The organism is Streptomyces sp. NPDC057445 (genome assembly GCF_042802855.1).
GTDB lineage: Bacteria > Actinomycetota > Actinomycetes > Streptomycetales > Streptomycetaceae > Streptomyces.
This window is the reverse complement of sequence record NZ_JBHVDH010000004.1, coordinates 1-57671: the sequence shown is the minus strand read 5'-3', so window position 1 is coordinate 57671 and position 57671 is coordinate 1. Positions and strand designations below refer to the sequence as shown.

Below are 57671 nucleotides of genomic sequence, written 5' to 3'. Positions count from 1 at the left end.
TCGAGGATGAAGTTCGTGGTGCCGTTGACGATACCGAGGACACGGTTGACCTTGTCGCCCGCGAGCGACTCGCGCAGCGGCCTGATCAGCGGGATCGCGCCGGCGACGGCGGCCTCGAAGTAGAGGTCGCGGCCGTGTTTCTCGGCGGCGGCGTACAGCGTGGCGCCGTCCTCGGCGAGCAGTGCCTTGTTGGCGGAGACGACGGACGCGCCGTTCTCGAAGGCGGTGGTGATGAGGGTGCGGGCGGGCTCGATCCCGCCGATGACCTCCACCACGACGTCGATGTCCCCGCGCTCGACGAGCCCTTTGGCGTCGGTGGTGACGAGCTCCCGGTCGATGCCCTCACGGACCTTGGAGGGACGGCGGACGGCGACCCCGGCGAGTTCCACGGGGGCGCCGATCCGGGCGGCGAGGTCGTCGGCGTGCGTCGTCATGATGCGCGCCACCTCTGAGCCGACCACTCCACAGCCGAGCAGCGCCACCTTCAGCGGACGCGTACGCATCATCCGACCTACGCCTTTCATCGAGCACAGCCATTCCATCAAGCAGGGTGCGAACCAGTCTCACTCACCGGACGGGGGTTTCTGTCCCTCTGTCCGGATCCTGAGACACATATTTCATCAGCCGACATCGAGACGCAGGAGATCTTCCTCCGTCTCCCGTCGGACGATCACGCGCGCCCCGCCGTCGTTGATCGCGACGACCGGCGGGCGGAGTGCGTGGTTGTAGTTGCTGGCCATGGAACGGCAGTACGCCCCGGTGGCGGGCACGGCGATGAGGTCCCCCGGCGCCAGATCGGCGGGCAGGAACGCGTCCCGCACGATGATGTCGCCGCTCTCGCAGTGCTTGCCGACGACGCGAACGAGCATCGGCCCGGCGGTCGACGACCGCGAGACGAGCGCGACGCTGTACTCGGCGTCGTACAGGGCCGTACGGATGTTGTCGGACATCCCGCCGTCGACGCTCACGTACGTCCGCAGACCTTCCAGCGGCTTGATCGTGCCGACCTCGTACAGCGTGAAGGCCGTCGGTCCGACGATGGCGCGGCCGGGCTCGACCGAGATACGAGGCGTACGCAGTCCGGCCGCCTCGCATTCGCGGGTGACGATCTCACCGAGTGCCTTGGCGATCTCATGGGGCTCGCGGGGATCGTCGTCGGACGTGTACGCGATCCCGAGGCCGCCGCCGAGGTCGATCTCGGGCAGCTCGACCCCGTGCTCGTCCCGCACCTGCGCCAGCAGCTGCACGACACGCCGGGCGGAGACCTCGAATCCCGCCATGTCGAAGATCTGGGAGCCGATGTGCGAGTGAATACCGATGAGCTCCAGCCCGTCGAGCTTCAGGGCCCTGCGGACCGCTTCCGCCGCCTGCCCGTCCGCGAGCGCGACACCGAACTTCTGGTCCTCGTGGGCGGTGGCGATGAACTCGTGGGTGTGCGCCTCGACGCCGACGGTGACACGGATCTGGACGCGCTGGCGCCTGCCGAGCGACTGGGCGATGTGCGCGACGCGCACGATCTCCTGGAAGGAGTCGAGGACGATGCGCCCGACACCGGCCCGCACCGCGCGCTCGATCTCCTCGGAAGACTTGTTGTTCCCGTGGAAGGCGATGCGCTCGGCGGGCATACCGGCGTCGAGGGCGGTGATGAGCTCTCCCCCGGAACACACGTCCAGATTGAGCCCCTCCTCCTTGAGCCAGCGCACGACTGCGCGGCTGAGGAACGCCTTCCCGGCGTAGAACACGTCCGCGTCCTTGCCGAAGGCCTCGGCCCAGGCGCGGCAGCGGGCGCGGAAGTCGCTCTCGTCGAGGAAGTAGGCGGGCGTGCCGAACTCCTCGGCGAGCCGCGTGACTTCCAGCCCGCCGACGGTGACGACCCCGTCCTCGTTCCTGGTGACCGTCCGGGCCCAGACCTTCTCGTCGAGCGCGTTGAGATCGGCGGGCGGGGCGGAGTAGTGCCCCTCGGGGAGGACGTCTCCGTGACGAGGCCCTGCGGGGTGGGCGGAACGGCTCATGCTGTCTCTCTCACATCTTTCACAAGTGTTCGGGCGCGCTGATGCCGAGCAGGGACAGGCCGCCGGCCAGCACCGTCCCGGCGGCGTCGGCGAGCGCGAGCCGGGACCGGTGGGCGGCCGAGGGTTTCTCGTCGCCGCGGGGCAGCACGGTGTACTGGAAGCCGAGGAGTGCGTCGGCGGTGACTTCGAGGTGCCGTGCGAGCCGGTCGGGCGCGCGACGGCGGGCGGCGGAGGCGAGGACGGCGGGATGGTCGCGGAGGGCGGCGAGCAGAGCGGGCGCGTCGGCGCCGGCCTCGGCGTCCGCCCCGGCGTCGACCTCGGCCCCGGCCTGGTCCAGGCCTGATATCCCGAGCTGAGCGGCGTTACGGAGAAGCGCGCGGCTGCGGGAGTACGCGTAGCGGACGCGGAAGAAGGGATTGGCCTCGCTCTGCACGAGGAGACCGTCACCGGTCATCGGGCGGTCGTGGGCGGCGGCGCGGAGCAGCGCCCAGCGGCCGGCGTCCGGCCCGAGCCGCTCGAACAGGCCGTCCTCCCGGACCGGAACGGCGGTGATCCGTTCCTCGCCTCCGGGCACCACATCGGCGGCGGCCCCCTGGGCGCGCAGCAGCCGTACGACCGTATGTGTAAGGACATCGGCCCGCGGTTCGCTGGCGGGCGCGAAGGAGTGACGGACCCCGGCGAGGCTTTCGCCGTGCCCGTACCGGGGCCCCTGCTCGCGCACCGCACGCACGAGGGAGGCGCCGGAACCCGGACCCAGGGTGAAGTTCAGAAACCCGGGACCCGTGATCTCGACCCGTGCGATGCCGGGGGCATCATGCATCCGCGCCCGCAGTATCTCGGCGACCTCATGGGCGCCACGGCCGGCGGGGCCGGCCAGCCGGAGCGCGACGCCGGTGGCGTAGTCCCCGTGCCCACCGGGCCGGGGCCGCTCGACCTTCACCTTCTCCGGTACGACCACCCCGAGGGCACCCTCCTCGACCGCACGGCGCACGGCGCCCAGCACGGTACGGGAGAGCTCTGCGGGGGTCACGGGACCAGCGTATGGGAGGAAGGGGGTGTGATCGCGAACCGGTTTCGCCATCCGGTCAGCCCCGCGTACTCCCCGCCCGCCCGGCACCGTGCCTGCCGTCGACCGCCGGCGGGCCCTCCTGGTGCTCCCGGTGGTCACGGTGTTCCCGGTGTTCCCGGTGTTCCCCGTGTTCCCTGTGCATCAACCGCCGCACGAGCCGTACCAGCTCGGCAGGCTCGAAGGGCTTCGCGAGGAAGGCGTCGACCCCGGCGGCGATACCGCTCTCCACCTCGTACTGCGTACACGCGCTGATGATCGCCACGGGGACATTCCGGGTCCTCGGATCGACGCGCAGCCGCGAGGCGGTCAGCAGACCGTCGAGCCGCGGCATCACCACGTCCAGGGTGATCACATCGGGCCGCACCTGGTGGACGACCTCCAGGCACTCGGCACCATCGGCCGCGGTCACGACCTCGAAGCCCTCCAGCTCGAGATTGACCCTGATCAGCTGCCGGATGACCCTGTTGTCATCTACAACGAGCACCCGGCCGGACACGCCTGACACAACTCGAGAGTAGGTCCCGCGCCGGGGCTGCGTCCGGGTTTTCCCCACTTCCGCCCTTCGTTGGGGGCGCGCGGCGGGGGCGCGTGGACCGGGCGGGGCCGCGGACCGAGGTGTCCGGGATCTCTGGGGGCTTGTGTCCCTGCGGCCGTCCCCACGTTCGCAACGACGCCCGAACGACGTCCGAACGACGCCGGAACGGCCGCCCGTCACTGCCCGGAAATACCTGTTCACGGGTACCCCGCGGGAGCTGGTAGGGTTCTACCCGTCGCCGCCGAGAGCGGCGGACGCCCCCGTAGCTCAGGGGATAGAGCAACGGCCTCCGGAGCCGTGTGCGCAGGTTCGAATCCTGCCGGGGGCACCCTGTATGAGGTGCCCAAAGACCCCGCCATCAGCGCTTTCGCTGAGGACGGGGTCTTCGCGTATGTGCAGCCGTGTGCCGCTCGGAGCGGGCCTATGTCAGGGTCTGTGGACGAGCTGTGGACGGGATCTTGGCGCATCGCCGCAGGTGAACCCAAGAAAGTGCCAGCAGCCTGAACTATCGACACAGGGCCCCACTCTTCCGGGAGCTTCCGCTCTCAGGAGTAGGTGGACAGGTCGGTTGCGCCGCCAGTGCGTGACGGCTCGGCTTCCGCCGCCGGCGCGTGCGGCGTGAGAGCGAGGACGCCGACACCCTCAACGCGCGTCCCTGCCAGCAACTCAAGTGGGCTGACACCCAGAGCCGCAGCGATCTCGGGGGCGAGGCCAAACGCGGCCCACTTCCACTCCTCCTCGGCCTCTTCGTTTCTAGTCGCTTTATCCCATGTCGGTGGTAGTCCCAGTTGATGCCGCCGAACCCTTTCGAGGGGCAGCGGCTCTCCCAGCGTGAAGTGGGCGTCCTCGGCTTCGCCGGTCTCGCAGTACCGCCGCAGTACCACGCCCCCCTCAGCAACAAGCCAGGCCGAGCCGTCGCCCTGAGCGCCGAAGTAGTAGGCCTGTGCATGGCCGTAGCGGAGGCTCAGATTCGTGCACAGACGGAGCACCTCATCGCTGCGCTCAACGTCGCACGGGTCGCACCACGGGCCGATGACCAGAGTCCACCCGTCGAGTTCGGGGCTCACATATACCCGAGCCATTCCGTCGGGATTCTCCTCCGACTCACCGTGGCCATCATCGTCGATGACTGCCTCGGCTTCGGCGAACGTCACTGGACTGGGCTGGGTAAGCCCCAGCACTTCCATGACACCCGCCTGATCACCGGTCGGCACAGCGATCCAGAACAGCCAGCATGTCGCCAAAGGCCTTGGAAGATCATCAACGGAAGCGAGCACGGACACACTGTGTCATGCCGTCGTGCAGAGACGACAAGGCCCCTGGACGGATCCAAAGGCCTTGGGCACGGGCAGTGGAGCTCACTCGTACTCGCGGAGCAGATCTTCGATGCGACGGTTGGCGACGTCTTGCCTCCCGTCGAGGCACTTCGCGTAGCGGGTCAGCAGGACCTCAACGCTGTTGCCGGCGCGTTCGGCAACCTCGGTGGGGTCGACGCCGGCGTTGAGCCATGTCGACAGCGCCGAGTGCCGCAGGTCGTACGGACGGCTCGCGAGGGGTGAGGCCGCGACCGCCGGCGGCAGTGCGAGGAGCCGAGCGTCCCGCCACACGCGGTAGTACGTCGAGGACGGGACGACCGAGCCCTTCTCACTGAAGAAGAGTCGGCCGTCTTCCGCCGTGCCGAAGGTGGCGAGGTGCTCACGCAGCACCGCAATGAGCTGGGGCGGAATGGGCACGCGCCGGACGTCTTCAGTCGGCCGATTCTTGAGCCCGCGGTCGTCGTGGGTCTCCCCCGAGTCGGTCCACTGCTTGCCGACCGAGGGACGAGTTCGGTGGAGCAGCGCCGAACCCCAGCCCTCCTCAGGGAGAACGAGGTCAGCTTCAGCTAGGCCGACCGCCTCAGCGGGCCGGAGACCACCGAAATACATAGCGGCGAACAACCCGACGAGGCGCCGACCGCGGGCACGCCGGTAGCCGCCGACGTACGACACTGCGGTGAGCAGAGACCGGGCCTGCTCAGGGTTGGCAACCACGCGCGGGTCGACCTGGGTGGACACCTTGGGCTTTTGCCAGCGGACGGCCGTAAGGGGATTCTCCGGGAACTCCCCCAAATCGACCGCATAGTTCGCAGCATTGACGAGTGTCCGGCGCTTGCGCCGTACCGTCTCACCAGCTGCAGCAGTGCCGTCAAGCTTGAGCTTCAGCGAGTCGAGCACGGCGCGCCCGATCACCGGGTCGGCCAGGTCGGACAACGGCCGAGAGGCCTTGGCGACCCAGTGCAGGGCATTACCGATGTCGATGGGCAGATCCCGCTCATCAGGCCCGGGGAGGACAAAGGCCCAGTTCCTCAGGGCCTTGCGCAGCAATTCTTCGGCCGGCCGTCCAGGCCGATCGTCGAGCAGCGCCATGGTGACCGAGGCCAACGATTCGTTGATGCCGTCCCGTGTATTCGGTGCGGCGTGCGGCCATTTCATCGCGAGGTACTTCAGCGCGAAGGCGTACCAGGTCAGAGCTGATTTCTTCTCCGCCATGGAAGCGGGAAGACCAGATTCTGTGTCGAACTCTTCGCCATCCCGCGTGGCCTTCAGGAGCTTCGCACGGTAGTGGTCGGCCAATGCTTTGGTCCGGAAGGTCTCGGAAAAGACATTACCTGCCACATACCAGCGGACACCGTACGAGGGCGTCTTGGTGTCGCGCTTGCGGACACCCCATACCTTCACATCGAGAGACTTCACGCGGCAGCGCCCTCCAGGTTGCGGAGCCACGCGCTGAAATCGCTGCGCCATACGCGCAGTTCCCCGTTGGGCAGCTTGAATGCGGCGGGCCCCTGCCCCAGCTCACGCCACCGGTAGAAGGTACGACGGGACACGCCACCCAGCTCGTCGAGAATCTGCGGAACGGTCATCAGCTCGTCTTTCACGTCACCACTCCTTCCAGTGCTCGGTGGTCTTGCATGGCCTCCCGGGCGGTTTCTCGGTTGATGCGGATGTCTTCGGCGATGGATGCGGCGAGGGTGGATTCGCCGGGTGTGTGGCCGTGGCCGGCGTAGCGCCAGTCGGCAAGCACGAGGGTTGTTTCTGGCTCGGGTAAGCCGAGGGCTTGCCGTTGTTCGGTGGCGCGGTAGTCGGCACGGACCTGCCGCCGCTGGCTGAACGTCGAGGAGTAGCGGCGGGACTTGGTGAGGAAGTGGCCGCGGAAGCCGAGCATGTGCGCCCAGGCCCAGAGCCTGCGGTCGGGGTAGAGGGGATCGAGGTCCCAGCAGGCGCGGATGAGCCGGCGGGCGTGCTCAGGCACACGGTGCTGGTCGAGTTCGGCGAGTTCGCCGATCCGGCGGTCGAGCGCACCCGTGGTCTCGGCTGCCTTCGTGGCGTACTTGGCGACGTAGCCTGCCACCGCACCCTCGCTGATCTCCTCCCCCGAGTCGAACGCCTTGATGGGACGGACGTCGAGCTGAGTGCCCCAGCACAGGGTGCGTGCGGGCTGCCCGTCGACGGCGGGCACAGTCACCGTGGTGTACGAGTGCTTCCTGGCCGCGCGGATCGCATCCGTGAGGAGTTCAGTCGTGGCCCACCGCGGCGGCAACGTTTCAGGGCCGTCCGGGCCGTCGATGCGGATCACCGCGTGGAAGTGGATCGCGCCCCGTTTCTGGAACTCCGCGACCTTGTTGAACGACAGCCGGGCGACCTCCTTAAAGGCTTTCTGCGTCAGGCTGGCGGCAGCGGCGAGCTCGCGGCGGAGCCGGTTGACGAACCGGTGCCACAGCTCCCCCGCGTGGTTGTTGAACAGCACCGCCCCGGCGTAGTCGTACGTCGCGGGATCGAGCGCAGTGCCGAGAGCGGGATCGTCCTCACTGTGGCGGGTGCCGCAGCGGCAGCGGCCCGTGTCGGGGCGGTTGTGGACCGGCCCGAACGACGGAGCAGTGAGGGTCGCAAAGACCCGGGGCCGTTCGCGAACCGTGGTGGGGATGTTCATCGCGTCGTCCCCCGACAGGCCCGCGCGGACAATGCGGTACGCGTCGCCCGCGTAGAGGTAGGCGCAGGACTCGCAGCGTGAGGCCCGGCGGTTGCCGCAGGCGATGCGCAGCCGGCCACCCGGCTCATCCACCGTCGAGTACGCGTGCAGGACTTGCCCCGTGGCCTTGTCGCGGGTGAGGGACCAGCCGGTGAGGTGGATGGGTTGGGCGCATCCGCCGGTCTTCTTGATCTGTTCTCGCCAGCGGTCGAAGTCGGGGGCCGAAGCCACCCTGAGCAGGTCGCCCAGGGTGGTCGGGTCGAGCGTGTCAGCCACGGGAGGCCTCCAGCGCATCGGTCAGGAGCGGGGAGGCCAGCAGGCCGGCGGGCGGGGTCCACAGGCCCCGGGCACCGGGCACCGGCAGCGGCACGGCGAGCGGGATCACGTCGGTCAGTCGCCAGTGGTAGCGACCACGGGCGGACCAGAGGGTGCACCAGCCGTCATCCGGGTGGCAGCCATCCAGCCGGGCCACAGCAACGACCGCACCCCGGGGAAAGGGGCGGCGCAGGAACGGACGGGCCAGGGGGGCGTCATGGGCGTTCGGGTCGAGGGTGCGTCCGGCGTGGATGAGGATCAGGCCCCGGTGGTCGGTCGGCCAGTCACGGTTCTCGATCCGCTTGGTGCCGTAGGCGATGGCACTCGCCCAGGGCTGCCGCAGCGTCAGCGCCAGGACAGGGCTGTCGGCTTCAAGGGAGGGCATCAGAGCACCTCCAGGAGGGCGGAGGCGATCCACTGGGCAACGTTGGCGGGCACGGCGTTTCCGGCCTGCTTGGTCTGCTCTCCCCCGTGGCCGAGGACCGTGTAGTCGTCGGTGAAGCGCTGGGCGCGCAGGTGCTCGCGGGCGGACAGCATCCGGAAGTAGCAGTCCTCCACGTCGATCTGGGCGGGGGTGCTGTCGGTGCCGAGGACTAAGCCGGCTGACTCGCGGGTGGCGATGGTGTGCAGCGGTGACCCGGTCGTGGTCAGCCCGCCCTTGCGGTAGGGGATGACCAGGCCGTGGTGGTTGCCGCCAGCGGTGATCGCGGCCAATGGGTCAGCGACTCCCCGGGTGGTGGAGCCGCCGCCGCGGTGCTCGGTGATGAACGGAGCGGGCAGCAGCAGGGCTTCGCTCTCGCGGGTGGTGCGGGTCCGCATGGGCACGGTGACGGCGGCGGCGTCGGTGTTCCAGCTGCCGCCGGCTGGGACGAGCAGGGGCGGGATGGCGATGCCGTCGCCGATGCGCACCGTGCGGGTGGGCAGAGGAGCGGCCAGAGCGGGGAACGCGCGGCCGTCGCCCTGGTCGGCGTGGTTGACGGTGACCACGGACGGCACCCGGTGCTTGTCCAGCCCGAGCCGGATCTTGCGCAGGGTGGAAGCCGCGAGGGGTTTCATGCCCTTGCTGTGGCGGTCGCCGATGCGGATACCGGGGTCTGACCAGTTGATCGCGCTGGCGGCGGGGCGTACGTACGGCTCGACGATCCGATGACGGCAGCCGGGGTTGGGGCAGCGGAAGTCGTACTGCTGCCGGTACTTGCCGATCTTCCGGCCGTTGCGCCAGGACTGCACGGCCGGCACGTCCTGTTCGCAGACCGGGCACCAGGTGGGCGGGCGGACATCGAGATTGGGTGCCCGAAGCTCGCGGCGGGTGAAGACGATGAAGATCCGGTCCCGCCACTGCGGGGCGTGCGGGTTGTCGTCGGCGCCGATGTGGGCGGCGTTGACCGAGATGATCTGGTGGCGGAAGCCGAGGATTTCCCAGGCGTGCAGCCACCAGGAGAACAGCGGCCAGGCGGTGGCGAAGCGGGGCACGTTCTCGCACACCACGGCGTCGAAGTTGTGGACCTCTGCGGCGCGCAGGATGTCGTAGGCGGTGGCCCGGGTGCGCTCCCACGCGGCGTCCTGAATCGGGCCTTCTTCCAGGAGATCCAGCTGACCGGGAGTGGGCGGAGGCTTGGGGCGGTTGATGCCGTCGGCGGGGCTGCCCTCGGTGCAGATCGGCGAGCCGACCAGGACGCGGGCCTTGGGCAGGCGCCGCATGTCGTAGTGGTCCAGGTCCACACAGAGGTGCTCGGCCTCGGGGAAGTTGGCCGCGTGCGTCTCGACCGCTCGTGCCCAGTGGTTGGCACCGAGCACCACATCGAACCCGGCACGGCGGAATCCGTCGGAGTCCCCGCCGGCACCGCAGAACAGATGGATCGAGGTCGGCCGGGACGTGGCGGAACGGCGCATCATCGGCCTGCCTCCCGCCCGGAGGAGGTGACACCGAGCCGGTCGACAGCCGGGCGGCGTGAGGTGACGAGCCAGAGGGGTGCGGTGCCGGTGCCGTGGCAGGCCGGGCAGTGCGCGGTGATGGTGCGCAGGTGTCCGTTCCGGTCGCGGCCGCCGAGGGTGACGGCGACGGAGGGGAAGCCGTCGCAGTTCGGGCAGATTCGGGAAGCGCGAGGCGTGCGGTCGGGCATCATGGGTGTTCCTTCCGGTTTGAGTGATCAGGTAGGGGTCGGTCCGTCCGGGCGGCGGATACTTGGCGGTAGAGGCCGCCCGGAGGGCCGGTCACTTGTTGGGCTTCTTGGGCGTCTTGACTGCGAGGGTGATCAAGCCTCCGCCGCCGATCAGCGCCGGTACGGCTGCCTTGATCGCTGCCGCTGTGGTGGCGGCGACCTGGACCAGGGACAGCACGGCGACGGTGGTGATGTAGACCAGGCCCAAGACGCCGACCGTGGCGACGAGGATCAGGACCACCGGGCCGGTCCAGGAGCGGGGCGTGGTGTGGACGATGACCACGGACCGGGGGTCGGTGCCCGGGGGGATCAGGTCTGCCGGGACGTGTCCGGCGCGGAGCTGCGCATCGGGGCGTATCACGGTGGTTCTCCCTTCCGGATCAGGTCACTTGGTGGTGCCGTTGACGACGTCGACACCGACTTCGGTGCCGGACTCGATCGCCGGGGCAAGGAACGTGTCGGCGAGGAGGAAGCCGCCGAGGAGGAGCACGACGATCAGCCAGGTCGGCGGGCGCATGATCTTGATTCCGAAGTAGCCGAAGATGGCGATCACGGCGATCAGCGGCAGTTCGACGTTCACGGTCGGTCGTTCCTTTCGGTGGTCGTCGGGTTGGGGAAGCGGGAACGGATGCTGTTCGCGGTGGTCGGGTCGGGGGTGCGCCGTGCGGCTTCTTCGGCGAGCAGGTGGGCCAGGTAGGGGCGATCGGCGGCGGCCATCTCCCGGGCGCTGTCGAGGTAGTCGCCGGCCTTCAGGTCTGCGGGGTCACGAGTCATCGGGGTTGCTCCCTTTGAGGTCAGGCGAGTTGGGCTGCGATCGCGTCGGCCATCGGGCCGGGGACGCCGAGACGGGTGCGCAGGGTGTCGGGGTCGATCGCGGTACCGGTCGAGGCTTGGTGGGCGTCGGCGATCTTCCGGGCCTGCGTGATGAGTGCGGCCGGTACCTGAACGGCGGGGGGAAGCGCCGGAACCGGATCAGCGACGGGAGCGGGCTCGGGTGCCGGGACCGGGGCGGGGGCGGGCATGTCGCGGGTGAGCGCGACATCCGCAGGCGGTGCGGCAGATGGGGCCGGGGTCGTGTCGGTGGCCTGCTGGGCAGGGGTGTGGACTAGCAGGGTGCCGCCGAGGAAGGCGAGCGCGGGCCAGCCGGCCACCAGGATCCGCAGCCAGGCCGGAACGTCGTTCAGGTCGAGCAGTCCGGCGGTGGCGACATTCGCGCCAAGCGATGCGGCAAGCGCGACGGCGAACCACGTCCATGCAGCACGCGCGGGCTCACCGGCAGCGCGGAGGATGCGTAGCCGTCGCCAGGCAGCGACCAGCAGCAGATCCACCGAGATCGGATACGCCCAGGCTTTCCAGCCGTCCTGTCCCGCGGCGACGGCGATGTCGTGCAGGTGGGCGAAGGACAGAGCCCCGGCGATCACGGCTTGCACCAGCACGGCATCCAGGCGGATCTTGCGGCTCACGGTCTTCACCTCCTTGGGTGTGGGGCCAGGGCCGGGCGGGGCTCATACGTCCTGCCGCCCGGCACCCGGCGGGATCAGTCGGTGGGCGCCGTACCGGTGCCGAAGCAGGTCAGGCACAGGGCTTCCTGCCGGTCGTCGCTCACTCGCTTGCTTCGGCCGCCGACCTGGAAGGACTCGGAGACCTGACCGGTCTGGCAGTCCGGACACGGCTTGCTCTTCGCGGTCTTGCGGGTGGTGCTCGGCCTTCGTGAGGCCATGACGTGCCTCCTCGTTTCGGGCATGGCGGGGGTAGGGACCTGGCGCGAGACGGTCACGCCGGCCGGATGAAGCGGAGGGCTACGCAGTGCCCGAGGCGATTGCAGGCGTGGCGGCCGGGGCCGATTCCGGCTCGGGGTTCCCGGTAGGCGGGCGGAAGGGGGCCAGGGCCGGGATGTCCGGGGTCAGGTGCGCGAACTCGCGGCACACCGTGGCGACTTCACCCAGGGACGTCTTCGGTGTGCGGATGCGCGTCCAGTTGCCGGAGGAGTCACCGACGATCGCGGTACCGGCACGTTCCGGGGCGATGCTGGTCGCAGCCAGCACGGCGAGTTCGTTGACGTCGGCCAAGCCCATTTCGGCGGTCTGCTTGTCGTTGCAGCGGTGCACCACGCGGCCGGTGAGCTGGGCGCGCAGCGCGGTTGCGCCCTTGCCGAGTTCGGAGCCGAAGCGCTGCCCGCACACCTCCAGGTAGATGCCGACCGCGCGGGCCAGCTGTGCGAGGCGGACCAGCTGGGTGACCATGTGGTCCCTGCGGGCCGTGTCTGCCTTGGAGGCGGTCAGGAACAGTTCGGCGATCTCATCGATCAGGACCACGATCGGGATGGGGCGCAGCTTCTTCGGCAGGCCCCAGATGTCGGAGGTGATGTCTTCCAGCGCCGTGCCCGGGGCGATGCCCTGGTGCAGGCAGAGCAGGTCGAAGCGGTCTTCCATCTCCAGGACCAGCGCGTCCAGCAGTCCCTCGGCCTGATCACGGGTGATGGCGAGGGCCGACAGCCGCGGGGCGAACGGGCTCTGTTCCACACCGCGCTTGCAGTCGATGCCGACCAGGGCGACGCTCTGCGGTGCGAGAGCCTTGATCAGGCAGCGCTGGTGCATCGACTTGCCCGACTTGTTCGCCCCCAGCGTCAGCCCGTGCGGGATCTCCTGGTAGTCGCGCACGTATGGCCGGCCGTCCTCCCGCAGAGCAACCGTCGCGGACAGCGGACCGGGAGCCAGGCGGCGCGGCATCCGTACGTGGGCGAGGATGTCGAAGCCGGTCATTCGCAGATCGACGACACCGGGCTTGATCTCGATGACGTGCACCGAGTACACAGCCCACGCGTGCCGCAGCCGCTCGGCCGACTTGACCACATCGTCCGGGGCCAGGCCCGCAGCCAGCCGCAGACGGAGAACCATGCCTGTGCGGGTCGGACGGATACCGCGCAGTTTCGGAATGCCGGGGCGGGCCTGCTGCTCGCCGGCGGACAGCTTCTTGGCGAAGACCTTCCACCACGGCGGAGCGACGGTCAGCTCACATGCCTCCATCGTCGGGCGGTAGGAGGAGAGGACCCGGTAGAGCGCGGCCGGAAGGCCGAACAGCACCCAGTACACGGCCGGAGCCTTGACCCGAACGATCAGCGCGAAGACGGCTAACGCGCCTATGAACAGAAGCAGTTCCGTCACGGCGATCAGCCCTTGCCGTTCGCAGCCGTCGGCACCTGCGCGGCCATCACGGCGGTCGCCTTGAAGCTGATGCCGTGCCCGAAGTCGTTCTCCCACGGCGTGGCTACCAGGCCCGGCAGAGCCACCGGCATACCGGGGACCAGGTCCGGCTGCACACCGTCCTCGGTGACGACGACCGTCACAGCGTCCGGCCGGCCATCCACGACCACAGCCACGTTCACGCTGTACTGAACCTTGCCGGACTGCTTGTCGATCGCGACCTCACCGGTCTCCCGGTTCTTGATCTTCGGCTCCGGAGCCTGGATCAACATCACCGTCATGGCTTCGGTCTTCACGGGGATCCTGCGCATCGCCTTGTCTCCTGTGGTTGAGGCTGGTTGAACCCGCCGTATCGGGCGGTGAGATCAGGAGACCGCAAGAAGTGATGGACACATCACGGCCCGTATGGACGTTTGGGGACGTCTGAGCTATCGTCAAAACGTCCCCAGCGTCCCAGAGATGGCGGTGCGAGTTGGCGAACGAGCGCCTGCGGGCGACAATTTCAGCGAAGGGCGAGACCGTCCAGTCGCTTGCGCAGCACGTCGGCGTGGACCCGAAGAGCGTTGAGCGCTGGATCACGACCGACCGCACACCGCATCGCGGGCACCGCTGGAAGGCGTCAAGCTTCCTCGGCGTGGACGAGGTCTATCTCTGGCCCTCTGTCACCAAACAGGCTGAGACAGCAAGTACTTCAGAGTTGGTCACGTACTACCCGCACCGCGGCGCAGTGCCGGCCACACTCTGGTCATCGCTTATCGAGCAGGCCACGAGCCATGTCGAGATTCTGGTGTACGCCGGTCTCTTCCTGTTCGACAGCCACCCGGACCTGCCGGATCAGCTGGCGGATAAGGCCGCAGCGGGAACGCAAGTCCGGATACTCCTCGGTGACCCGGAATCTGAGATGGTCCGCCAGCGTGGCGAAGAGGAGGGCATCGGCAACGACCTTGCCGCCCGGGCACGGATCACCCGCCGATACCTCGAACCGGCCGCTAAGACGCCGGGCGTCGAGGTCCGGCTTCACGACACCATCCTGTACAACTCGATCTACCGGTTCGACGACGACATCTTGGTGAACCCCCACGTCCTCGGAGCTCCGGCCGGACAGAACCCCATGCTGCACTTCCGCTACATCCCAGGAGCGCGGACCTTCCGCCACTACATGAAGAGCTTCGACTACGCGTGGGACCTCGGCACTCCTTCGTAGACGACCAGCACTCATGCGACGCTGGAGCCATGGCCCGTATCGACTACTTCAACGACCCGAAGGCCCCGAAGGCGAACAGCATCGTCCCGTCTGTCACAGCCGTGGCGCTCAACGAGGCGGGCGAAGTGCTGCTGATCCACAAGACCGACAACGACCTGTGGGCACTGCCCGGCGGAGGAGTCGACGTCGGTGAGTCGGTCGCGGACGCCGCAGTACGCGAGACGAAGGAAGAAACCGGGTTCGACATTGTCGTCACCGGACTGGTCGGCCTCTATACGAATCCGGCGCACGTCATGGCATACGACGACGGCGAGGTACGGCAACAGTTCTCGATCTGCTTCACGGCGAAGATCACCGGCGGTAAATTGCGCACCAGCAGCGAGAGCAAGGAAGTCGCGTTCGTACGGCCAGACCGGCTCGACGAGCTCCGCATCCACCCGTCGATGCGGATGCGGATCGACCGCGGATTGTCTGGCGAGGCGGAGCCTTACATCGGCTGATTGGCGAGCCGCGTACGAGTCCGTTCGACAGCGGCCCCAAGGTACGGCCTCGCCTTGCTGATCGCGGTATGCACTACGCTGCCGGGTTCGTAACGCACGAGGATCTCGTCCATGCGCCGATCGAAGTCGAATCGCTGCCCGGCGGGCCCTGTGGTCATGTCGGCGAAGATCAGCGCGTCTAGCAGCGGTGAGTCTTCACGCTCGTACGCGGCTAGCTCAGCCGAGAGCCCACGTTGCTCGGCTTCGTACACCGCGCCGGAGTGATGGGCGACGAGCCGCACCAGGCGGTCAGGGGCCCCGAGGGACGCCAGATGCCGGGCACCGTCAAGCGGATGAAACCCTGTGTCACGCAACTCGGGCGCGTACCCAATGTCATGGAGCCATGCTGCGGCGACAAGGAGATCCCGTTCACCCTCGGACACAGCATGCGACGCTTCGGCGGCCCGCGCGGCGACAGCCTGAGTGTGCAGCCATCGATTGCCGAGCGGCGGCAACAACGACTCGGCCAGCTCGGCCGCTCCTCGGGGCGTGTCCAGCGCAAAAGGCATGAACGGCACGGTAGCCCAGCCCGGCGACAGAGCAACAGCCAGCATCACCCGAGACAGGACACAGCCCGCCCGACGTAACGCGGACAGAGTTTCCCTACGTCATCAAGTGCTCGCTTCGCTCGCCGATGAGCCCGGCCTCCTGGAACTGCAAGCAGTCTGATGACATCAGAGGTGCCGCGCACAGCGCGGCGGCGCCGGCCGGACGCCGCCGCCCGGCTCCCTCCATGTCTCCGCCACCGGGACCGCGCGTCGTCGCCCGCCCGCGCCCACAAAGGGGCGAAAGACCAGGCCGGGGCTGAGGGATAGTGCGGCACCACAGGTCAGAACCAGTCCGCGGCTGGGCGGTCGACTCCACGGCTTTAGGCAGCCACTTTGGGGCGAGCCTCTAAGGTCATGGCCCCAACGTCGTGCTTTAACGGGCAGGTCCACAGACTGCCCGACTCGCCATCAGCTTAAGGGGCCATGATCACTCGCCCCAAAGCAGCTCCAGCCCAAAGCCGCTCCGCCGACCTTTCGGGAATAGCTCCCCTCCCAAGAGGTTTACACCGTGAGGGTATCCAGGTCCTCGGCAATCGCACGGAGCAGCGCTGCCTGCACTAGGGGAAAACGCTCCGGGGCCAGGGTAGAAGGCGAGGTCTCACCAGAGGCGTATCGCGCGAACGCCTCACCAATTTTCCTTCTCTTACTGGCGACCGCTCCCGCCTTCCCGTGATCAACATCGTGTTGCAGTCCGGTACGGAGAAGATTCACGTCGATGAAAGACGAGGGAACATTACCGTCGAGACGAGAGCCCGGACCCTCACGGAGAACGAAATAGAGTTCACCGATCAACTTCGAGTAAGCTTCGAAGTTCTCGATGGGCTCGCGAATCGAAGACATCGCGGCGAGGGTCTTGTTAGTAGGCTTGAAAAGATCCGACCCATGCTTGGCGGAGTACTGTTCATTCCTTTGCGAGATCAGGGTTCCAATCCTACGACCCAGGTTGTTAATCTCCTCTCGGATCGCGGTCGATGCCGGCTCCTTGAGCGACAGCACGTTCATCCACGCAGGGTCTGAGATCAGCAGCTTACGCAGAAGGATCTCGTGCCGATCTTTAGCGCCAGACTTGACATTCGCCGAGAGCGTTCGCTGATAGTCCAGGTACGCAATGTCGGTGGCCTTCGTGCCCAACTCATTCTGCCTCGCAAGCTGGGCGGTGAAGTCCTCAAAGAAGGAGTAGAGACGCTCCTCCGTCCCTTCGGATCGCCCACTCGACACAATAACTGCCCCTAGCGTGATGAACGATTGGATGGTGCTTCGGTTTCGAAGGGCCGAACTCTTTTCAGGGAAACAGCGATCGAGGTAGTCAAGCGTACTCAGGAGCCGTGTCGCCACTTGCGAGTCCTCCGAGAAGTTGCTCTGCGAGTCAGCCAACTCCTTCAAGTCGTCATACCGAAGCCCCAGACCAAAGCCTTCAATCTCCAAGGCAAGGGCCTTCAACGCCATATCGAAGTACGCTTTTCGCGTATTATTAGTCTTCACCTTACCGGCGAAGAACTTGTGAGCGGACAGTTTTCGCGCGTAACGAATTAGGTTGCTATTTACCGAATTCAGCCTCTCGGCAGAAGTGAGACTCTTTCCCGCTTGAAGCCGCTGGAAGAACTCCTGAATGTCATCGTCAGTAGCTTCGGTGATTTCATCGTACTGAATCTCGAAGTCATCAAAGTCATCGGTGACTGCGTCAGGGAGCTCAGAGTAGGTGCGCCCGCCAAACCGCTTGGCGGATTCCTCGGAGAGCGTCAACTCATCCTCAAAGAATTCCCAGATCGTGGCGAGGCGCTGCTGCCCGTCCACCACGTCGAACTCATCAGGATCGCTGGAAGTTTTCGCGAAATAGAACTTCGGAAGTTTCCACCCGCTCAGAATCGAGTCGATGAGAAGTCTCTTCTGTTGAGGTGACCACACCTCATCACGCTGCCAGTCGGGGATATCGTAGCGGCCGCGACGCTTGAACACCTTGTCGAGCGCCATGCTACGTGGCTCCATTTTCATTAGCTCTCCCCGCCCCTTGCAACTCTTCGATAGGCCTCTCACGGCCGCCCTGAGGGCAAATCCTAGTCAGGCGAGGCGGCTTACGCACCCTCCTTTGCGCAGGTTCATGTGCATGCGGGCATGCCTAGCCGATCCTGCTCCCACTCCGACCGAGGTGTCGGTGCCGGCGTCTAACCTTCCGTCATGCGCAAAGGATCGATCAGTCGAGACGGTGTCCTCAAAGCCATAGCTGAGTACGACGAGTTGGGTCGCGACAGGTTCCTGTCCGATTATGGGTACCAGCCAGCGACTGGGTACCTCCTCGTACACGAGGGCAGGACATACGACTCAAAGGCCATAGCCGGAGTCGCTCACAAGTTCGATCAAGATCGGGCGCTCAGGCCGGACGAGTTGAGCGGGGGACGGTCGCACGCCGCCAAGTGGCTCGCCCAACTTGGCTTCTTGGTCCGTTCATCCAGGAATCCTGACTGGACGCGTGACGAGATCATCCTTGCCTGCGACCTGGCGATGACCAACGGCTGGAAGCGACTGGAGTTCAACGACCCACGCGTGATCGAGCTGTCCGCAGTGTTGCAGACCATGCCGATTTACCCGGAAGAAGTACGTACCGAGTTGTTCCGGAACCCCAACGGCGTAGCTCGCAAGACAGCCGACATTACGTCCCGGCACCCGGCCTACCAGGGGAAGCCCACGAACGGCAACGCGCTCGATGTCGAGGTGATGAACGACTTTCTGGCCCGGCCAGCCGAGATGGCGGAGGTAGCCCAGCGCATCCGGGACGGTCTCATCACAGGAGAATTCCAAGACCTCGCCCCGGAGGCCGAGGAGGAGGACGACTACAGCGCACCCGAGGGCAGGTTGCTGATCCGCCGCCACAAGAGCCGCGAGCGGGACAAGGGGCTACGCAAGAGGAAGATCAATGCCGTCTTGCGCCAGGGCTGCCAGCTCGCATGCGAGGCATGCGGCTTCGACTTCGAGGCCACCTACGGCCCGCGGGGCGCCGGATACATCGAGTGCCACCACGTTGTGCCCCTGCATGAGGCTGGCGAAGGGCTAACCAAGCTCGCTGATCTCGCTCTGATCTGTGCCAACTGCCACAGAATGATCCACCGTCATGCGCCGTGGCCCACGCCTGACGAACTCCGCAATCTCATCAACGCACGCCGAGGTTGACCGCCTCCTCCACAAGCACTCTGTCTACTTTTTGACGAGAGCTTCAGCTTCCATGTGCTTCTCATGGAGCTTCAGAGCATCCATAAAGGCCGGGCTGTAGCGCAGACGACTTGCCTCAAGCCTGCTACGAAACCCCTTAGTTGCGCGGAAGCTCAAGGGGTGGGCTTGAGCTACATCCACCACGTCAAGCAAGTGACGGTAAGGCTGATGGGCGGGCCACATCGAGACGTTGGACGCCCATCGCTTTCCCTGATAGCCCCATGCAGCAAGCGGCCAACGGGCAGCCCCTACACAGTCAATGTCGCCAGTCCGGTCATAAACCTGAGGAGCGACCAATTGCTCAGCTAGCCATGTAGAAACGCCAACGGTTACAGCATTACCCACAAGCTTCCAACGATGCCCTACACGACCATTCACGGAAGCTGTCCACCCCGCCTCGAAGCCCTGCAGAACTTCGCCGTCACTAATATGAGGCGTAATTATTGCCTTGCCAACTTCTTGCTGCGGAATCCATATGGCAGGCGCAGAGGAGATCCCCATGGACGAGCCACCCTTGAGAGTGGGAATAGCATCCTCAGCCCAACCGATTCCAGTATTACCTTCCGTCCAGTAAAAGCCGAACGCATCTGCCGAGTACCTTGCCTCATGCGGTTCACCAGCGTCACGGGCAAGCAGGACGTCCGCAGGATCATCATCCTTCGAGGCCACCATCAAGACCCTTTGCCTTCGCTGAGGAACGCCAGTGAAGCGTGAATCAACGACTCGATAGGCCCACCGGTACCCCAGGCGCTCCAGCTCCGAAACGAGATAGGCCATAGCCTTACCCTTGTCCAAAGCCAGCATGTTGCGCACGTTCTCAATTACCACCCAGCGGGGACTGCTGTCCGACAGGAGGTCAAAAAGGTGCTTGATCAGGCCTGAGTTTTCACCCTCGATGCCCGCCTGCCTCCCAGCCTGTGACAGGTCCGTGCACGGGAAGCCCGCTGTGACGACATCCACATCCGGCAAGCCAGTCAGCGTCCGCACGTCATCATGCATCGGCACGCCGGGGAAGTTCTCCCTCAGCACCGTCCGTGCCGGCTCCCAGAACTCGCACAGCAGCTCAGTGGTCGCCCCCAGTGCGTGGAAGCCCAGTTCAAGCCCACCGATGCCAGCGAACAGGCCAGCTACACGGAGGGTGCTGTCGGAGGAGGACGTCACGTCGAGCATGCCCACATCCTGCCAGATCTTGCGTGAGATCTCGAGTCCGGATGGCTGCCGCACCTACATATCTGCCCACTCCATGGGCGGATTGTTCCTCGCGTCATAAGCCTCAAGTATGGAGGCGAGGAACTCGCCCATATCGAGATACTCACCATCGACAGGCCTACGGGTGGCCGGTGGACACGGCCTGTCGACGTCGTAGAAATCAAGCCTCCCCTTTTCAGACCCCTCGAATTCATACAACCCGATGAAGAATTTTTCGAACAGGTCCAGAGGACCATCCGGGCGCGATCGACCAGAGCGGTTTCGAAAGGTCCTCACTGCCGCGCCGAATGACGACGGCTCACGGCCGCCGCCGTAGTCATCACAAGAGTCGTACGGAAGCATGAGCAGTCCGATCATGACCGCATAGGGCTGCCTTTGATGATAGTCCATGGCTTCGGCCCGAAGTTCAGCATCGTTACGACTGTAGTTCTTGGTGTATCTACTGCTCTTTCCATCGGCTGCCTGAATGTGCTTAAGAGATACACCCAAGCCAAGCCCAAGCTGCGGGGTGGAATAGTTAACGTCTAGCTTTTTGAAGCCTTTCGCAGTGCGAGCTCTCGACTCCTGCCCCTTCCCGTCCGGGGTCGGAAGGATTCCCTCGAAGTCCTTGCGAAGCCGGTTCGCGATGAATGTTGCCATGTCATTCGCGAAGCGGGTCGCGTATGCAATTCGCTCACCCTGCTTCGCTCCGGCAACAGGCCTTGGGTTTCCATTCAGAACGTCGAGGAACGTATCAAGGTTCTTACTTGGTCCGTGCATCCCTACCCACCCCTGCGCAGTACTGCGAGCCTCGGCTCTGGGAGTGTCGCACAGTGATCAACTGAGAGAGGGGCATCAGTACGAAAATCGTGGACCTTGCCACCCGGGCGAGAGATACCGCCCCCCACGTGGACCATGGGTGGACGGCGCCCCCTCAGCAAACCCCCTTAGGCCTGTGACCAGCAGAAACCGGATTCAGACACAGGGCCTCCGGAACTGTTACAGCAGTGCAGCGCAGAGATCGAACCCGTCGACCGGCGAAAACCATAGGGTCTTCCGCGGACGGCTGATCAGCGTCTCGGGTCCGGAAGCAGCGACGGTTACAGATTCCTCCCGGCGGTGGCCGCGGATAGCCGCTCTGCGGCCCCAAGCATGCGCTACGGGGCCGCAGATAGTCACCTGAGCCGTCGGACGTCCGTCAGGACGTCGTCCAGCAGTCCTCTCACGTCGCTTCCGCCCAGGACCAGCTGTCGATCCAGTAGCCGGTTTCCGGTTTCGCAGGAGGTCTCACTCACCAGGGAGCACCCGTGGCAGGCCGAGAGGTTCAGCTGTGAGGCTCCCTGACGGTCGCTTTCGATGCAGACCGGGTCGTTGGAGCAGAAGTCCGCGTCGTCCAGGGCTGCCACTAGGAGTGGGATCAGCTTCTTGGGATCCCCGAGCCTGACGAGACCGCCGAGAGTCCCCTGGGCGTCCCCTGCCGCGGTATAGATCAGGATCCCGGCGGTCTTATCCGTCCGGTCGGAGTTCGCATAGATCCTTTCCTGCAGTGAGGCAGACGCGTAGCCGCTGGCGAACGCCAGTCGCCGGATGAGCAGGTGCGCCAGCGTGTGCAGGGCGATGTACCTGGGTTCCGGCACGTCGAGGCGGCCGGCCCAGGGAGAGTCCGCCCTTCTCTTCTTGAGGATGCCGGCGCGTGCCTGCACCTCCGGCTGTGCCTCCCATGCGGCGAGCTTCTCCTCGTGGACCCGCAGGAAGATTCCTTCTCCGAACAGCTCGATCGCCGGGTAGGTGGGCCGATACGACCGGTCCGATCCCAGATCGGCGTTGATCAGAGTCGCTTCCGCGTCGTGGCGTCGGAATCCTCGCAGGGCACGGACCTCCCGGACCCGGCGTACCTGTCCGATGCCGCTGATCTTGGCGAGGAGGCTCTGCGGTCCCGCGAGCCCTTCGAGGCTTCTCCCGTCGACGACGAAGTCGCTTGCCGTGCGGTCGCGCCCTTCATCGAGTTTCTTAAGGAACGCCGACCACTCACCGTCCTTCAGATCGAGCAGCAGCTCGCCCGCGGGGCTTTCCTCCCCCGCCGCGACGCCGAGGACGGTTTCCGCCGTCACTCCGAAATCATCGGCGATCAGCTGCGCCAACACTTCCGACTGGGGTCCGCCGTTGTCGGTCACGACTTTCCCGAAGAGCATGTGACCACGGATCTTGTCGGCCATCTCCGCGGACTGCGGGCGCTCCTCCGGGATGTCGAGAGCCGAGATTCTGTCGGCGATGTAGTTGCCCGTGGCACCGCGCTGCACGGCGACCAATTCGTACGGGCAGGGCTTCTTGACGGAGTTCTCCGGCTCCCAGGGCTGCCGTCCTGCGCAACGGATCCCGTCCTGGTGCAGGGCCCCCTTCGTCACAAGTTCCGCGAGCTTGCGCTCGTTCTTGCATCCGTAGCACTTCACCACCAGGGCAGCGAGACCTTCGCCGCGAGTGGCCAGCTTGTGAAACCGGAGCGCCTTGTAATCACGGCAGAAGCGGACTGCTTCGTTCAGGCTCGCCGCGCGCCCACGATGCGCCCACTGGAACCAGTTGATGTCCTGGATGTGGCTGCCCTTTTCACAGACGGCTACATATCGCATCGGTACGAGCGCGCCGCCGCACTCGCAGGTGTTGCTCCACTTGCCTTTTTTCCTACCGGTCAGCTTCGAGAGCTTGTCGCAGCGCTCGCAGAACCGCCAAACGGGAAAGCGCCAGTACGGCAACGCAGGAGTTTCCTTTGCGGCCCGGCTCGCGTGTGCCGGCGGTTGTCTCAGAACACCGGCACCGAGGCGGGCCATCAGACGCTCACAGCTGATCTCGTGGGCGAACTTCTTGTCCCACCAGGACGTGTCCGGCGCCATGAGCGACTCGCCTCGCACGTCGACGATCGCTCCCACACCGAACGGTGAGATCGTCTCGGAGAGGCGCAGGTCATGCCTGATCTTCTCCATGGTGCACCTCCTCCTGCGGTTCCTGGACCTCGACCGCCACGTTGGGCTCCACTGACCTCATTGAGTCTGCGACAAGCCACCCCTCGCCGGGCTGGCCGAACTTCTTCAACAAAGCTGCCTGGTCTTTCTTCGTCCGCTGGTAGTACAGGGGCTCATTCGACTGCCGTGCCTGGGCTGCCCGTCGGTCCCAGTCCCTCAGGAGGCTCCATACCGCGGAGCGTGTTTCCGGGGCTTCGAGGCCGTCGGCGCGCGTCACGTAGCCGAGGAACCGTTCCACGAGTCGATCGACCGCTTCGCGGATCCTGTCGTCCCCGAGGTCGAACCGACCCGCCGCTTCGTTCGGGGCGAAAGCGGTGAACGACTGCCGCAGCAGTGCCACGAGCGCGCCGGCGAGCGATCGCTCGCGCGAGGCCAGCGACCACGGTGTGACGCTGGTGGGCTCCACGCTCCGGTAGAGGGCCTCGTGGTAGCCGCGGAAGGTCTCGAAGTGCGACCGATCACGGGCCCTTCCCGACCGGAACAGCGTGACGACGACGCCCTTCGTGTCTCCACGTCCGACACGGCTCGTGGCCTGGATGTACTCGGCCGTGGTCTTCGGCTGCCCCACCATGAGCATCAGCGCGAGCCGCGGGATGTCGATGCCCACGGAGAGCATGTTCGACGAGAGGACCACGTCGACGGCCTCGGGCGACTCGTCGGCCCTGATCCTGAGCGCGCGGAGATCGTTCGGCAGTTCCTCGGCTCCGCGACGGCTCGTCAGTTCCAGGACCTTCCCCGCTCTGACGGGCCGCAGGGGGAAGCCGAGCCTCTCGGCTCGGGGCTCCAGACGACCGTTGACGTCGTCGACGACCAGCGTCCCGGTACGTCCGAGCTCACGAAGACTGTTGTGGTACATGACCAGCGTCCAGTACGCGTCCCGTGACGCGGCGGACGGGGCGCGGACGGCGAGCGCCTCCGGCATCTCCACCATGGGGGTGACGGCTGCGATGACGGCCGACGGCTGCGAGACCGACTGCGGCATCAGGCCGATGTAGAGACGTCCTTCTCCGCTTTCCACCGGGCGGGAGAAGAAGGTCCGGTCGTCGTCGAGTCCCGATGGCGGATACAGGGCGACCTCACGGCCGTACAGTCCCTCCACCTGCTCCTCGGACGCGCGGATGGTGGCCGTCGAGGCCACGATCTTGGGACTGGAGCCCGACCGGCTCAGCAGGAGCTGGATCACCGCGTCGAAGACGGCGACGGTGGTTCCGAGCGGCCCCGAGAGCAGGTGTAGCTCGTCCTGGATGATCATGGACGGTTGCCTGAAGGCGGTCCCGAAACCGAGCAGCCTGCCCGCTTCCGGCCTGAACTGCAGACGCGCGAACTTGTCGACGGTGGCCAGGAGGATCGTGGGCGGTTCCTTGTACAGCACCTCGTCGACGACCGCGAGCGGGAGCTCGCCGGCGAAGTCGCACGACGCGTCGACACAGTGGAGCACGACGTCCACGCCCTGCAGGCGCATGCCGTAGTCCTCTGGCTTGTCGCTCCTGAGCCTCGGCACCAAGGGCGTCAGACACCATGGGCAGCTCTCGACCTGGAATTCGTTCGCCTCTTCCGGGCGCGCGGCCTTCTGAAGCCGCTTGAGTGCTTCACGCGCCTCTACTCGCGTGCCGGGGGTGACTTCGTTGCCCACCCACAGACCGATCGAGAAGGACGCCATGCCCTTCGCCCGGTCGTCCGTGGCCCGCAGCCGCTCCATCGCGCAGACCAGTGCCGCGGCCCGTTGGAACTGTTGAGAGGTCAGGAGCCGCAGGGTGTAGCGGGTGATGACGGCGGTTCCCCCGCCGGCCGTGCCGTGTGCGAGCCGTCGGCGGAACACCTCGATCGCGGCGAGACCCAGGTATGCCTCGGTCTTGCCGCCACCGGTCGGGAACCAGATGAGGTCGACGAGGTCCCGATCCTTGTGCCCCTCATCGACGGTAGAGGCCAGCGACACGAGCAGGAAGCCGAGCTGGAAGGGTCGCCACCGCGGCTCCGGCACCTGCTCCTCCGGCTTCCCGCGGTTGATGGACGCCTGCCGCATCTGAAGACGCATGGCGGCCATGCCGAGTGAGAAGGCCGTTCGAAGGTCCTGTTGTCCCGGCGCCCGGAGGAGGTCTATGCCTTCCCTCATCCTGTCGACGGCGTCCTGCGAACGCCCGGCGATGCGGACGGCCACGGCCCTCTCGTCGCTGAACGCCTCCGCCCGTTCCATCTGGCGGGAGGCCCAGCCGGCGAACGCCTCGAGGAAGGCGTCCAACGATCGAAGGACCGCTTCGGGATACTTGTCGATCTGCTGGAGGTGGCCCAGCTCCAACGCCTTGGCCTCGGCCGTCCCTTCATCGAACCCCGTGGTCTCGACGGCGGGCACCACGAAGGCCGGCACGGGATCGAGGAAGACCTTGGCACAACGGTCCTCCGCGAACTCCCAGTCCGCGGCCATTCCGTGCCCGACCGCGTAGACCTTCCGGTTCCGATAGCGCAGGCGCAGCTCGGCAGCTTCAGGGTCGGTGTCGATCGAGCGCGTCGTGTCGTACTCCAGGATCTCCGCCCCGGCGGAGGGAGCGGCGGCCAGGTGGACCTGGAACAGCGTCCGAGGAATGTCGAGTCGATCGTCGCCCGTGGACTCGGTCAGGACCCTTACGTGGACGGTGACCAACGAGTCGCCCTGGAAGTCGCGCCAACGCGACCCGATCTCGACCGAGACACCGCCCAGGGAAAGGCGCTCGGGCCCCTTCCCCCGGCGGAGGTCGAGGCCGTCGACGGAGAACGGGGTACGCCGCCACCTGGGCGGCCCGTCTTCCTCGACACCGGCGTACGTACCGCACGAGAAGTCAACGTCGACGGAGTCGCCGTCGGTGACGAAGGAGAGCGCGACGGATGAGGGCTTCCAGTCCTCGGCCAGGGGAACTCCGGCCCCACTCTCCTCGACATCGCCGTCGGGGACATCGGCCGATACCTCTTCGTCCGTGTTCCCGTCGCCGTGAGATCCCCGTGCCTCGGCCTCGACCGGGAACAGCATGCCGACGGCGTACTGTCGGTGAGGCAGGTTCGCCGTGACCTCCTCGTCTCCGGCCTCGGGCCCCAGGTAGGAGGCTCGGAGATGGTGGAGGGCCTCCTTTTGGGCGGCTGTGAGGTTCACTTCCCAACCTGCTTTCGAAGAAGATCCTGGAGGCGCTTCTTGTCGTTCTTGGACGCGACCACGTGGAGCGTGATCCGCGCCCGCGTGACGGCTACGTAGAAAGCGGCGAGCCCCCGGTCGTCGTATTCCTGGGGCAGGTCGCAGACGATGACGTGCTCTGCTTCCAGCCCCTTGGCGTAACGGGGGTTGGTCACGAGGAATCCGGCCTCGGTCCTGTGCGGCTCGGCGTCCTCGGACACACTGATGACCCAGATGTCCTGGCGGCGTGCCCCGTTCGCGACGAGGTCGCGAGCCACGGCCTCGGCGGCGGCGACACCGGCCGTCCCGTCGGACCACCGCCATTCCACTCGGTCGCCATGGACGATGCCCGGGTCCCCGACGTCGGCGCCGAGGTACTCCTGCACGACGTGGACGATCGCACGGGTGTTGCGCACGTTCCGGTCCAGGTCGTACTGGAGCGCCTCCTGCTGGACCAACTCGCAGACGTCCGGGTCGAACTCACCGTCGACGCGTGCCTGGTTGTTGGGGTCGAGGAACATCCTCCACCGGCCGCCTTCTCGACCCCCGCGGATCACGGCGTCCAAGGCGTCCATGCCCTCGGCGTTCATGAGGTCCTGTGCCTCGTCGACGAAGACGACGTCGTACTGCTTGTCACCGGACAGGTCCGCGAACGGAAGGAGATCGACATCTCTGCCCTCGATCCGCGGACCGAAGAAGTCGACCAAGGCGGGCGAGTGGAAGGTGATGAGCACCGACTTCCCTTCGCCCGCCTCCTGCTTCGCGCCCTCCGCAAGCACCAGGGACTTCCCGGTGCCCGCGCCACCGAAGACGAGCATCCTCGGGTTCCGGGAGAGCGCGGCCAAGACCCTGGCCTGTCCCTCGGTCGCTCGATTCTGCTCCTCCAGCACGGCGCCCCGCTGCGCATCGATGACGGGCATCCTGGTGAACTCACCGAAGAGGCGCGCCCGAAGAGTCTCGGACCGGGCGACTCTGATTCCGTAGGGAGCGGGCCTCGCCTCGCCGGCAACCTTCTCGAAGGCTTCCGTCAGTGCGGCAATGCTCATCTGCTCCTTGGCCCACCAGTGGCTTCCCTTCCATTCGACGGCTGCCGGAGGCGCGTCTATGTCGGGGGTGAGGGCAACGGCCTCGGCAGCGAACCAACCGACGCCTTCCTCCTGGAGGATGTCGCGCAGCGCGTACATCGCCGACTGCGCCTGGTCCATCGGCGACTCGCGCAACTTCTTCCAGTCACCGTGGCGGTCGATGGAGTACCAGACGCCGTCGTACTTCCTGACGCCCCCGCCCTTGACCTCGACGATGACGACGACGCCGTTCCAGAGCACGACGAAGTCCGCTTCCCCCTGCTGCTTGACCGCGTGGCTCCGCAGCTTCACAGAGTGGAAGGCGACGGCGTCGGGGGGACCGTCGATCGCTCGCAGCAGTCGGGCCACCCGCCGTTCGGCGTTGCTGGTGGTGGTCGCCTCGATGTCGGCGAGATCCGGTATGAGGATCATGATCCCTGCTTTCGCCAGAGGCCCTCGTAGGCACGGAATCCGAGGAAGTCGTTGACCGCGCCGAAGTTGTCGGCTACGTCCACGATGAGGCATTCCTCCTTGCCGCCGTTCTCCGGACCACGCAGACCGCGGCCGGCCATCTGGATGTAGGCGCTGGGACTGAACGTGGGCCGCGCGATGTACAGCGCCCGGACGCCGGGCGCGTCGAATCCCTGGATCAGCAGGTCGCAGTTGGCCAGAACCCTGATCTCGTTCCTCTTGAACCTCTCGATGACGTCACGGCGCGTCTGCCGTCCGGTCTGGCCGCTGACCGCCTCGGCCGCGACCTTCCGGTAACGCAGTGTCGCGGCGAGGACCTGGGCGGACAGGACGTTCGGCGTGAACACGAGGATCGGCCATTCCGGATCCCGCTTCAGGATGTCGTCCACGAGGATCTTCATGCGGGCCTGGTCCCGACCGATGCGGTCGAGGACCTGGGGTTCGAGTTTGCGCAGGGACCGCACCTGTGCGAGTTCGTCCGGCTCCAGCGCGACTTTCACGCCGTTCAGCACTTCGTGTCGGACCCTGGCGAGGACACCTCTCTTCGACAGCTCCGGGTAGGCGTTGCCGTCGAAGGCGCTCATCTTGTGGTGACCGAAGCGGGCCGCCAGTTCCTTCGTCGGCTCGGTGACATCGCCGCTGCCCTTGAACGGCGTCGCCGAGATGCCCACCAGAGGCCGTTCCCAGCTACGACCGTCGACTCCGAGCCACCTGAGGATCTTCGTGTACATCTTCGACCCGCCGGCCCGGTGCGCCTCGTCGATGAACACCGCGGAGGCCCTGCTCAGCCACTCGTACTCAGGAGTGTCGGCCACCCGGTCGAGCTTGGCGTCAGTGGCCACGACCACACTGAACTCGGTGTCGGGTTCGTGGACGACGTTGGTGTTCCAGAGCCGGCCGATCGTCAACGGACGCTCGTCCCCGAGCCAACGCCAGACGGTGCCGAACGTCTGCACTGCCTGCTCGCAGAGCTCCTCCGACTGCGCGATCCAGAGCACGGTTCCGCTCATGTCGCCGTCGACGAACAGCCGCAGCACGGTTTCGGTGGCCACCCGCGTTTTCCCAGCTCCCGTCGGAAGCTCCACCATGCCCTTGAGCGCACGACCGTCCCGTCCCCGGGACGTCAGGACCTCCTCCAGTTCCTCCCTGATCTTCTCCTGGAAGTCATGCAGGGGCTTGAGCTTCACGGCACCGGGCACGACGAACTCATCGTCCTGGTGCCGGGTGCGACGCCCGGCGTACTTGGCGCCGAACCCCATCTTCCGAAGCCAGGCGACGGTCGACGCTCCCCCCGCCCATGTCGTGGGAACGTCCGTGTACCCCTCGGCGCTGAACTCCTCCGCGAGAAGCTTGATCGAGTCGCTGCCGTAGACGGTCAGGAAGAGCTCGGCGACGGACGTGGAGCCGTCCACCAGGCCTTGGCCCTCAAGTGCCTGCCAGAGTCCCTTCGGCAGGTTCTCCTTCAGCGTGTCATCACCGATGTAGATCGCCAGCCGCTCCACGTCACTGGACGCGGCCCGGGCGTCCTGCCGTTGCGTCTCCAGGTGTTGGTCGACGCGTGCCTGGAGGATGTCGCTCAACTCGGCGTTCGACAGGCGCAGGTCGAATGCCTCGTTGACGAGCTGCAGGACACGACGTTCGTCGAGTTCTGCCTGGACCACCAGGGTCATTCCCTGACGGTGCCACTCAAGCGACTGATCCTCGACACCGTCCTCTGTGGTCACACGCTTGGTGATCTGAACGGCCTTCGCCACAGTCGCGTTCGTGACCTTGTCCTCGACCAACGTCGAACGCAGTCCGGTGTACAGGTCGAGGACGCGCTCCTCGACCTGCCGACCGTCGACCAGGAGCGAGAAGGAGAAGCTGTCCTCGAACCGTCGGCATCCGACCACTTCGACGAACTCGTTCGCTTCGTCCTCATCCACCTTGAGGTACGGCTTCTGCCTCAGGTTGAGGAACTCGCGTTCCTCCTCGGTCGTCGCCAAGTACACCGCGTCGGGTCGCCTCCTCTCGATGGCACGTCCCACCCGGGCGGGGATGAACATCGGATGCCCCTCCGGGAATGCGCACCGACTCGCCGTGAGGACGAACCCCGTCAGCGCCACGTTGCTGATCGGCGAGGTGACCTCCGCCTCGAGCGCTTCACGCAGGACCTCCGCAGGGACCTCGCCCAGATCCTTGGGCAGCTTCAGAGCGTCCTCGACGTGGCGCGGTCCTCGGAAGAGAGGAAGAAGGGCCTCGTACTCGACGAGCGACGCCGAGACGACGCGACCAGGAGCCCGGTGGCCGCGATTCGACTTCAGCAAGCCGGCCCGACCCGCCGCCCAGCGGACAGGGGACAGGACCCGGTGGCTGAGCCCCGTGTCGATGTCGGTGCAGAGCCAGTGCCCCAACTGGTCGAGTCTCAGCAATCCTTCCGTCCACCGCTCGCGTAGGGGTTCGGGCGCGCCCGCCTCCTGCAACATCAGGAGCGCCGAGAACGGACCGGGGCCCTCGCCCCTGTCGAACTCAACCTGCTCGACGGGGCGTTCTCCGGGCCCGAGCCTCCGGTTCACCTCGTCCAGCACGTACTGGCAGTAGTCCTCGAAGTGGACCTCGTCCTCGAGCGAGTACGAGCCGACCGGCTCGGTGATGACGCCTGCCGCGTGTGCGAGCTGGGGAACACACTTCGTCCGGTCCAAAACTCGATCGGGAGCGCTGTCGCCAAGGCCGTCGATATCCAGCACGTACGTGGGTGGAGCCCAACCACCGTCGCGCGTCGGAACTTTGAGGGCGCCCGCCTTGTTACCCGCCACGACCTTCTGTGCCTGTGCCATGGGCACATCGGTGGCAGCGTCCCAGAACTTCGGGAGCTCGTCGTCCTCGGCCTCCGGCGACAGCCTGGCCATCCTGGCCTCGAACATCGAGAGAGGATCGAGGTCCCGGAAGCCTCTGTCCCCGAGCTTCTTTTCGACGCCGGGAACGGCCAGGAAGTCCGGATCGACGAAGCACGCTCCTTCGATGTCGACATCCTCCGCACGATGGAGGAAGACTCGGTCACGGTCCTTGATGGACAACATGCCACCGGTCGTCGGTATGACCTTCGCAGGACCGAAGCCGTTGGGATTGCGCAGCACGAAATCGAGCGCCTTCGCTGCAGAGGCCGCGTCGGGCCCCTCCGCCCACTCACGCAGCCAGGACAGGACACCTCGCTTGGGGATCCTCTCCAACGCCTTTAGATCATCTCTGGGTCGTGAGTCGGCGAATGCGGTGGAGACGCTGCACACGTAGAGCGCCCTCAAGCGAGTCACACGCTGCTGACCGTTGGCATAACAACGCCAGTGCGGCACGGCGTCGTCTGTGTGGGGCGACTTGATCCACTCTTCGTGGTCACGTTCGGACGCCTCACTGACGCCGAAGTCGAGGGGGCGGAGCTCCGGCGGCGTGCGTAGCATGCCGGTCGCGTCGGGGATCAGAGCCTTCTCACAGCCGAGCTGCGGAACATGGGCGCAGAGAATCTCGTCGCCGAACGAGTGGGTCTCACGGCCACGCGCCGGCATGTAGTCCAGGTGTGCTGCCGGATCGTCGACGGACGAGACCTTCGGCAGCATGTCGAGAAACATTCCCGAGAGAGTCACGAGGATCTCTCGGTTGTACGTGTTCGAAAGCAGGGTGGTGCGGTCGTCGTTGACGCTCCAAGGGGCGTTGAAAAGTGCGGACGCCGATGTCCTGTCCTGGAGCGGGAAATACGACCAGAACTCGCCCGTTCTCCGCTGTGCGAAGCGGGCCGGCATCGCAACCGTGACCTTCATTCGGTCACGTGACACCGCTTCGCCGACTTCGATCCGAGCCTCGGGACTGGGTGCATGCATTCGGTTGTCGACGTACCACTCTTCGTGGTCATCGTCTGGACGCTCGATCCGAAACCTGCCGTCGCCCAGCTCCCGCGACACATGACTCGTCACGAAGTTCGCGTCGGCTCCGATTACCCGGAGCCGAATCTCACGCACCGAGTTGACGAAGAGAAGGAACTCGGACCGAAATTCCTCGATCTCCTTCTTGAGATTCTCCAGCCTCGTCGCATGTGGCAATCTGACTATCGTCACGGCCCACTCCGCCAGCTCGGCCAGGATCGGGTCCTTGACGAACTCGACCTCCGCGTCGATCCGGGTCAGGGTCCTTAGGACCGGAACCCTCTTGGAGGCGGGCGCGATCGTCGCGATCGCCGCCTTCGCCTTCGACGAGTTGAACTCGAAGGCGACCGATCGGCTGAACACCTGTGGAGTATCGGTGACCGCGAGCACCGACTTGAAGCCGAGCCCGAACCGCCCGATCTCGTCACCTCGCTTACCACTGAGATGCGCATGGGCCAGTGTGGTGAGGCCGCTTCGGGAGAAGGGACGGCCAGCGTTCGCGCAGTACAATGTCTGGCGGTCAAGATCGAGGACGATCTCGACCCGCCCTGCTCCCTCCTCGTGCTCGGCAGCCCCCGACATGGCGTCAGCCGCGTTCTGCACCAGTTCCAGAAGCGTGCGATTCGAGTAACCGCCGACCCGGATGGACTCCTCTTGGTTGGCGTGCTCCGTGATCAGGTTCGGATTCGCACGATACGAATCAATCGCCCGCCCGAAGAGGTCATCAACCTCGCGGACCAACCCGGCGTCGGGGACCCACTCGACACGTTTGTTCATCACGACTACACCGCCTCAACTGCTGTCACCACGGAGCGCCACTGACAGCCCTGCATTTACGTGGCTCCTGAACTACGATCGCCGCCCTGATTCCGTTAATGCGTTTCATCGCACGCCGTCGGATCTGCTGCGGACAGTAAGAACGGCCACCGACAGGTCGGCTTTTGTGGCCTTGGCGGACGAGCCGTGGCCATCCGGCGTCCGAGCGTCCAACCTGCTGCAGGTCGAAGGAGTTAGGGCCCTAACCCTCTCTGCAACCAGCGCGTCCTGATGTCAGCGATCGGGTTTACAGGCTGGCATCGCGCATTCATTGCCGGGGTCAGCCGAACGTATCCCTGCTCCAACGTGCCAATATCCAGGGTGAATGCAGACCTCAAGCCACTGAGGCACGGCCGACTCCCCTGGAAGGGGAAGCCTTCGACATCGACCCTGCATGGACCGCGCCGCGGGAGTGGCTCTGCCAGTCCCAGCGGGGTGCAGCCGGGTCTCCTCGTGTGTGACTGCAGGATCAATGAAGCGCCCAAGCCCCCCGCCTGACCCCCCGCCAGGCACGCACGACAACCTTCACGAGCCCCCCTCATTCATGGAGCTTAAGCGTTCAACAAAATGCCACGGCAGGGAACCCCTGTTACCGATTCGCAACTTACGTGCGACATACGGGGCGCCGCGAACAGAGGCGTCACGCCGTCAGGGCGTTAGCCTGACAGGCAAAATGCCTCGCACCGGGAGCCGCCTCGATCGAACCCACTGACCACCTCAACGGCGACCGCTGCCTAGCGCCACACCTCGGTGGCCTATGAATCGATCTTCACAAATCCCCGTGTTTGTACCCTGTTCAAGATTTCAGGAACCCCTCAGGAAGCGGAAGCAGTTTTGCCAAATCAGCTCAGACCAGTGGGGCACACCACCGAGGGAGTGCGCCCCTTGTGCGCCCCCTAACACCCGACCGGATCACGGAACAGCTCACGGCATGCGGCACAGCGAAGAGAATCGCGCTCGCTGCGGCACGGGTGACGGTCTCCCAGTCCTGGGTCTCGTAGCGGGCGGCGCGCTCACCGTGCCAGGACTCGGGGCTCAGGACCGTCAGCGGCTGGTTGCCGGTCCACTGGGCGGTGAGAGCACAGACGGCCTCAGGCCGCCAGGGCGGGACGCGCGCGCTCATGGCGGGGTAAGGCCAGCGAGAAGACGGACGGGCACCGGCGAACGTTTGCTGTGGACTGGCTGTGGACGATCTTCGCCTCGGCAAGCCCATGAAAGAGCCTGACCTGCAAAGACGTAGTGGTTCTCAACGGCCTCCGGAGCCGTGTGCGCAGGTTCGAATCCTGCCGGGGGCACCTTGGATTAGGTGCCCAAAGACCCCGCCATCAGCGCTTCTGCTGGGGACGGGGTCTTCGCGTATGTGCAGCCGTATGCCGCTCGGAGCGGGCGTATGTCGGGGGGCTGTGGACTATTCGTGGACAGGATCTTGCGGCATCGGCGCAGGTCAGTCCCGGGAACGACGAAGGCCCTCGGACGGGTTCAGGCGGTAGGGTGCCGCCTCTCAATGGATGGTTGGGGGCGCTTCGTGTCACTGTTCTACGAGGATCTGCTTCATGAGGATCTGGTCGACTGGGCCGGTGAGGGGAACGTCGAGCGGGCAGAGGCCGGGACCGTCTCACGCTGGCACCTACCGGAGCAGGACAAGACCGTCCTCGTCAGCGTCGGCGTGCCGGTCGTTGACCACGGTTTGATCTCTCACGTCTGCTTCCAGCCCGAAGCAGAGCCGACTCTACAAACCGGCGACGGCGAGCTGCTCTATCTGCTGGCCGAGAAGCGGAACCCCTTCCCGTCAGGGACCATGACGTGGTCCTTCGGTGCAGAGCCGGGTACTGGCGTCGTCTATTACGTCATGCCAGACGGCGATGCCTGGTTCGCCAACTCCTCGATCACCTTGTGGGTGCAATGCCTGCACCACTACGGCCTGCGCGTCGACACCTGTGATCTCCTCCTTAATCCGGATTGGCACGAGGAGGAAGCCGTCCTAGCGGAACTCAACAAGCTCGGTGCCGAACTGGAGGAATTCGACCCAGCCGCTTTCGAGGGTTACCGCGGCTTCATCTGGGCGGAGTTCCTCAGCCGCTGGCTCTGGTAGGCCCCGCTGCGCAACACGGATCACTCGTACTCTCGCAGTAGTTCTTCGATCCGCCGATTTGCAACTTCCTGCCTGCCGTCGAGGCACTTCGCGTACCGCCTGAGCACTGTTGCCCGCGCGCTCGGCCACCTCGGTCGCGTCCACCCGGCATTGAGCCACGTGGAGAGCGCAGAGTGCCGTAGGTCGTACGGGCGCCGTGCAAGCGGCGAGGCGACCACGGCCGGCGGGAGCGCCAGCGTGCGCGCTTCCTGCCAGGCCCGTAGTGGGTCCACTCCCCCGTTCTCCCCCGCGCACGTCATGGCGTACGACGACGGCGGGGTGCGGCAGCAGTTCTCGATCTGCTTCACAGCGGAGATCACTGGCGGTGAGCTCCGCACCAGCAGCGAGAGCAAGGAAGTCGCGTTCGTACGGCCGGACCGGCTCGACGAGCTGAACATTCACCCCACGGTGCGGATGCGGATTGATCACGCACTTGAGGACCGAGCCGAACCGTTCATCGGCTAGCCGGTTGCCGGCCCCAGTGCGGGCGATCCTGTAGAGAGCGCAGGCACGAGGGCGCGATCACTTGAAGATGAAGTCCGCACACGCGACGATCGCCGAGATTACGCCCACAGCCACGCCCAGTGTCGCGCTCATCTGCTGTCGGTCCTGCATAAGCGCAGTACGCGGCCCCTGAGTTTCCCCTCCAGCCCCGCGTAGTGCCTTCAAGCCTTGCCACTTGTGTTCACGAATCCAGCACCCGCGTAGCAGCCCTTGGGCGTTGTTGCGGCACCGCCCTTGCCGCCCCATGGCGATGCATCTCAGCGGCGCTTGCAGAAGGAAGTAGAGGACGGCTGCTGCGGCTGCCAGGATGAACACTTGCGGGCCGATCACGTCTCCTGCCCAAGCCAGGATCCCCAGTACGAGGACCACGACGCCCCAACGCTTCTTTAGAAACTCCCCAAGCCCACCCATGGCGATGGACCGTAGGGCATGTACCGCGGCACGGGTAGACCGCCTCCAGGCAGGCACGCGTCAGCCAGCTAGCAGCCCGGGCCATCTCCTGAGCCCCTGGGGACTCCGGTTCTGTCCTCTGGAAGTCAGCTCAGGCGAGCCTGGACTCGCGCGATCAACGAGATAGGATTCCCGCCGCTAAGCGATCCAATAGCACTCTCTTCCTGCCGGGAAGCGAGCCACCAGAAAGGGTTTTCATCAATTTGCGGGACGTTATCCTGAGGATTTCGCGCGTCGACTCAATTGTTCAATCGAGTCGATGAACGTATACATCGCCGAACTGCTGGGCGTCGACCATCATGGGTGGTTGAAGCTCTTGACCAAGCGGACCGGTCACGATTGGCGGTACTGCCTGCGGGCCGCTTTTGAGATCTGGCCCGCGAACTCGGAGAACAGGGTGCAGGCTAGTGCGCTCGTAGGGGGAGTCGTGCAAGCGTTGCAGGGGGTGCCAAGGATCATTGAGTCAGTGCCGCAGTCATCCCACCGTGTCCGATGCGTGCCCGACGATGCGGGAACCACAGCCAGTGGGGTTGGACCACGCAATCAGGGTTGAGTCCGGCCCTCGTTGGGCCTGGTCAGAAGCTATATCGGGCCGCAGAGGCGCGATGATTCCCAAGCTCAGAGCCCAGGCGGTGTCACTAAGGCCGCGGAATCTCGTGGGCCTCGAGCGCAGCGGAGTAGCGCGCGGGCGGCGCGTCGAGGTCCGTCAGGAGAAGGCCGGCGGTCTCGCGGGCTTCAGCCACGTCGCCGCGGCTGATGGCCTTCATCACTTCAGCGACGTCGCTGCGGAGGATGGAGAGAGAGTCACCCTGGATCAGTATCCCGGGGAAGCGGCGGCCGGGCAGGCGCACCACGGCGTTGTTGCCACTGTCCGTGAACAGCTCAGCCTCGACACGCTTCACGCAGCTATCCAACCTGACATCACCACATGACATCAACGACTACGAACAGATGCGGCGTTGAGCGATCGTGAGCGGTCATGCGCCAGGCGGTCAGGTGCTCCCCAAGGCCAGTCCGCTCGAACTTGCAAAGCAGATTTCGGCGGTTCGAAACCGTCCGCGCCCACCAGCTAAAAGTGACGACCGCCGCAGCACACGGTATGGCTCCCTACATTCCTCGCTCGTGCTCACGCACGTAGGTGTAGCCCCGGGCCACCTCATGGGGACCGGCGAGGCCGGCTCTCTGATGATCTAATCGGTAGGCGGCCTGCGCCTCCGGGCCGGCCTCCTTTCCGAGGTGGCCTATGCGCATCAGATGTCCCGCAACACGACGGGCGTGTGTGCCGTACTCGCCACGCCCGTCCGCAGCCCGAAGGTCCTCGCGGTCCGCCGCACGCAGAGTGGGGGCGCAGCAGAGCAGTTGAAGGGGTCTCTCAGGTCGCCGTGCCGGGTAGTGGAGCCTCCCGCCGGTAGCCAAGCTACCCCGGCTCCCGCGTGAGTACCCCATGTGACAGGAGTCGTTCGATTGCCGGACGAATCTTCGTCATCGGCGGCCGTTCCGGCCGGCCACGTTCGATGGTGTTCCGGACCAGCGCTTCGTCGGGGAGGCCCGGATGTCCTGCCCTCCCTCAGCCCTCCCAATTGCGGCAGCGCCTCGGGCAGAGTGCGAGTCAGATCCCGGAGCGCCGTTCCACAAGGGAAAGAGATGGCCGGATTGAGGGTGTAGGCACCTCCCGCTCAAGCGGACTTCATCAGCCCCACCCCCGGGCAGCGAAACTCCCGGAAGTTGCCGGCTTGAGCAGGTCGCAGAGCACGCGATCGGGCCGGATTGCCTTGGCGGAACAGTTTTTTGAGTCGGCCAGTGATGTCCGGTGCAGGTGAGCATGGTGCGTTCTGGCCATCCACGCGCGGGCACCACATCCGCCAGCCTAGTCGAACTAGTGTGCCCTTACTGTCCGGGCGTGACCGGCCTGGCAGGCAACGGAAGGGAACACCTAGCGTGCAACAAAGACCCTGTCCAAGGCGGCCGTTGGATTAGCCGCGGCCACTGTCCTGACTTTCAGTACGTCCCCTGCCGTGGCGGCACCGCCCGTTACGGGCACGTCGGACTCCTCGCCCGGCTACGTGATGGTCGAAGGACATCGCGTGATGCAGGGGACGACGATCGGGGAGTGGGGGAAGACGAAGGACGGCGAGCTGTTCTCGTACACCTACAAGGCGGGGGAGGCAAAGCCCGCTGGGGCCCCGGCCGCGCCAGCTGCCGCGAGGTGCTCCGTCTACATCTCCGACGTCAAGTTTCTCGGCGGCGGCGCCAACGCGTGGTTCCAGTGGGAGACGTCGCAGGTCTGCAGCGGCTCCTTCGGCACCCAGAAGCTCCAGACACAAATGTGGCGCAGCTCCTGGAGCGGCCCGCGAGGCTACAACAACTGGCGCAGCTCGCGCTCGACCACGAACAACTTCATCGACTACGGGTGGTCGTCGGACTGCAACGACGGCGGCGGGACCTACACCTACTACCCTGTGATGAAGGGCTACGCCAGCGGTATCGGCTGGGGCCCGACGACCCGCTCCGACAATGAACTGCGCAAGGGATGCGGGACCAGGCAGCCGTAAGGAGGCCCTATGGTCGACAACCCCCCAGAGCGGTATCCACCCGAGGGAATCCCGCTCGGGCGCAGTGCGGACAACATCTGGTTCGGCCCCAGCTACTCCACCGAGACGCCGCGCGCCCGGAAGCTGTGGTGGCGGATCAGGGACGTTCTGCACTGGCCCGTGAAGAACAGCAAGGGTCGGCACTGATGACACTCCCGTCCCAGTGATCTCGCTGGACGGACACGCTTTGACGACCGGCGGTGGGCCCCCTCCCGTGGCGCTTGGGAGGGGGCCCACATCTGTAGAGGTCCATTGGCCAGCCACGGCCCGACAGGCATCAATTGTGCTTGATACATCAAGTTCGCTCTATGATTCCGTGGGCACGGAGCGTCGTGAAGAAGAAGCGGTGCGGGTCGCAGACCGACCGACCAGGAGGGGCAGAAGCTGCAGCAGATCGTGCGCCGGGGAAGTGTGAACTCGGTGCGCTATCGGCGGGCGATGATGCTGCTCGCGTCCGCCGGCGGGAACCGTGTCCCGGTGATTGCCCAGCTGGTCCAGGCCGACGAGGACACGGTGCGGGACGTGATCCACCGGTTCAACGGGATCCGCCTGGCCTGTCTGAACCCTCGATGGGCGGGAGGCCGTCCCCGCCTGCTCACCCCTGACGACGAGGACTTCGTCGTCCAGACGGCCACCACCCGCCCCACCAAGCTCGGCCAGCCCTTCACCCGCTGGTCGCTCCGCAAACTTGCTGCCTGCCTGCGCCGCGTGCACGGACGCGTCATCCGCATCGGCCGGGAGGCTTTACGGTGCCTGCTCCGGCGCGGCGGCACGGCCGCCGCCGTGGCCCTACCGTGGTGGCGACGGAAAGGGGCGGGCGATGGCGAACGAAGTGACGTGGGCGGTGGTGTGCGCCGCAGTGGCCGTACTGCTGCTGGGTGTGGCCGGCCGGGAGGCCCTCGCCGTCCGCAGACTGCGGCGCGACGGGATCGTCACGCGGGGCGTCGTGGTCGGCGAGCAGCACCTCGACGACTCGGACGGGCATCTCTGGGTGCCCGTCGTCGCGTTCCACGACGAGCAGGGCAAGCGGATGGAGTTCACGCCCCCGACGCACGGCAGCCGTCGCCGTCCGGTAGTCGGGCGCGAAGTCGAGGTCCTGCACCTTCCGGGGCGGCCGGAGACGGCGCGGGTACGCGAGTGGCAGCACATCACGGGGTCGGCGGTGTACCCGCTGTTCGGAGCGGCGCTCTTCCTGGGCGGGGCAGTGCTCGTCGTCCTGAAGTCGTCGTAGGCCGAACCCTCTTTCGTGCAACTGGAGTTGCCACCGAAGGAGCGCGAGTACATCCGTGACCGCATCCCCTCGAAGGCCACGAGAGCGCGCGGAAGAGCGGCAAGGCCATCGGTCGCGCGGGCGCCAACGACGGCGACATGCTGCCAGGACCAGGACCGGGACCAGGACGTCAGGAAAGCGCTGGTGACCGGGTCAGGTGCTCACACCTCAATGTGCGAGCCCATGAGGACCGTCCGGTCGCGGGGCAGGCCGAAGTACTCGGCGGCGTCGGCGGTGATGTAGGACGTAGCGATGAACAGCCGCTTGCGCCAAGGCGCCAGTGTCGGCGCCTTGCCGCGCCGAAGCTCGATCTTCGACAGGAAGTAGGACGCCTCGTCGAGCTGCAACCGCCCCTCCGTCGTGGCAGGGTCGAGCATCGCCAGTACGCCGGGCACGTCCGGTGTCTCCATGTAGCCGAACCGGGCGGTGACGTGGATGATCCCGTCGTCGGCATAGCCGAGATCGTCGACGACGCTGCGCTGGTCGTCCGGAACACGGGGCACGGGCACGGTCTCGAGTGACAGGATCACGACCTGATCGTGTCGCACGTGGTTGTGCTCGACGTTGGCCCGCATGGCCAGTGGCGCGGTCTGCTTCCCACGATTGAGGAAGACGGCCGTGCCGGGCACGCGGAGCGTTGACGCCTTTCCGTTGCGCAGTGCTTCGACGAACTCGCCCAGCGAGCCCTCCTGTCGTGCCCGCTCCGCGGTGACGATCTCGCGGCCGCGTTGCCAGGTGGTCATGACGGTGAACGCGACGAGGCCGATCAGCAGCGGCAGCCACGCGCCGTGGACGAGCTTGGTCAGGTTGGCGGCCACGAACAGTAAGTCCACGGACAGCAGCACGGCGGCGCCGATGCCGATCAGCCACAGCGGTGTACCCCACTTCGCGCGGGCGACGTAGAAGAACAGCAGGGTGGTGATGGTGATGGTCCCGGTCACCGCCATGCCGAACGCGAAGGCCAGCGCCGTGGAACTGCGGAAGGCGAAGACCAGGGTGAGCACCGAGACCATCAGCAGCCAGTTGATCCACGGGACGTAGACCTGGCCCACGGCGGACTCGGAAGTGTGCGCGATCCGCAGCCTGGGCAGGTAGCCGAGCTGGGCCGCCTGGGAGGCGACCGAGTACGCGCCGGTGATCACCGCCTGGGAGGCGATCACGGTCGCGGCCGTGGCCAGCAGGATCATCGGCCATCGTCCCCAGTCGGGCACGAGCAGGAAGAACGGGCTGCTGATGCTGTTCGGATCGGCGAGGATCAGCGCGCCCTGGCCGAGGTAGCTGAGGACGCATGCGGGGAAGACGAGGATCAGCCAGGCGCGGGTGATCGGTCGGCGGCCGAAGTGCCCCATGTCGGCGTAGAGCGCCTCGGCGCCGGTGACCGCGAGCACGACTGCGGCCAGGGCGAAGAAGGCGGTGCCGAAATGGCCGAACAGGAAGTCCACCGCGTAGGTCGGCGACAACGCCTTGAGGATCTCCGGGTGGTCGACGATGCCGACCAGGCCGCACGCGCCGATGGCCACGAACCAGGCGATCATCACCGGTCCGAACACCCGCCCCACTGCCGCGGTTCCCCTGCGCTGTACCAGGAACAGCGCCACGATGATCACCGCGGTGATCGGCACGACCAGTTCTTCCAGCGACGGCTGGACGACCTTGAGCCCCTCGACCGCGGACAGTACGGAGATCGCCGGGGTGATCATGCTGTCGCCGAAGAACAGCGAGGCGCCGAAAATACCCAGCGCCGCCAGTACGGCGGTGGCCCGCCGCCCCCGTTGTGCGCTCCACCGCCGCAGAAGAGTGATCAGCGCCATGATGCCGCCCTCGCCGTCGTTGTCGGCGCGCATCGCCAGCAGGACGTAGGTGACCGTGACGATGATCATCACCGACCAGAAGACGAGCGAGACCACCCCGTACACGTTCTCCGTGCTGACCGGGACGGGATGCGGGTCGCTCGGGTTGAACACGGTCTGGAGGGTGTAGATCGGGCTGGTCCCGATGTCGCCGAACACCACGCCGAGAGCGCCGATCACCAGCGCAAGGCGCAGCGTGTCGTGCGTGCTCGGACCATGAGCTGCCGACGGCGGCGATGCCGATCCGTCATCCGAGCCGGTCACGTGCCGACGATTGGTCACGACGATCCTCCTCGGCGCCGGCCGGATGCCCGGCGTATCGTGCCGGACGATACCGGTCCGTCACGCAACCACCGGTAGAACACCCGCACGCCAGGGCAGGATTCGGCACGATACGGCAGAAGGATCTTCCGGTTGACGGGCGCCTCCGGTCCGCCGGCCTCTCGGAGGCGCCCCTGCCGGTCAGAGGCCCATGTCGCGGCTGCGGAGGTCGTCCAGGGATTCGCCTCGTACCAGGAGGCGGGTGTGACCGGCGTCCACGGCGACCATCGGCGGTCGTCCGACCAGACCAGGTTGTAGCCGGAGGCCATGGACGGGTGGTAGGCCCCGGCCGTACTCCGCCTGGGTGTGGCAGTCGGCCTGGGGCGGTGCGACGGCCGAGCGGATCGTAGGTGTACTGCCGGTGGTTGCCGTCGGGTGTGGTCACGTCGGTGAGACGGTCCTCGGCGTTCCAGGTGAAGGTCCCTGTGCGTTGCTGCCCGCTCAGCAGCTTGCGGGTGCGGCGGGCGAGGCGGCCTTGAGCGGGATTCACGGGGAGCTGCCGCTGCCTGCAGGGATGAGGAGCAAGCAAACCCTGAAGTCGGCATCGCGCAGGTCAGGGCCCAAGTCGCCCCACCTCGCTCCTCAAGCGGGTGTCGCACACCGGTTCCCCGGCCGATGTCCGGCACCCGACGCGCGTTGAACTCCTGCACGACACCGATGTGCGGTTCCAGATCGCTGCGGTCGGAATCGAGCGGATCGTAGATCTCGGCCGGGCGAGGGTGTCCGATAGACCGCGTCAGTCATGCGGCCGGAGGTATGCGGAGGACGCGGAAGGGGTGCCCTCCCCAACAGCGGGAGGGCACCCCCAAGGAGGTCAGCGGTGGTCGTGGCGGTCGTAACCCCAGTGGTGCCGGTGGTCCCCGCGGTGGTGACCCCAGCGGCCGTCGCGGTGGTCGCGGTGGTGACCCCAGCGGCCGTCGCGGTGGTCGCGGTGGTGACCCCAGCGGTGGTCGCGGTCGTGGCCCCGCCGGCCGTCGCGGTGGTCGCGGTGGTCGCGGTCATGGCCCCGCCGGCCGTCGCGGTCGTCGCGGTCATGGCCCCGGCGGCCGTCGCGGTCGCCGCGCCCGTGGTCGTCACCGTGGCCGTGACCACGGTCGTGCGTGGCATGCGATACCACCGAAGGCGCGGTGGCGGCGCTGGCGCCGGTGGCGCCGCCCAGTAGGACGGCGGCCGCGACGCCCAGCGCGGCGGCAAAACGGGAAACGCGCATTCCGTGCTCCTTTCACGGCAGGTGCCTGATGCGCCTGCCTGGGTCGGACTCGTTGATGTTGACATCCGAAATGCACCAATAAGTCCGAGGCATCACCAAAGGCACCCCATGTAACGAAAAATCGTTTGGCCGGGAACTGGCGCCCGGCGTGTCGGCGTCACGCGCGCACGCGTACCGGTGGCCCGCTCCATCCATCAGGGTGAACGTGCACCACATGATCTTGCCGAGCTCGCTTCCCTACCACCCACCTCTTCGCGAGCGCCTCCACCAGCAGCAGCCCCCGCCCCGACTCGTCCCGCTCCGCCGCCCCGTCCGGCACATGCGGGAAGGCGCCAGCGCCCGTGGACCATCCGTGGACAGGAAACCGTCGAGTACACAGAAGCAGCCCTGACGACGGTGATGGGTCGACCAGCGCTGGTGTCCCAGCTGTCCGGCTGTCCGGCTAAGCCTGTGACCTGGCCTCTTGCCGCTCGCATGAAGGCACTGGCTGGGTGGGGAAGTTCAAGGCCAGGCTGACGATGGAACGGGCCCCGAGGACCGAGGACGAAGCCGTGCGATTCCGGGAGACCATCCCCATGGGCCTGATCACCCCGGGGACGGCATTGGGCAGTTCACCGTGGTGCGGGCCAGGAACACCATGGACCAGCTAGGTGCCCTGTGCGCATGGATGGTTTCCGGGCCGACCTACCGCCGTACGCGGCGCGGCTTCGCAAGGAGTTGTCCGTCCACTGCGGGCGATGAAGGGAAAGGCGAGTGCTCACTCCCTTCCATGATCAACATATAGCGCACCGGGGGGCTTGCGGCAAGGCCCGGGTCGTACCGCAGAATCACCCACCGAAGCCAGGACCTGCGGAAATGAGAATCACTAAATGCGTGTGTTGTTGTCGACGTACGGGTCGCGCGGGAGCCTCGAACCCATAGCGGGACTCGCGGTGCGGTTGCAGGAACTCGGCGCGGAGGTGCGGGTGTGCGCGCCGCCGGACGAGGAGTTCGCGAAGCGCCTGGCCGAGGTTGGCGTGGAGATGGTGCCGACCGGCCGGCCGGTGCGCCCGCTGGTGACCACGGTGACGCCGGGGTCGGCGGTGGGCCTGGCGCAGCGTGCGGCCGAGTTGATGGCCGCGCAGTTCGACACGGTCGCCGCGGCGGCCGAGGGATGTGACGCGCTGGTGGCGACCGGCCCGTTGCCGGCCACGGCCGGCGCGCGGTCGGTGGCCGAGGAACTGGGCATCCGCTACGTACACGCGAGCCACCAGCCGGTCAGCCTGCCGTCGCCGCACCGCCGCCCGCCCGCGCGGCGGGGCCGGCCGTTGCCACCGGACGTGACCGACAACCGGGCGCTGTGGGACCTGGACGCCCGGATCGCGACCGCGATGTTCGGCGAGATGCTCAACACCCAGCGGGCGTCGATCGGCCTGCCACCGGTGGACAACGTCCGCGACTACGCCTTCACCGACCGCCCGTGGCTGGCCACGGATCCGATCCTGGCCCCGTGGCAGGAGCCGGCGGACCTCGACGTCGTGCAGACCGGCACGTGGGTCCTGACCGACGAACGCCCGCTCCCCGCCGAGTTGGTGGCATTCCTGGACGCCGGCGCACCACCGGTGTACGTGGGCTTCGGCAGCACGCCCGTGAGCGCCCCGGAGGACTTCGCCCGGGTGGCCGTCGAAGCGGTCCGCGCACAGGGCCTTCGCGCGGTCGTCTCCCGCGGCTGGGCCGACCTGGCTCTCATCGACGACCAGGACGACTGCTTCGCCGTCGGCGAGGTCAACCATCAGGCGCTGTTCCGCCGAGCGGCCGCCGTCGTACACCACGGCGGCGCGGGCACCACGGCGACCGCCACCCGGGCCGGCACGCCTCAGGTGGTGGTACCCCAGGGGGCGGACCAGCCGTACTGGGCCGCCCGCGTGGCCGACTTGGGCATCGGCACGGCACACGACGGCCCCACCCCGACCTTCGAGTCCCTGTCGGCCGCGCTCAGGACGGCCGTGACCCCCGAGACCCACGCACGAGCGAGGGCCGTGGCCGACACGATCCGCACCGACGGGGCGACGGTGGCCGCGAAACTGCTGCTCGACGCCGTCGGCTGAGAAAGGCGCCGGTGTCCGCGTGAACCACGCGGGATCGCCCTGCCAGGGACGGTGCCCGGCGCCGGGCTGCACCGCCACCGTCAGCCGTCCCGGCGGCCGGTGGCCGGTGGCCGGTGACCGGTGGCCGGTAGCTCCGGCGGAACCTCCTGGGCGGCACGCAAGAGAACGCCCGCCTGGCAGGCCCGCCTGGAACTCGGCGGTTTCCGTCAGCCCGTCGCCGGCCGCGGGCGGGACCGGGCGCCGCGCGCCGACCGGTGGAGGACGACGAGCCACGCGCCGACCGGTGGAGGACGACGAGCCACGCGCCGACCGGTGGAGGACGACGAGCCACCGCGGTCGTCCTGGCCGCACCCACCCGCAGGACCGGAGGGCGGGACCACGGACCAACGCCCCGCGCGCGGCCCAGATTCCAGAGTGGCCGTCAGGGTCCCACCGGCTGCCATCCTCCGTTGTCGGTTGCGGACCAGAGTCCGACCTCCCGTTCGGCCAGCGCCTTGCGGAGGTCGTCCTGCGTCAGCCAGGAGTGCAGCGGAACGAGGCCGGGCGTGCTCAACTGCCCCGACAGCAGCCGCTCGACGGCGATACCGGCGAGCAGCGAGGGGATACGGCCTCCGTCCCGCTCCGCGGTCATGCCCAGCCGCCGGGTCACCCGCTGCCCGTCGCGCTCCCCGGTCACGGTGACGGTGAAGCCCCCCGCCTCGTCGCCGAAGCGGCCGACGAGCCAGGAGACCCCTCGCACCAGTGGAGTCCAGCGTTGTGCGCTGCGCGGACGCCCGGTCCGTGCGCGCAGGGCGGAGAACAGCCCCAGCGCCCGGTTGACGACGGTGAACTCGGTGCCGGCCTTGAAGCTGACCGTGCCGGCACCGCAGAGGTCCGTGAGCACGTCCAGGTCGGCCATCTCGTAGACCTGGTGGACCAGCCGTCGGCCGATGGGCGGCGGGAAGACGGTCCATTCCGGCTCGGACCAGCCCCGCACCAGGGTGGGTACGCCGTCGCGGGGAGCGGTGAACCGGAGCCCCGCGCCGTGCAGCATCGCCTCGAACATCGCCGGGCCCCGGTGCCGCCGGGTGTCGGGAGCGGCGCAGCAGGCGACGGCGTCGACGCGGTCCAGGCCGCGCGCGAGGTCGGCGACGACGAGCGCCTGGAGTCCGGGTACGACCGACGCGCCGGTCAGCACGGGCACCGTCGCCGACCGAGCCAGCTCGCAGGCACCGCGCCGGAAGGCGTGGTCCTCCGAGATGTCCACATACGGAACACCGGCCTCCAGCGCCGCCTTCAGCGGTCCCCACGGGTGGCCCGCGGAGGTGCCATGGGTCCCGAAGGACTGGAAGGGGCCGGCGCAGTGCACGACCGCCGCCGCGCCTTCGACGACCCGGCGCAGCTCGTGCGGCTCGTTGTGGTCGCCCTGGACCCAGCGGACGCGCGCTGAGGCGAACCCCGGATCCGGACGACGCCGGGAGACCACCGTGACTCCTACCGCCGGTTGGCGCAACAGATCGGCGACGACGTACCGTCCGTAGAAACCACTGCCGCCGACCACCACAACGTCCGGTTCGCTCATGTGGGCGAATGCTACCGACGCCCAGGCATAATGCCACCGTGGTGATACCTCGTCAGCGGCTGCATCGTGGCGTCTTCCTGACGGCCGGCGTCTACAACATCGTGTGGGGCTGCTACGCCGGTCTCGATCCGCAGTGGCTGTTCCGGTTCGCCGAGATGCCACCGCAGAACCATCCGCAGATCTTCATGACTCTCGGCATGGTGCTCGGCCTCTACGGGGTGCTCTACCTGGATGTCGCCCTTCGCCCCGGCGAGGGTTTTCTGATCGCGGCAGTCGGCCTGGCCGGCAAGGTCCTCGGGCCACTGGGCTGGCTGTGGCTCGCCCTTACCCATCAATGGCCCCTCGCCTCGGGGATCATCCTGGTGACGAACGACCTGATCTGGTGGATCCCGTTCACGCTCTACCTCCGCGACTGCTGGCCGCAGTGGCGCGAGCGGCTGATCCAGGGCACATCCCGCGTATGACAGATGTCCCGCTCGGGGCACTCGGCAGCAGGCGGACGCGCCCCGGCGACCGCGCAGGGTGCCGCATGCGTTGTCGATCACGATCTCGCTCGCGCCCGAGTCTGTGGTGCCGACATGACGAAGCCCCGACCGAACGCTGACCGATCGGGGCCTACGGACGCCACGCAGAGTGTGGGCTACCGCTTCCTCAGGTCGTCGCTCCTGACACCGATCTCTACCGGGACGGGCCGCCGTCGGCCAGAAGGGCGGGCGTGCGCAGCACGAGGAGGGCGACGTCGTCGTCGTTGCCGGTGGGCCTGACCTGGTTCAGCAGGTCGTCGCTGAAGGAGTCAAGGGGCCGGCGGGCGAGGGAGGCGGCGTACCGGCGAAGTCGGTTGAGTCCCAGGTCGATGGAGTGGCGGGGTGCTTCGACCAGGCCATCGGTGTAGAACACGAGTGTTGCCTGGGGCGGCAAGTCCGTGACGGCGTCGGTGCGGGGCCTGGTGATGCCCGTGCCGAGCAGTATGCCGTGGGCGTCGGTGAGGAACCGGGCCTGGCCGTCATGGGTGATCAGCAGTGGTGGCGGGTGTCCGGCGTTCGTCCAGTGCAGTCGCCACAGCCCGTCGTCCTCCCGGACGAGGCGTGCCAGAACCATGGTCGCTCTGGGAACCTCCGGGATGTGCATGATGGCCTGGTCGAGATGTGCGACCACGCAGCTGGGTGACTCGGGCTCCGACCAGGCGAACGCGCGCAGCATGTTGCGCACCTGAGCCATACCGGCGGCGGCATCGAGGTCGTGTCCGACAACGTCCCCGATGGCCAGGGCGGTTGCCCCGTCGGCCAGCGTGAAGGCGTCGTACCAGTCGCCACCGACCTGCGAGGCGTCGGGAGCGGGCAGGTACCGGGCCGACATTTGGAGTCCTGGCACGGTGGGCAGCGTCGGCAGCAGGTAGCGCTGCATGGTTTCGGCGACTTTGCGTTGCCGCTGATAGAGGCGTGCGTTGTCGAGCGCCAGGCCCGCGCGACGGGTGAGGTCCTCCAGGAGCGGCAGGTCGGCGGCGGTGAAGGCGTCGGGACAATCCGAACGGCCGAGGGTCAGGGCGCCGAGTACGTCCCGCAGCCCCCGGATCGGGGCGATGGCCGCGGAGTGCATGCCCGTCTCGGCGAACAGGCGGTGCTGCTCGACGGCTATGCCGGAGTCGGGCTCCCCTTGGTAGATGGAGGGGCCGGCAAGGCTGGAGGCGGCGCCGCGCAAGGCCCGTGACAGCGGCATCGGGGACTTCTGCGGCACCGGCGGCATCGGGCCTTGCAGGTCTTGGCGCTCGATGAGCGCCCCGTCCTTGTGGTGCACCACCAAGGCACGCCGCACCTCGTCCCGCTCGGTGATCAGGTCGACGACCGCCCAGTCCGCCAGCCGGGGCACGGTCAGGGCAGCCAACCGGTGCAGCGCCTCGTCCACATCGAGTGTCGAGGTGACCTGCGTGGTCGTCTCCGCGAGCAAGGCCAGCCGATCGAGTTCCGTCAGCGATGTGGACGTACCGTCCCTCCTGCTGTCGGCATCCGCCCTCTCCCCCGACCGGTAGAGGAGCACCAGCGCGCCCCTCTCTTCCGGGCCCAGGGCGTACGGGGTCAGAAACCAGGACAGCCCAAGAAGAGCACCGTCTCCGGAAGAGAACCACTCCAGGTCACCGTGCCTCGTGACACCCGCGGCGAGGGCCTCCCTGATCGGGCATCGGGCGCGCGGCACCATCTGCCCATGACGGTCCCGGTGCAGCAGGTCGTGCAGGTCCTGCCCTGCAAGCTCCTCGGCGGTTCTCTTCAGCAAAGCCTGGATCGCACCATTGGCCCCGGCTATGAGCCCCTTGTCGTCGACCACGAGGGCGGGCGCCTTCATGTCCTCCAGCGTTACGCCCAGCAGGGCACCAGCCCGTGCCGGGAACCCGAACACGGGGATCGTTCCCCTGCCGGGGTCGGCGCCATCCATGTCCGCTCCTCGGGCCGGCCTGCAGAACAGCGGCTTACCTCTAGGCCAGCATTACATGCGGTTTCCATGCGAGGTACTCGGCTGCTCGCCGGCGACGGCGCAGCATGGCGGCGGTCGCCCGCTCTCTGCGTTCCGATCCAGGCTTGGCTGCCGAGTGCCGGAGGTGCAACGGCTGGGGAAGCGTGATCGACAGCGAGGCGCAGCAAAGGCCGTGCCCATCGTGATCAGACCGATGATGTGCGCGAGTGCCGGATACGGAGGGCCGGACCCAGTGGAACTGGGTCCGGCCCTCCGTCTTGGCTTCGGCGGGACCGCGGGCGAGCTGCGGTGGGCCCGCCCAGGCTGTCAGTCCGACGGCGACTGGTCCTGAGGCTCCGGCTGAACCGGGGGCGGCTGTTGGTCCAGGGGCTGCGGTTGATCCTGGGGCTGCGGCTGGATCGAGGACTGCTGCCGATCCGCCGGCTGGTCCTGGGGCTGAGGCTGGTCCTGGGGCTTCTCCTCCTCCTTCTGCTGCTGCTCGTCCTGCTTCGGCTGGTCCTCCTGCTTCGGCTGCTCGTCCTGCTTCTTCGGCTGCTCGTCCTGCTTCTCCTGGTCCTGCTTCGGCTGGTCCTGCTTCGGCTGGTCCTGCTTCGGCTGGTCCTCCTGCTTCGGCTGCTCGTCCTTCTTCTGCTGGTCCTCCTTCTTCTCCCGGTCGTCCTTCTTCTCCTGGTCCTCCTTCTTCTGCTCGTCCTTCTTCTCCCGGTCGCCCTTCTTCTCCTGGTCCTCCTTCTTCTGCTCGTCCTTCTTCTCCCGGTCGTCCTTCTTCTCCTGGTCCTCCTTCTTCTTCTCCTGGTCGTCCTTCTTCTCCCGGTCGTCCTTCTTCTCCTGGTCGTCCTTCTTCTGCTCGTCCTTCTTCTCCTGCTCGTCCTTCTTCTCCCGGTCGTCCTTCTTCTCCTGGTCCTCCTTCTTCTCCTGGTCCTCCTTCTTCTCCTGCTCGTCCTGCTTCTGCTGCTCGTCCTTCTGCTTCGGCTGGTCCTCCTCGTTCCGGTTCGGGAACTCCTCGTATCCGTCGTCGCCCGAAGGCTCCTCGGTGGAAGAAGGCGGGGGCAGGACCGGGAACGGCGTTTCGGGCGGCTGGCCCTTCGGGGGAGGGACCTTCTGGTCGTTACTGGCCAGTTGGTCTCCGCTCGGGCGTGCGATCCAACCCTTGTGCTCCTGGTCGAACAAGGTGAGGGTCTTCATCGGCTTGGCGGCCGGTGTGACCACCACGAGGGCGGAGGGCTTGAACGACGACCACTGCCGACCGGCGTACTTCGGCGCACCCTTGACGGCGACGGGCGGGGTCAGGGGGTTGCCGCAGGCGCAGCGGACACGGGGTACGCCGCGGTTGTCGACAAGGACGGCGGTGCCGGACTGCAGGATCGCCTGGTAGCTGGTGGCCGTGTGGTTCCTGTATCCGTGGTTGGTGACCCTGGTGTCGAAGCTCAGCCGAACGGGCGTCAGCGACCGCAGGTGGGACGGGATGTCGGGCTGCCGGACGTTCAGGGCGTCGGCGAAGGCCTTTCCCTTGTCCTTGTTCTGGGTCAGGTAGGTGATCTGCTTCTCGACGTCGCAACTCGCGACGTTCTTCGTGCCTCCGTACAGGCCCGGGTGTGCACCGTCGACCTCGACGGTTCGTCTGCCGTTCACGCCGGCAGTTGACGTATCAGGTGCCTGGGGCCGGGGCTCGCCCTCTCTGGCCGTCGACGGGGTGAACGGATCCGGGCCGGTCACCGACGCGGTCTCGAGGAAGACCTCACCGCCTGCGCTGCTCTTCTGGCCGCCCATGAGGGAGAAGGCGAAGAACACCGCCATCACCATGACCACCGCGGTGCTGGCACTCAGCAGGGTTCTGCGCGCGCGCCACCACGACGGCGTCCCTCCGCGATGTCCACCCGGCCCACCCGGCTCACCCGGTTCGCCGAGGGGCGGGTCGGGAGGGGGCGGAGGTCCGGGGGGCGGCGCGGGCTCGGGTGGGGGCGCGGGCCCCGGCGTTCCGAGCGGCTGCTCACCTGACGGCCGACCGGACAGCGGACCGGTCGGAGGGCCGGTGGGGCGCTCGGACCGGGGAGGTATGGAGCTCACGGCGTTCTCCCCCAGACGTAGGGCATCGGGAAAATTACTTTTGTCCTCGCTTGCCCTCCCTGTTGCCATTATGTGCTTCACGGGCGGGCGGAGTGGATCACGAATGCTTGCCCCACGACGCAGGGCGACGAGGCGGCCGGACGACCCCTGCCGGTGATCACACGGGCCCCTCGGCAGTGGACCGTCTGCTGCACATGGGCCCACGTCTCCATGAAGCCCCCGGCAGACGGCCCGCGTCACGCCCCTGGCTCTCGGGACTTGACAGATGGCGGCCGGGCCGGGAAGTCACGACATGACAGGCGTACGGCCCCTCCCCCGCGTGGGGAAGGGACCGGTACCGGGCTCGGGCCTGATGCAGCCGGAGCTGGGCGTCGAGCAGATGGCGCGCGCGGGCAGGTGTCGGCCCCGGCCGAAATGATGCGTCTGTTCGAATATCTGGGATGGCTCCGCCCGGCGCAGCGACCGGGCGACAGAAAATCGCTCCTACCAGGCCACCGGCAGCTCGGTCGGGAAGCGCCGGATGGTTTCCGTGTCCCACCGCACCTCTTCCGCGGGTACCGCCAGCCGGAGGTCCGGGAAGCGCTCCAGCAGCCGGCCGATCGCCACTTCCAGCTCCGCCATCGCCAGTGGCACGGCGATGCACCGGTGCCCGCCCCAGCCGAAGGTCATGTGGGGCGCGGAAGGGCGGTCCGGGTCGATGGTGCCGGGATCGGCGAAGCGCTCCGGGTCGCGGTTCGCCGTCAGATACGACACGTGTACGAAGTCACCCGCCCGGATCCGTGCCCCACCGATCTCCACGTCCTCCAGGGCGACCCGGGGAATCCCGACCCCCTTTCGGAAGGGGATGAAACGGAGCAACTCGTCCAGGACGGCCGTCAGGCTCTCCGGCCGGCTCCTGACCCGCTCCATGAGCTCGGCACGGGTCAGAAGGAGGTAGGCGACATTGCTGATCTGGCAGGAGCCGGTGTCATGCCCGCTGAGCATCAGCGTCAGCGCCATGACCGCGAGTTCCTGGTCGTCGAGTGCGTCCTCGCCCTCCTTGGCCGCCGCCAGCGCGCTGATCAGGTCCTTTCCTGGTGCGCGCCGTCGCCGGCCGACCAGTTCGCCGAAGTACGCCCTCAGCTCCGCCTTGGCGGTCGCCTCGGACTGCTGCGTGTCCGCGCCGGTGCCGAGCAGCTGATGCACGTACTGCTGCATCCGGGGCCGGTCCTCGGGAGCGATACCGAGCACCTCGCTGATGGTGTGCTGCGGGAGCCGGTTCGAGAGGTGGTGCACCAGGTCCGCGGGCGGTCCCTGCTCCGCCATCTCATCGAGCAGCTCGTCCGCGAGCCGGACGATCGCCAGCCGCATCTCGTCCACGTGCCGCCTGGTGAAAGCGTGCGACGCCAGCCGGCGCAGCCGGCTGCTGTGCGGCGGGTCCATCACATTGATGGACTCCTTGGAGACGATCGGCTCCGGCGTCAGCCTGGGATAGTCGTAGCCCATGATCTCCGCACGGCTGAACCGCTGATCTGTGGTCACCTGCCGCACCCCGTCGAATCCGGTGACCAGCCAGGCGTCCGCGTCGCCGTACGGCAGCCGGATCCGCGTGATGGGACCACGGGCCATCAGCTCCGCGAGCGCGGGATCGAATTCCAGGCCCTCGCTGTAATCGAACGGGCAGCTGACTGCATCGCCGGTTCCGGCCATCGCACACCACTCCATCTCCAGGACGACAAACGCTGCTGACACGCATAGCGGATGGGCGGGAGACAGCCACCTTCGCCATTCCCTGCATATGTCTTGGTGCACGCTGCGTCGGCGTAAGACACCTCCGAGGGCCGTAATTGGCCCTCGTGGAGTACGCGAACCGTGAATTGGCCTGCTTGAGCGGTTCAGGCCCCGGCTCGTCCCGCCCTCGCACCAGGTCAAAGCCCTGCGCGGCCCGGCCGGACCCCGGTGTGAGATTCCCGCTCCCCCCTTTCGGAGTAACGCCGAGGACCAACCCATATTCCCTCACCGGTACTTGGCGCCAGGCCACGGGGAACGGCATGAAGCCCTTTCCGTCAGGCACTCCCGCCCCGACCCTCGCGCATTCGACACTGAGTGTCATCCGTACGGGGAGATAGTGCCGACACGCCCGGGCGGGCGAGTCCGAGTGGCAACCCGGCGATCGTCGGCGGAGACTGGACGTAGTGGTTTTGTTGACGAGGAAAGAGCTCACGACCTCGTGGCTTCCGGATTGCTCGTTCCGGCCGTTGCCGGCGCGCGGAGGCACCGGGTGCCCGGCCACAGTGGCCGATGATGGTCGAAATTCCGCAAGGAGCTCGCATGGTGGAAAAATCTGTCGAGGTTTTGACGCCCGGGCCGGATGAACCAGCGCTGACCAAGCGCGGATACACCGGCCCGACGACAGACACCGAGAAAGAACTCGCCGAGGTTCTCGCCGGCGTTGTATGCGTCGAGCAGGTACCGGTCGACAGTCATTTCTTCGACGACCTCGGCGCCAACTCGCTGGTGATGGCACAATTCTGTGCCCGGGTCAGAAAGCGGGCGGATCTGCCGTCCGCGTCGATGAAGGACATCTACCGCTTTCCCACGATCCGCAGCCTGGCGACGGCTCTCGTCGAAGCGGCCCCCTCCCCCGCCGCTGCACCGGTCGCCGATATTCCGGCCGCTGCATCGCCCGAGGTCGCGGCACCTCCCGGAGGAACGCTGCGGTACGTGCTGTGCGGGGTCGCACAGTTCCTGTTCTTCGTCGGATATTCCGTCGTCACCGGAGTCGTCGCCGCCCGCGGCTACGAGTGGGTGTCCGCCGGATCGGACATCGTGGACATCTATCTGAGGTCGGCCGTTTTCGGTGGTGCCGCCTTCGTTGCCCTGTGCACCTTCCCGATCGTGGCCAAGTGGATCCTCGTCGGCCGCTGGAAGCCCGGCGAATTCCCTGTCTGGGGACTGACATATCTGCGCTTCTGGACCGTCAAGGTGCTGGTCCACGCCAACCCGATGGTCTTCCTCGTCGGCAACCCGCTCTATGTGCTGTATCTGCGGGCCCTCGGCGCGCGGATCGGCAAGGACGTCACGATCCTCTCGCGCACCGTCCCGGTCTGCACCGATCTGCTCACGATCGGCGCCGGTACGGTGATCCGCAAGGAGGCGTACCTCCTCTGCTACCGGGCCCACGCCGGGCATATCCAAACGGGCCGGGTCACCCTCGGCCGGAACGTCTTCGTCGGCGAGAAGACCGTGCTCGACATCGACACGTCTATGGGCGACAGGTCTCAGCTCGGCCACACGTCCGCGCTGTACAGCGGTCAGGCGGTCCCGGCGGACGAGCGGTGGCACGGATCCCCGGCACAGCGCACCGAGGTCGACTACGTGCGGGTCGCGTCGGCGGCCTGCGGCTCGCTGCGCCGGTTCGGATACGGCCTCGTCACCGTGCTCCAGATGTTCCTGCTGTACGTACCACTGACGGTCGGGGGTGCGTACATGCTGCTGACCGCGATTCCGGCGGTGGGCAGAGTGCTGCAACCGGGCAGCGTGGGCTTCACAGCGGCTCCGCTCTACGTCGACGCGCTGGCCCTTTCCGCCATGCTGTTCTTCGGCAGTGTCGTCCTGGGTCTCGTCACGCTGTTCACCGTTCCCCGGCTGCTCAACCTGATGGTCGAGCCGGACAGGGTCTATCCGCTGTACGGCTTCCACTACTCGGTGCACCGTGCGATCGCGCGGATGACGAACATCAAGTTCTTCAAATGGCTGTTCGGTGACAGCTCCTACATCGTTCACTACCTGCGCGGGCTCGGGTACGACTTGTCGAGGGTCGAGCAGACAGGTTCGAACTTCGGCACGGAAGTGCAGCACGAGACGCCTTATCTGAGCTCCGTCGGCAGCGGGACGATGATCGCCGACGGGCTTTCGATCGTGAATGCGGACTTCTCGAGCACCTCTTTCCGTGTGTCCCGGGCATCGATCGGGGCACACAACTTCCTCGGGAACAACATCGCCTATCCCTCTGGGGCCAGGACCGGTGAGAACTGCCTCCTCGCGACGAAGGTGATGGTTCCGCTCGACGGCGAGGTCCGCGAGGGCGTGGGTCTGCTCGGCTCGCCGTGCTTCGAGATTCCCAGGTCGGTGGAGCGCGATTCCCGGTTCGACCATCTCAGGGCCGGAGACGAACTCGGCCGCCATCTCGGGGCGAAGAACCGCTACAACATCCGCTCGATGATGTTCTTCCTGTTCGTCCGCTGGGTGTACGTCTTCGTGCTCACGGTGGTCGGCCTCGCGGCCCTCGATCTGTACGGCATCGTCGGGCAGCTGGTGATCGCGGCGTCCCTGGTGGTCACGCTCGCGTTCACCGCCCTGTACTACGTACTGGTGGAGCGTGGCATCGCGGCGTTCCGCGCCCTGCAACCGCGGCTGTGCTCCATCTACGACCCGTACTTCTGGTGGCACGAGCGCCTGTGGAAGGTGCCCGACGAGTACCTGAACGTCTTCAACGGCACCCCTTTCAAGAACATGATCTGGCGACTGCTGGGGGTCCGTCTCGGCAAGCGGGTCTTCGACGACGGCTGCTATCTGACGGAGCGGACGCTCACCACCGTCGGGAACGACTGCATGCTCAACGCAGGCAGCAAGATCCAGTGCCACTCGCAGGAGGACGGCACCTTCAAGTCCGACCGCAGCACGATCGGCGACGGGTGCACGCTCGGAGTCGGCGCCCACGTCCACTACGGCGTGACGATGGGCGACGGCGCGGTGCTCGCCACCGACTCCTTCCTCATGAAAGGCGAAGAAGTGCCGCAGCACGCCCGGTGGGGCGGAAACCCCGCGACGGAGACGCAGGACACCCACTGCCGGCCCGTAGCGCCCTGTCAAGGATGAGCGGGATGGGAAAGCCGATGGGAACGCAGACGGAACCCGGCCGGGAGTTCTGGCGGGGTGTGCTGATCGCCGGTGGCGTCACCGCCGTACCGCGGTGGACGCTCGATCCGGTGGCGGGCGTGCACGAATGCGCGGTGACGGTACCGGACGAGGTGGCGGGGGTGTTGCGGCGGCTCGCCGGGCAGTGGGGGCTGCCGCTGGGCGCGGTGGTGCTGGCGGCGCATGCCCGGGTGCTGGCGGCGCTGTCGGGTGAGCGTGAGGTGGTGACCGGTTACGTCACAGGCAGGGGCGACGGTCCGTTGCCGTGCCTGTTGTCGACGGAACCCGGCTCGTGGCGGGAGCTGGTCCACCGGACACACCTCGTGGAGTCGGAACTGCTGGCGTACCCGGACTTTCCGGTCGATGAGCTCCGGCGGGAGCTGGGGGTGCCCGGACCGGTCTTCGAGGCGGTGTTCCACCCGGTCGCCGAGGCGACCGGTACCGCCGAGGGCGGGCTGCCGGGGTCCGCGGTGCTGGGTGTGGGTGTCTCTGACGCCGGCGGGCGGCTGGTGCTGCGCGTGGGCTGTCGCACCGATGTGCTGGATGCGGAGTGCGCCGGGAGGATCGCGGGCTATCACCTGTCGGCGCTGGCCCGGATCGCCGATGACGCGGACGCCGGACATGCGGCGCAGAGTCTGCTGTCGGCCGAGGAGCTGCGCTTCCAGATGGAGGGTTTGGCCGGGCCCCGCCGGGAGTTGCCGGAGCTGCGGGCGCATGAGGTGTTCGAGGAGCGGGTGCGGAAGCATCCGGATGCGGTCGCGGCGGTCCACGGCGATGTGCGCTGGACCTATGGGGAGCTGAACGCGCGGGCGAACCGGCTGGCGCGGGCGCTGCTGGCCAGGGGGCTGGGCCGTGAGGACGTTGTCGCGGTGGTGATGGAGCGCAATCTGGACTGGCTGGCCTCGGTGCTGGCGGTGTTCAAGGCGGGAGGTGTGTATCTGCCCGTCGAGCCCCATTTCCCCGCGGGGCGGATCGCGGCCACGCTCTCGCGCGCCGGGTGTGCCCTGGTGCTGACAGAACCGGGCAGCACCCGCGGGCTGGACGAGGCCCTCACCTCGCTGCCCGGGGTGCACAGGCTGCTGGTCGACGCGGCGTACCAGGAGGATCACGCCGACGGTGATCCGGGTGTCGCCGTGGCCTCCGACCAGCTGGCCTACATCTACTTCACGTCCGGCTCGACGGGGGAGCCCAAGGGCGCGATGTGTGAGCACGCGGGGATGCTCAACCACCTCTTCGCCAAGATCGATGATCTGGGGATCGGTGAGGGGCAGGTGGTGGCGCAGACCGCGCCGCAGTGTTTCGACATCTCGCTGTGGCAGCTGGTGGCCGGCCTGCTGGTGGGCGGGCGGACCCTGCTGGTGGAGCAGGAGGTGATCCTCGACGTCCCCCGCTTCCTGGACACGGTGGCCCAGGGTGAGGTGGCGGTGCTCCAGGTCGTGCCGTCCTACCTGGAAGTGGTGCTGTCCCATCTTGAGCGGCATCCGCAGAAGCTGCCGCACCTGCGGTGTGTGTCGGTGACCGGTGAGGCGCTGAAGAAGGAGCTGGCAGTGCGCTGGTTCGCCGCCCAATCCGGCATCCGCCTGGTCAACGCCTACGGGTTGACCGAGACCTCCGACGACACCAACCACGAGATCATGGACCGCGCCCCCGACGGGGAGCGGGTCCCGCTGGGCCGCGCGGTCAGCAATGTGCGCGTCCACATCGTCGACGAGCACCTGTCCCTCGTGCCGCTGGGCGCCCCCGGCGAGATCGTGTTCTCCGGCGTGTGCGTGGGCCGCGGCTACATCAACGACCCCGAGCGCACCGCGCAGGCCTTCGTACCCGACCCGCATCACGCAGGGGCGCGGCTGTACCGCAGCGGTGACCACGGCCGCTGGCTG

Annotated in this window: 45 protein-coding genes, 1 tRNA gene and 4 pseudogenes (1 of these 50 running past the window's edge); 15 read left to right on the top strand and 35 right to left on the bottom strand. The window is 66.9% G+C overall.

Going from position 1 to position 57671, the window contains the following annotated elements:
- From ACFU5O_RS11515 to ACFU5O_RS11500, 4 genes are all read right to left on the bottom strand, one after another.
- Positions 1–503, bottom strand: the beginning of a protein-coding gene (locus ACFU5O_RS11515; RefSeq protein ID WP_384239663.1) for a homoserine dehydrogenase. 787 nt of this gene lie to the left of the window's left edge; only the first 503 of its 1290 coding nucleotides appear in the window; it begins with the start codon at positions 501–503; its stop codon lies off the left edge, out of view.
- 117 nt (positions 504–620) lie between these two features.
- Complete coding sequence (gene lysA, locus ACFU5O_RS11510) at positions 621–2012, bottom strand: diaminopimelate decarboxylase (RefSeq protein WP_384239050.1); 1392 nt, start codon at positions 2010–2012, stop codon at positions 621–623.
- Positions 2013–2031: 19 nt separating this feature from the next.
- The gene (nrtL, locus tag ACFU5O_RS11505; protein WP_384239048.1) at positions 2032–3042 is read right to left on the bottom strand and encodes an ArgS-related anticodon-binding protein NrtL; all 1011 of its coding nucleotides are present in this window, start codon (positions 3040–3042) and stop codon (positions 2032–2034) included.
- Between the two features lie 55 nt (positions 3043–3097).
- On the bottom strand, positions 3098–3577 hold the full coding sequence (locus ACFU5O_RS11500; protein ID WP_384239662.1) for a response regulator: 480 nt from the start codon (positions 3575–3577) through the stop codon (positions 3098–3100).
- A gap of 295 nt (positions 3578–3872) precedes the next feature.
- On the opposite strand from ACFU5O_RS11500, the gene ACFU5O_RS11495 reads away from it, so the two are divergent.
- Positions 3873–3944: transfer RNA gene (locus ACFU5O_RS11495), tRNA-Arg, on the top strand.
- Between the two features lie 217 nt (positions 3945–4161).
- Here ACFU5O_RS11495 and ACFU5O_RS11490 read toward each other — a convergent pair.
- The 14 genes from ACFU5O_RS11490 to ACFU5O_RS11425 form a co-directional block, all read right to left on the bottom strand.
- Entirely contained in the window at positions 4162–4893 is a 732-nt protein-coding gene (locus tag ACFU5O_RS11490) for a hypothetical protein (RefSeq protein ID WP_384239046.1), read from the bottom strand.
- Between the two features lie 81 nt (positions 4894–4974).
- Entirely contained in the window at positions 4975–6348 is a 1374-nt protein-coding gene (locus tag ACFU5O_RS11485; protein WP_384239042.1) for a tyrosine-type recombinase/integrase, read from the bottom strand.
- The gene (locus ACFU5O_RS11480) at positions 6345–6518 is read right to left on the bottom strand and encodes a helix-turn-helix transcriptional regulator (protein WP_384239660.1); all 174 of its coding nucleotides are present in this window, start codon (positions 6516–6518) and stop codon (positions 6345–6347) included. Before ACFU5O_RS11480 ends, ACFU5O_RS11485 begins: the two co-directional genes overlap by 4 nt.
- An 11-nt stretch (positions 6519–6529) precedes the next feature.
- A complete protein-coding gene (gene repSA, locus ACFU5O_RS11475; protein WP_384239040.1) occupies positions 6530–7918 on the bottom strand; it encodes a replication initiator protein RepSA in 1389 nt (462 codons plus the stop codon).
- Positions 7893–8324, bottom strand: a complete 432-nt coding sequence (locus tag ACFU5O_RS11470) for an ASCH domain-containing protein (protein ID WP_384239038.1) — start codon at positions 8322–8324, stop codon at positions 7893–7895. Before ACFU5O_RS11470 ends, repSA begins: the two co-directional genes overlap by 26 nt.
- The gene (locus tag ACFU5O_RS11465; protein ID WP_384239036.1) at positions 8324–9835 is read right to left on the bottom strand and encodes a DNA cytosine methyltransferase; all 1512 of its coding nucleotides are present in this window, start codon (positions 9833–9835) and stop codon (positions 8324–8326) included. Before ACFU5O_RS11465 ends, ACFU5O_RS11470 begins: the two co-directional genes overlap by 1 nt.
- Entirely contained in the window at positions 9832–10062 is a 231-nt protein-coding gene (locus ACFU5O_RS11460; protein ID WP_384239659.1) for a hypothetical protein, read from the bottom strand. Before ACFU5O_RS11460 ends, ACFU5O_RS11465 begins: the two co-directional genes overlap by 4 nt.
- A 91-nt stretch (positions 10063–10153) precedes the next feature.
- Positions 10154–10462, bottom strand: coding sequence for a hypothetical protein (locus tag ACFU5O_RS11455; protein ID WP_384239034.1), 309 nt, complete (start codon positions 10460–10462; stop codon positions 10154–10156).
- A gap of 24 nt (positions 10463–10486) precedes the next feature.
- Positions 10487–10681, bottom strand: a complete 195-nt coding sequence (locus ACFU5O_RS11450) for a hypothetical protein (protein ID WP_384239032.1) — start codon at positions 10679–10681, stop codon at positions 10487–10489.
- Positions 10678–10875 carry a hypothetical protein gene (locus ACFU5O_RS11445; RefSeq protein WP_384239031.1) on the bottom strand — a complete coding sequence of 66 codons (198 nt, stop codon included), beginning with the start codon at positions 10873–10875 and terminating at the stop codon, positions 10678–10680. Before ACFU5O_RS11445 ends, ACFU5O_RS11450 begins: the two co-directional genes overlap by 4 nt.
- A gap of 20 nt (positions 10876–10895) precedes the next feature.
- A complete protein-coding gene (locus ACFU5O_RS11440) occupies positions 10896–11564 on the bottom strand; it encodes a DUF2637 domain-containing protein (protein WP_384239029.1) in 669 nt (222 codons plus the stop codon).
- Positions 11565–11638: 74 nt separating this feature from the next.
- Positions 11639–11821, bottom strand: a complete 183-nt coding sequence (locus ACFU5O_RS11435) for a hypothetical protein (RefSeq protein ID WP_384239027.1) — start codon at positions 11819–11821, stop codon at positions 11639–11641.
- Between the two features lie 79 nt (positions 11822–11900).
- A complete protein-coding gene (locus ACFU5O_RS11430; protein ID WP_384239026.1) occupies positions 11901–13265 on the bottom strand; it encodes an FtsK/SpoIIIE domain-containing protein in 1365 nt (454 codons plus the stop codon).
- Positions 13266–13270: 5 nt separating this feature from the next.
- Complete coding sequence (locus ACFU5O_RS11425) at positions 13271–13615, bottom strand: hypothetical protein (protein ID WP_384239024.1); 345 nt, start codon at positions 13613–13615, stop codon at positions 13271–13273.
- A 161-nt stretch (positions 13616–13776) separates the two neighbouring features.
- On the opposite strand from ACFU5O_RS11425, the gene ACFU5O_RS11420 reads away from it, so the two are divergent.
- Positions 13777–14508, top strand: a complete 732-nt coding sequence (locus tag ACFU5O_RS11420) for an XRE family transcriptional regulator (protein ID WP_384239022.1) — start codon at positions 13777–13779, stop codon at positions 14506–14508.
- A gap of 29 nt (positions 14509–14537) precedes the next feature.
- Positions 14538–15008 carry an NUDIX hydrolase gene (locus tag ACFU5O_RS11415; RefSeq protein ID WP_384239021.1) on the top strand — a complete coding sequence of 157 codons (471 nt, stop codon included), beginning with the start codon at positions 14538–14540 and terminating at the stop codon, positions 15006–15008.
- Here the strand turns inward: ACFU5O_RS11415 and ACFU5O_RS11410 are convergent.
- Positions 14996–15556 carry an HD domain-containing protein gene (locus tag ACFU5O_RS11410; RefSeq protein ID WP_384239019.1) on the bottom strand — a complete coding sequence of 187 codons (561 nt, stop codon included), beginning with the start codon at positions 15554–15556 and terminating at the stop codon, positions 14996–14998. The genes ACFU5O_RS11415 and ACFU5O_RS11410 overlap by 13 nt on opposite strands.
- A 540-nt stretch (positions 15557–16096) precedes the next feature.
- Positions 16097–17566 (bottom strand): DUF262 domain-containing protein, encoded by a 1470-nt coding sequence (locus ACFU5O_RS11405; RefSeq protein ID WP_384239017.1) that lies wholly within the window; start codon positions 17564–17566, stop codon positions 16097–16099.
- 204 nt (positions 17567–17770) lie between these two features.
- Here ACFU5O_RS11405 and ACFU5O_RS11400 point away from each other — a divergent pair, with 204 nt between their 5' ends.
- Positions 17771–18760 carry an HNH endonuclease gene (locus ACFU5O_RS11400; protein WP_384239015.1) on the top strand — a complete coding sequence of 330 codons (990 nt, stop codon included), beginning with the start codon at positions 17771–17773 and terminating at the stop codon, positions 18758–18760.
- A 24-nt stretch (positions 18761–18784) separates the two neighbouring features.
- On the opposite strand, the gene ACFU5O_RS11395 is transcribed toward ACFU5O_RS11400, so the two are convergent.
- The 6 genes from ACFU5O_RS11395 to ACFU5O_RS11370 form a co-directional block, all read right to left on the bottom strand.
- Positions 18785–19969 carry a DNA cytosine methyltransferase gene (locus ACFU5O_RS11395; protein ID WP_384239013.1) on the bottom strand — a complete coding sequence of 395 codons (1185 nt, stop codon included), beginning with the start codon at positions 19967–19969 and terminating at the stop codon, positions 18785–18787.
- Positions 19970–20023: 54 nt separating this feature from the next.
- The gene (locus tag ACFU5O_RS11390) at positions 20024–20767 is read right to left on the bottom strand and encodes a hypothetical protein (RefSeq protein WP_384239011.1); all 744 of its coding nucleotides are present in this window, start codon (positions 20765–20767) and stop codon (positions 20024–20026) included.
- A gap of 395 nt (positions 20768–21162) precedes the next feature.
- Positions 21163–22965, bottom strand: a complete 1803-nt coding sequence (gene drmB, locus ACFU5O_RS11385) for a DrmB family protein (RefSeq protein ID WP_384239009.1) — start codon at positions 22963–22965, stop codon at positions 21163–21165.
- Entirely contained in the window at positions 22946–26125 is a 3180-nt protein-coding gene (locus tag ACFU5O_RS11380) for a helicase-related protein (RefSeq protein ID WP_384239007.1), read from the bottom strand. The genes drmB and ACFU5O_RS11380 overlap by 20 nt, the downstream gene beginning before the upstream one ends.
- Positions 26122–27639 (bottom strand): NERD domain-containing protein, encoded by a 1518-nt coding sequence (locus tag ACFU5O_RS11375; RefSeq protein WP_384239005.1) that lies wholly within the window; start codon positions 27637–27639, stop codon positions 26122–26124. The genes ACFU5O_RS11380 and ACFU5O_RS11375 overlap by 4 nt, the downstream gene beginning before the upstream one ends.
- Entirely contained in the window at positions 27636–32348 is a 4713-nt protein-coding gene (locus ACFU5O_RS11370; protein ID WP_384239003.1) for a sacsin N-terminal ATP-binding-like domain-containing protein, read from the bottom strand. The genes ACFU5O_RS11375 and ACFU5O_RS11370 overlap by 4 nt, the downstream gene beginning before the upstream one ends.
- Positions 32349–33912: 1564 nt before the next feature.
- Here ACFU5O_RS11370 and ACFU5O_RS11365 point away from each other — a divergent pair.
- Positions 33913–34479: an SUKH-4 family immunity protein gene (locus tag ACFU5O_RS11365; RefSeq protein WP_384239002.1), complete on the top strand. Its 567-nt coding sequence runs from the start codon at positions 33913–33915 to the stop codon at positions 34477–34479.
- 20 nt (positions 34480–34499) lie between these two features.
- Here ACFU5O_RS11365 and ACFU5O_RS11360 read toward each other — a convergent pair.
- A pseudogene (locus ACFU5O_RS11360) lies at positions 34500–34763 on the bottom strand (site-specific integrase); the annotation flags it as partial.
- A 1-nt stretch (position 34764) separates the two neighbouring features.
- On the opposite strand from ACFU5O_RS11360, the pseudogene ACFU5O_RS11355 reads away from it, so the two are divergent.
- Positions 34765–34983 (top strand): annotated as a pseudogene (locus ACFU5O_RS11355) (NUDIX hydrolase); the annotation flags it as partial.
- 57 nt (positions 34984–35040) lie between these two features.
- Here the strand turns inward: ACFU5O_RS11355 and ACFU5O_RS11350 are convergent.
- Together ACFU5O_RS11350 and ACFU5O_RS11345 are read right to left on the bottom strand one after the other, a co-directional pair.
- Positions 35041–35433: a hypothetical protein gene (locus ACFU5O_RS11350; RefSeq protein WP_384239000.1), complete on the bottom strand. Its 393-nt coding sequence runs from the start codon at positions 35431–35433 to the stop codon at positions 35041–35043.
- A 677-nt stretch (positions 35434–36110) separates the two neighbouring features.
- Entirely contained in the window at positions 36111–36374 is a 264-nt protein-coding gene (locus ACFU5O_RS11345; protein ID WP_384238998.1) for a DUF6959 family protein, read from the bottom strand.
- Positions 36375–37556: 1182 nt separating this feature from the next.
- Between ACFU5O_RS11345 and ACFU5O_RS11340 the strand changes: the two genes are divergently transcribed.
- The 4 genes and pseudogenes from ACFU5O_RS11340 to ACFU5O_RS11325 all read left to right on the top strand — a co-directional run bounded on the left by ACFU5O_RS11340 (position 37557) and on the right by ACFU5O_RS11325 (position 39294).
- Positions 37557–38024, top strand: coding sequence for a hypothetical protein (locus ACFU5O_RS11340; RefSeq protein WP_384238997.1), 468 nt, complete (start codon positions 37557–37559; stop codon positions 38022–38024).
- A 9-nt stretch (positions 38025–38033) separates the two neighbouring features.
- Positions 38034–38210: a hypothetical protein gene (locus ACFU5O_RS11335; protein WP_384238995.1), complete on the top strand. Its 177-nt coding sequence runs from the start codon at positions 38034–38036 to the stop codon at positions 38208–38210.
- Positions 38211–38501: 291 nt separating this feature from the next.
- A pseudogene (locus ACFU5O_RS11330) lies at positions 38502–38894 on the top strand (transposase); the annotation flags it as partial.
- The gene (locus ACFU5O_RS11325) at positions 38884–39294 is read left to right on the top strand and encodes a DUF3592 domain-containing protein (RefSeq protein WP_384238994.1); all 411 of its coding nucleotides are present in this window, start codon (positions 38884–38886) and stop codon (positions 39292–39294) included. The pseudogene ACFU5O_RS11330 and the gene ACFU5O_RS11325, both read left to right, overlap by 11 nt.
- Before the next feature lie 200 nt (positions 39295–39494).
- Here ACFU5O_RS11325 and ACFU5O_RS11320 read toward each other — a convergent pair whose 3' ends face one another.
- Both ACFU5O_RS11320 and ACFU5O_RS11315 read right to left on the bottom strand, forming a co-directional pair.
- Entirely contained in the window at positions 39495–41447 is a 1953-nt protein-coding gene (locus ACFU5O_RS11320) for a potassium transporter Kup (protein ID WP_384238993.1), read from the bottom strand.
- A 198-nt stretch (positions 41448–41645) separates the two neighbouring features.
- Positions 41646–41794, bottom strand: a pseudogene (locus tag ACFU5O_RS11315) (diaminopimelate decarboxylase); the annotation flags it as partial.
- Positions 41795–42330: 536 nt separating this feature from the next.
- On the opposite strand from ACFU5O_RS11315, the gene ACFU5O_RS11310 reads away from it, so the two are divergent.
- Positions 42331–42666 (top strand): hypothetical protein, encoded by a 336-nt coding sequence (locus tag ACFU5O_RS11310; RefSeq protein ID WP_384238991.1) that lies wholly within the window; start codon positions 42331–42333, stop codon positions 42664–42666.
- A 917-nt stretch (positions 42667–43583) separates the two neighbouring features.
- Positions 43584–44801 (top strand): glycosyltransferase, encoded by a 1218-nt coding sequence (locus tag ACFU5O_RS11305; protein ID WP_384238989.1) that lies wholly within the window; start codon positions 43584–43586, stop codon positions 44799–44801.
- 421 nt (positions 44802–45222) lie between these two features.
- Here ACFU5O_RS11305 and ACFU5O_RS11300 read toward each other — a convergent pair whose 3' ends face one another.
- Complete coding sequence (locus ACFU5O_RS11300; protein WP_384238987.1) at positions 45223–46362, bottom strand: NAD-dependent epimerase/dehydratase family protein; 1140 nt, start codon at positions 46360–46362, stop codon at positions 45223–45225.
- 38 nt (positions 46363–46400) lie between these two features.
- On the opposite strand from ACFU5O_RS11300, the gene ACFU5O_RS11295 reads away from it, so the two are divergent.
- On the top strand, positions 46401–46826 hold the full coding sequence (locus ACFU5O_RS11295; protein WP_384238985.1) for a hypothetical protein: 426 nt from the start codon (positions 46401–46403) through the stop codon (positions 46824–46826).
- A 214-nt stretch (positions 46827–47040) separates the two neighbouring features.
- Here the strand turns inward: ACFU5O_RS11295 and ACFU5O_RS11290 are convergent, their stop codons facing one another.
- From ACFU5O_RS11290 to ACFU5O_RS11280, 3 genes are all read right to left on the bottom strand, one after another.
- Positions 47041–48789, bottom strand: a complete 1749-nt coding sequence (locus ACFU5O_RS11290; protein ID WP_384238984.1) for a SpoIIE family protein phosphatase — start codon at positions 48787–48789, stop codon at positions 47041–47043.
- A gap of 345 nt (positions 48790–49134) precedes the next feature.
- A complete protein-coding gene (locus ACFU5O_RS11285; RefSeq protein WP_384238982.1) occupies positions 49135–50628 on the bottom strand; it encodes a DUF6777 domain-containing protein in 1494 nt (497 codons plus the stop codon).
- 747 nt (positions 50629–51375) lie between these two features.
- On the bottom strand, positions 51376–52581 hold the full coding sequence (locus ACFU5O_RS11280) for a cytochrome P450 (protein ID WP_384239657.1): 1206 nt from the start codon (positions 52579–52581) through the stop codon (positions 51376–51378).
- A 621-nt stretch (positions 52582–53202) separates the two neighbouring features.
- Between ACFU5O_RS11280 and ACFU5O_RS11275 the strand changes: the two genes are divergently transcribed.
- Positions 53203–55752: a Pls/PosA family non-ribosomal peptide synthetase gene (locus ACFU5O_RS11275; protein ID WP_384238980.1), complete on the top strand. Its 2550-nt coding sequence runs from the start codon at positions 53203–53205 to the stop codon at positions 55750–55752.
- A 5-nt stretch (positions 55753–55757) separates the two neighbouring features.
- Positions 55758–57671 (top strand): AMP-binding protein (locus ACFU5O_RS11270; protein ID WP_384238978.1); only part of this gene is annotated, 1914 nt, incomplete at its 3' end.

What these genes read in the sequence shown, in the direction of transcription:
- ACFU5O_RS11465 (WP_384239036.1), bottom strand. Translation starts at nt 9,835, where the DNA reads ATGATGCGCCGTTCCGCCACGTCCCGGCCGACCTCGATCCATCTGTTC.
- ACFU5O_RS11400 (WP_384239015.1), top strand. Translation starts at nt 17,771, where the DNA reads ATGCGCAAAGGATCGATCAGTCGAGACGGTGTCCTCAAAGCCATAGCT.
- ACFU5O_RS11305 (WP_384238989.1), top strand. Translation starts at nt 43,584, where the DNA reads ATGCGTGTGTTGTTGTCGACGTACGGGTCGCGCGGGAGCCTCGAACCC.
- ACFU5O_RS11390 (WP_384239011.1), bottom strand. Translation starts at nt 20,767, where the DNA reads ATGCACGGACCAAGTAAGAACCTTGATACGTTCCTCGACGTTCTGAAT.
- ACFU5O_RS11425 (WP_384239024.1), bottom strand. Translation starts at nt 13,615, where the DNA reads ATGCGCAGGATCCCCGTGAAGACCGAAGCCATGACGGTGATGTTGATC.
- ACFU5O_RS11290 (WP_384238984.1), bottom strand. Translation starts at nt 48,789, where the DNA reads ATGGATGGCGCCGACCCCGGCAGGGGAACGATCCCCGTGTTCGGGTTC.
- ACFU5O_RS11335 (WP_384238995.1), top strand. Translation starts at nt 38,034, where the DNA reads ATGGTCGACAACCCCCCAGAGCGGTATCCACCCGAGGGAATCCCGCTC.
- ACFU5O_RS11395 (WP_384239013.1), bottom strand. Translation starts at nt 19,969, where the DNA reads ATGCTCGACGTGACGTCCTCCTCCGACAGCACCCTCCGTGTAGCTGGC.
- ACFU5O_RS11405 (WP_384239017.1), bottom strand. Translation starts at nt 17,566, where the DNA reads ATGGCGCTCGACAAGGTGTTCAAGCGTCGCGGCCGCTACGATATCCCC.
- ACFU5O_RS11280 (WP_384239657.1), bottom strand. Translation starts at nt 52,581, where the DNA reads ATGGCCGGAACCGGCGATGCAGTCAGCTGCCCGTTCGATTACAGCGAG.
- ACFU5O_RS11325 (WP_384238994.1), top strand. Translation starts at nt 38,884, where the DNA reads ATGGCGAACGAAGTGACGTGGGCGGTGGTGTGCGCCGCAGTGGCCGTA.
- ACFU5O_RS11350 (WP_384239000.1), bottom strand. Translation starts at nt 35,433, where the DNA reads ATGGGTGGGCTTGGGGAGTTTCTAAAGAAGCGTTGGGGCGTCGTGGTC.
- ACFU5O_RS11435 (WP_384239027.1), bottom strand. Translation starts at nt 11,821, where the DNA reads ATGGCCTCACGAAGGCCGAGCACCACCCGCAAGACCGCGAAGAGCAAG.
- ACFU5O_RS11285 (WP_384238982.1), bottom strand. Translation starts at nt 50,628, where the DNA reads ATGGTGATGGCGGTGTTCTTCGCCTTCTCCCTCATGGGCGGCCAGAAG.
- lysA (WP_384239050.1), bottom strand. Translation starts at nt 2,012, where the DNA reads ATGAGCCGTTCCGCCCACCCCGCAGGGCCTCGTCACGGAGACGTCCTC.
- ACFU5O_RS11375 (WP_384239005.1), bottom strand. Translation starts at nt 27,639, where the DNA reads ATGATCCTCATACCGGATCTCGCCGACATCGAGGCGACCACCACCAGC.
- ACFU5O_RS11410 (WP_384239019.1), bottom strand. Translation starts at nt 15,556, where the DNA reads ATGCCTTTTGCGCTGGACACGCCCCGAGGAGCGGCCGAGCTGGCCGAG.
- ACFU5O_RS11480 (WP_384239660.1), bottom strand. Translation starts at nt 6,518, where the DNA reads ATGACCGTTCCGCAGATTCTCGACGAGCTGGGTGGCGTGTCCCGTCGT.
- ACFU5O_RS11275 (WP_384238980.1), top strand. Translation starts at nt 53,203, where the DNA reads ATGGTGGAAAAATCTGTCGAGGTTTTGACGCCCGGGCCGGATGAACCA.
- ACFU5O_RS11370 (WP_384239003.1), bottom strand. Translation starts at nt 32,348, where the DNA reads ATGAACAAACGTGTCGAGTGGGTCCCCGACGCCGGGTTGGTCCGCGAG.
- ACFU5O_RS11300 (WP_384238987.1), bottom strand. Translation starts at nt 46,362, where the DNA reads ATGAGCGAACCGGACGTTGTGGTGGTCGGCGGCAGTGGTTTCTACGGA.
- repSA (WP_384239040.1), bottom strand. Translation starts at nt 7,918, where the DNA reads ATGCGCTGGAGGCCTCCCGTGGCTGACACGCTCGACCCGACCACCCTG.
- ACFU5O_RS11415 (WP_384239021.1), top strand. Translation starts at nt 14,538, where the DNA reads ATGGCCCGTATCGACTACTTCAACGACCCGAAGGCCCCGAAGGCGAAC.
- ACFU5O_RS11445 (WP_384239031.1), bottom strand. Translation starts at nt 10,875, where the DNA reads ATGACTCGTGACCCCGCAGACCTGAAGGCCGGCGACTACCTCGACAGC.
- ACFU5O_RS11470 (WP_384239038.1), bottom strand. Translation starts at nt 8,324, where the DNA reads ATGCCCTCCCTTGAAGCCGACAGCCCTGTCCTGGCGCTGACGCTGCGG.
- ACFU5O_RS11460 (WP_384239659.1), bottom strand. Translation starts at nt 10,062, where the DNA reads ATGCCCGACCGCACGCCTCGCGCTTCCCGAATCTGCCCGAACTGCGAC.
- drmB (WP_384239009.1), bottom strand. Translation starts at nt 22,965, where the DNA reads ATGGAGAAGATCAGGCATGACCTGCGCCTCTCCGAGACGATCTCACCG.